Here is a 53,722-nt window from a genome sequence, read left to right as displayed (position 1 = left end):
CGGGCCTCGGCCACCCCATTCTCGGGCTCGATCACCTCGCCGCGCTGGTCGCGGTCGGCCTCGTCGCCTCGCGCTACGCGTCCGGCGCACTGCTGCTGCCCGTGCTCTGGATCGCTGGCATGGGCTTAGGCGCCTTCGCCCATATGAACAGCATCGATCTGCCGGCCGGGGAGATGCTGGTTGCCGGCAGCCTCGTGCTGATCGGCGCCATCGGCGTGCTCAAGCCTTCGCTGCCGCTGCCGGCTCTCGCCGTGCTCTTCGCCGCCGCCGGCTTCGCCCATGGCCACGCGCTCGCTGAATCGATCATCGGCGCCGACACCGCCGTGGTCGGTGCCTATCTCATCGGCCTCGTCGCGATCCAGGCCACCATCACGGTCGGCACGATCCTGCTGGTGCGGCGTCTGTTCTCGATGCCCGCAAACCTGCCGGTTCGGGCGGCCGCCGCCGCCATGGCCTGCATCGGCCTCGTCTTCCTGATCGCCGCCCTGCCCGCGACGGCCTGACGCCGGCTCGATCATGAGCACGTCCCTGCAGCAGCCGCGCCCGGAAACGGGCACGGCGCCCGTCCGCATCCTCGTCTGCGCGACCTGCCGCGCCGCCGGGGGCGACCCCGACGCGCCCCGTCCCGGGGCCCTTCTCGCCGCCGGCCTTCGCGACGCGCTCGACCCCACGCTCGATACCGCGGTCAGCGTCGAGACGGTGGAGTGCCTCTCCGTCTGCAAGCGCCCCTGCACGGTGGCGCTCAGCGGCGAGGGCCGCTGGACCTATGTCTATGGCGATCTCGACCCGGCGACGGGCGTCGAGACGCTGCTCACCTTCGCGCGCCAGTATCGCGAAGCCCCGGACGGCATCGTGCCCTGGCGCGAGCGCGCCGAGGCGATCCGCAAGGGCGTGGTCGCGCGCCTTCCTCCCCTCCCGATCGCGGGTTCCCGATGAATTCCCTGACAAAGACCCCCTGCACCATCATCACCGGCTTCCTCGGCGCCGGTAAGACGACGCTGGTGCGCCATCTGCTCGAGAACGCCGAAGGCAAGAGGCTCGCGGTGCTCGTCAACGAGTTCGGCGATCTCGGCTTCGACGGCGAATTCCTCAAGGGCTGCGGCATTTCCGGCTGCACGGAAGAGGACGTCGTCGAACTCCCCAATGGCTGCATCTGCTGCACGGTGGCGGATGATTTCGTGCCGGCGCTGGAAAAGCTGCTGAATCGGGCCGACCCGCCGCAGCACATCCTGATCGAGACCTCGGGGCTGGCTCTGCCCAAGCCGCTGGTCCAGGCCTTCAACTGGCCGGCGATCCGCGCCCGCGTCACAGTCGATGGCGTGATCGCGGTGGTCGACGGGCCGGCGGTGGCCGAAGGCCAGTTCGCCGACGACCCCGAGGCGCTCGCCGCCCAGCGCGCGCAGGACGCCTCCGTCGACCATGACAACCCGCTGGAGGAGGTCTTCGAGGACCAGATCCTCTGCGCCGACCTGATCCTGCTCAACAAGAGCGACCTGATCGACACAGCGACGCGCGAGCGGGTGAAGGGCGAGATCGCCGCGCATCTGCCCAAGGCGATCAAGATCGTCGAGACCCGCCATGGCACGATCGAGCCCGCTCTGATCCTGGGCCTTAGCGCCGCGGCGGAGGCCGACCTCGCCTCGCGTCCGTCTCATCACGGCGATGGCGAGGACCATGAGCATGACGATTTCGATTCGGTCGCGCTGGCGCTGCCGGCCGGCCTCGCGCCTGAGGTGCTGTCAGCCCGCCTCGGCAAGGCGGCCGAAGCGCAGGGCGTGCTGCGGCTGAAGGGCTTCGCCGCCGTGCCGGGCAAGCCGATGCGGCTCGTCGTGCAGGGCGTCGGCCGCCGCGTCAGCCATCATTTCGACCGGGCCTGGACCGAGGGCGAAGCGCGCGACGGGCGTCTCACCGTGATCGGGCTCAAGGGCTTCGACGTGACGGCGGTGGAGGCTGCGCTCGCCGGCGCCTGAGCGGCGGCCCTTTCGAAAGCCAGGCATGCATCTGCTCCCGACCAGCGAGATCAGGCTCGACGACGGCGAGGACGCCGTCGATCTCGGCTTGGCCGTGGGGGATGTCGTCGTCCTGTCCTTCGCCGACAGCGATCTCTCCGCGCTGGCGGCGGCGGCCGGCAGCAGTGATCTCACTGTCCGCCTCGCCTCGCTGCGGCGGCTGCGACACCCGCTCTCGGTCGATCTCCTGATCGAGAAGACGGTGGCCAGGAGCCGTTTCGTCCTGGTGCGCTGCCTCGGCGGGCTGGACTACTGGCGCTACGGCATCGAGCAGCTCAGCGAAACCTGCCGCGCGAGGGGCATCGCGCTGGCGGTGCTGCCCGGCGACGACCGCGACGACGCGCGGCTGGCAGAGTACGGCACCGTCCCGCCGGCCTGCGCCCGTGCCATCCTGTCCTACTTCCACGCCGGCGGCGGGGCGGAGAACATGCGGCGCCTGCTGGCGGTGGCGGCGGGGTATCTGCGACGGCACGGCGCCCCCTCATCCGGCCCTGCGGGCCACCTTCTCCCGCGAGGGGAGAAGGGCGAAACGGCGCCGGCAACTCCCTTCTCCCCTTGCGGGAGAAGGTGGCAGCGCGAAGCGCTGACGGATGAGGGGGCGCCGTGCCCTCACATCCCTTTGCGCGCCCCCCTGCCCCTCCCGTCCCTCTTCGCGCTCGGCGCCAACGCCGCGCCGATGCCCTGGTGCGAGGCGCTCGCCGCGCTGCCCGACCGGCCCTTCGTGCCGATCCTGGTCTATCGCTCTTCCGTCAGCGCCGGCGACACGGCGATGGGCGAGGCGCTTCAGGCGGCGCTGGCCGCGCGCGGCATGGCTCCTCTGATCCTGGCCCTGACCAGCCTGAAGGACCCCGCTGTCACCGCCGAACTCGCGGCGCTGATCGCGACGCGGCGGCCGGCGGCGATCGTCACCACCACCGCCTTCTCCGCCCGCGAGGGCGCCGATTTCGTGCTCGACGGCGCCGATTGCCCGGTGTTTCAGGCGATGCCGGTCGGCAGTGCCCGCGACGCCTGGGCGGCCTCGCCGCGGGGGCTGTCGGCGACGGACCTCGCCATGCAGGTGGCGCTGCCGGAATTCGACGGGCGGCTGGGAACCATTCCCGTCGCTTTCAAGGCCGAGACCGCCGATCCCGCGACCGGATTGGTGACGCGGCGACTGGTGCCCGACGCGGATGGCATCAAGGCGCTCGCCGACCTCGCCAGCGGCTGGATCGCCCTGGCGTCCAAGCCGGCTGCCGAGCGTCGGCTGGCGCTGGTGATGTCGGATTATCCCGCGCGCGGCGGCCGGGCAGGCTTTGCGGTCGGGCTCGACACGCCGGCGAGCGTCGGGGTGATCCGGGGATTGCTGGCGGAGGCCGGATATGGGGTCGATGTTCCCTCCGCCGTCATCCCGGACGCAGCGAAGCGGAGATCCGGGATCCATTCCGGAGCCTTTGCCGGACAGGTTCCGGAATGGATCCCGGGTCTCCCTCCGGTCGCCCGGGATGACGGCGCATGTGATGAGGAGGATGCGGGATCAGGGCTGATGGCCGCCCTCACCACCGGGCCGGCCGACCTCACCCTCTCGCTCGACACATACAGGACCTGGCTCGCGACGATCCCCGAAGCCGCACGCAACGCCCTCCTCGCCGCCCATGGCGAACCCGAGGCTGACCCCGCTTGCACCGACGGCACCTTCCGGTTCCGCGTCGCCCGTGACGGCGCTCTCTCCATCGCGCTGCAGCCGCCGCGCGATGCGACGCCTGACCGGAAGGCCCGTTATCACGACCCCGACGCGCCGCCTTGCCATGGCTATCTCGCCTTCTACCGCGCGCTGCGCGAGACGGCCGGCATCGATGCGCTGATCCATCTGGGCACCCATGGCACGACCGAATGGCTGCCGGGCAAGGCGGTGGCGCTGTCGTCCTCCTGCTGGCCGCGGCTGGTCACGCAGGGGCTGCCGGTGGTCTACCCTTATGTGGTCGACGATCCCGGCGAGGCGGCGCCCGCCAAGCGGCGGCTCTCGGCGGTGACGCTCGGCCATCTGCCGCCACCGCTGGCGGAGATCGGGGCTGGCGGCGAGACGGCGCTGCTGCGCGACCTCGTCGAGGAGTTCAGCCAGGCGCAGGTTCTCGATCCGCGTCGCGCCGACATTGTCGCCAGCGAAATCCGGGCGCGGGCCCAGGCCAGCGGGCTGGCGGAATCCTGCGGCGTGACGTCCGATCTGCCGATGAGCGAGGCGCTGACGCGGCTCGACGCGCATCTCTGCGACATCGCCGAACTGCCCTTCCGCGACGGCTTACATGTCTTCGGCCAGTCCGCGCTCGACCCCGGTTCGGCGGAGAGCGAGCGCGAGGGGCTGCTGCGCGCGCTCGACGGGCGTTTCGTGGTGCCGGGCCCCGCCGGCTCGCCGCATCGCGGCCGGCCCGACGTTCTGCCGACCGGGCGCAACCTCTCGACGCTCGACCCGCGTGCGATCCCGACGCGGGCGGCAGCGCGGCTTGGGGCGCTGGCGGCGCAGGCCGTGATCGCGCGGCATCTGCAGGATGAGGGCGAGCCGCCGCGCCGCATCGTGATGGATCTATGGGCCTCGCCGACGCTGCGCTCGGGCGGCGAGGACATCGCCCATGCGCTGGCGCTGATGGGCGTCGCGCCGCTCTGGGACGATGCCTCGACGCGCGTCACCGGTTTCGCGATCACGCCGCAGCCGAAGCTCGAGCATCCGCGCATCGATATGACGGTGCGCATCTCGGGGGCCTTCCGCGACACGTTCCCGCAGCAGGTCGCCCTGCTCGACGCCGCCGCGCGCGCGGTCGCGATGCTGGACGAGCCGGACGACTGGAACGAGCCCGCCGCCGCGCGGCGCCGCGGCGAGGCCGGGGCGCGGGTGTTCGGCGCCGCGCCCGGCCGCTATGGCGCGGCCGTCGCCGACCGCGCGCTCGACGGCGACTGGACGACCCGCGACGAGCTGGGCGCGGCCTATCTCGCCGCCTCCAGCCATGCCTATGGCGGCCCGGAGGGTGTAGCCCATGCCGATGCCAGCTTCTCCGCCCGCATCCGCATGGCCGACGCCTTCGTGCATGTCAGCGACACCGCCGGGCGCGACATTTTGGAAGCCTCGAGCGCCGCCGACGTCATCGGCGGTCTCGCGGCCGCGGCACAGTCGCTCGGCGCGAACCCCTCGCTCTACAGCCTCGACAGCTCTAACCCGGAGACGCCGAAGGCGCGCACCGTGGCGGAGGACATCGCCCGCATCGTCCATGGCCGGCTGACGCATCCGCGCTGGATCGCCTCTCATCTCGCCCATGGCTGGCGCGGCGCGGCGGAGCTCGCGGAAGCGATCGACACGCTCTTCGTCTTCGCCGCCAGCACGGATGCCGTGTCGGACGGGCTGTTCGACGCGGTCTTCCAGGCCTGGTGCGCCGATGCCGCGGTCTGGAGCGCGATCGAGGCCGCCAATGCCCCGGCCGCCGAAGCGATCCGCGCGCGGCTGGCGGACGCGGCGCGGCGCGGCCTGTGGACCAGCCGGCGCAATTCGGTGGGGGCGTTTCTGGCGGGCACGCCCGCGACGCGAGAGGCGGCGGAATGAACGCGCCTTTCCCCGAAGCCCTGCGGCGCGGCTGGTGCCCGAGCACGCTCAAGCCGATGGAGACCGGCGATGGCTGGCTGGTGCGGCTGCATCCGCCCGGCGCCTGCCTGACGCCGGCCCAGCTGCGGCGCATCGCGGCGCTGGCCGCCCGGCACGGTAACGGGCTGATCGAGATTTCGGCGCGTGGCAACATGCAGCTGCGCGGGGTGACGGCGGACAGCCATCCAGCGCTGGTCGCGACGCTGCTGGCGGAGCGGCTGGTCGACGAGCATGAGGGCGACGGGCCGCAAAGGCTCACGCTGGTCTCGCCGCTGGCGCACCCGCCACATCCTTCCGGGGCTTCGCGGAGCGACCCGATCGACGCGCTCGCCCTCGCCGCCGCCATCGAGGCGCGCGGGCGCGAGATCGCCGGCCTGCCGGCGAAGTTCGCCGTCATCGTCGACGGTGGTGACACGTCTTCACTCGAGGCCTTCGCGGGAGACATCCGCATCGTCGCGACCGCGCCGGGGCGTGTGGTGATCGCGCTGGCGGACCGGCTCTGGTTCGGCCCCGTCGCCGAAGGCGACGCAGGAGCCGCCGTAGCCCAGGTGATGGCCCGCTTCGCCGCGCGACGGGCGCAGGCGCCCGACGCCATCCGCCGCATGGGCGATCTCGGGGCCACGGAACTGGCGGCGCTCTGCGATCTCCCCCTGACCGAGCCGCCACCCCACCGCCCCGCGCCGCGGCGGGCCGGGCTGTTTGCGCTTCACGCGAGCCATGCCGCACTGATCGGCCTGCCCTTCGGACGAGTGGAGGCCGCGGCGCTCGACCGTCTCGCACAGGCGGCCGAAACACTGGGCTGCCCGGAGATCCGCCTCTCGCCCTGGCGCGGCCTCGCCTTCCGAGGGCTGTCGGAAGCCGATGCGACGACCCTGCTCGAGAGCGCGGCGGCGGAGGGCCTGATCACGCGGGACGACGACCCGCGCCTGTCGGTGCAGGCCTGCGCCGGCGTGCCCGCCTGCAGCCGGGCGGAGGCTCCGGCGATGGCGGATGCGGCGCGGCTCGCCCCAGTGCTGGCGCCCGACCTCGCCGCGGGGCTGACCCTGCACGTCTCGGGCTGCGTCAAATCCTGCGCCCGGCCGGGCGCCAGCGATCTGACGCTGGTCGGCGAGGGCGGGCGCTACCGCGTCGTCATCGGCGGCGGCGCACGGGACGGCGCCGTCGCCACCCTTGACCTTTCCGCCCTGCTGACGCGATTGCAGCGCGGACAGGACCTTCATGCCCGCCTGAGCGCGGCGGGCCGGCTTTCAGGACCGACCAAGTGACGACGGGTTACGACTATATCCGCGATGGCGGGGCGATCTATGAGCGCTCCTTCGCGATCATCCGGGCCGAGGCCGATCTCTCGCGCTTTGCCGGCCGGGCCGCCCATGTCGTGGTCCGGATGATCCATGCCTGCGGCATGACCGATCTGCCTGACGATGTGGAGATGTCGCCGGATTTCGCGGGTGCTGCCGAGGCCGCGCTGAAGGCCGGCGCGCCGATCCTCTGCGACGCCAAGATGGTCGCCAATGGCGTGACGCCGTCCCGCCTGCCGGCGCGCAACCCGGTGATCTGCACGCTCGACGATCCCCGCACCGCGCCGTTGGCCGCCGAGATGGGCACCACGCGCTCGGCCGCCGCGATGGAGCTGTGGCGGCCGCATCTGGCGGGTGCGCTCGTCGTCATCGGCAATGCGCCGACCTCGCTGTTCCGGCTTTTGGAGATGCTCGATGCCGGTGCGCCCAAGCCGGCCGCCGTGATCGGCATCCCTGTCGGCTTCGTCGGTGCGGCGGAATCGAAGCAGGCGCTGGCGCAGGACGGGCGCGTGCCCTTCCTCGTCGTGCATGGGCGGCGCGGCGGCTCGGCGATGGCGGCAGCCGCCGTCAACGCGCTGGCGCAAGAGAAGGAGTGAGCCGGTGAGCTTTGAGCCGGCCAAGCACCCTTTGGGAAAGACACTGCTGTTCGGCGTGGGCCTGGGCCCCGGCGACCCCGACTACATGACCGTGCGCGCCCGCGACATCATCCTGAGCGCCGACCGGCTGGTGCATTTCTGCAAGCGCGGCCGGCGCGGCCATGCCCGCATCACGGCCGATGCCGTCGTCGGGCCCAATGCCGCCCGCGAGATCGCGCTCGCCTTTCCGGTAACGATCGAGGTCCCGGTCGAGGACGAGGGCTATAGTGGCCCGATCACGCGGTTCTACGATGAATCCGCGGCGCTGCTCGCCGCCGAGATGGAGGCCGGGCGCAGCGTCGCGGTGCTCTGCGACGGCGACCCGTTCTTCTACGGCTCCTTCATGCATCTGTGGCGGCGGCTTTCGCATCGCTTCCCGACCGAGGTGGTGCCGGGCGTCACCGGCATGGCCGGCGCCTGGACGCGCGCCAACGCGCCGATCACCTGGGGCGACGACATCCTGACCGTGCTGCCCGGCACGCTGCCGGAGGCCGAGTTGGTGCGGCGCCTCGCCGACACCGACGCCGCCGTGATCATGAAGCTCGGCCGCAACCTGCCGAAGGTGCGTCGCGCGCTGGAGGCCACCGGCCTGATCGAGCGGGCGATCTATGTCGAGCAGGCGACGATGGCCGGACAGGCGATCATCCGCCTCAGCGAGCGCGGCGACGCGGAGGCGCCGTATTTCTCGATGGTGCTGGTCCCCGGCGAGGGGCGGCGGCTGTGAGCGGCTCCCTCACCATCGTCGGCCTTGGTCCCGGCCCGGCACAGTGGCTGACGCCCGCCGCGCAGGCGGCGATCGACGCCGCCTCCGACCTGATCGGCTACGGGCCCTATCTCGACCGCATCCCCGCACGCGGTGGCCAGACGAAGCACGCTTCCGACAACCGCGTCGAGATCGACCGCGCCACCCATGCGCTGCGGCTGGCGGCGGCGGGGAAGACCGTCGCGGTCGTCTCCGGCGGCGACCCCGGCGTCTTCGCCATGGCGGCGGCCGTGTTCGAGGCGCTGGAGGCGGGCGAGCCGGCCTGGCTTGCCCTGCCGATCGCGATCGAGCCCGGTGTCACCGCAATGCTGGCAGCGGCGGCAAAGGCCGGCGCACCGCTGGGCGGCGATTTCTGCGCGATCTCGCTTTCGGACAACCTCAAGCCCTGGGAGGTGGTGACCGCGCGGCTCGAAGCCGTGCTCGCCGCCGATCTGGTGACCTGCCTCTACAACCCGATCTCGAAGGCGCGGCCCTGGCAGCTCCGAGCGGCGCTGGAACTGGCCGCCCGCCATCGCGAGGCGCGGACGCCGGTGATCTTCGCCCGCGCCGTCGGGCGGCCCGGCGAGGCGTTGCGCATCCTGACACTGGAAAAGGCCATCGCGGCGGCGTCGACCGCCGACATGGCGACGCTGGTGATCATCGGCGCCTCGAGCACGCGGCTGATCGCGCGGCCTGGCGAGGCCGCGCCTTGGGTCTATACGCCGCGCTCGGTGACGAAGAGCCCCTGCGCCACCAGCCAGGGCAGGACCTGATCGATATGGGCGACGGTCTCGACATCCGGCTTGGGCGGGCGGGCGACCATGATCACCGGCAGGCCGAGCCGGCGCGCAGCGACGAGCTTGCCGGCCGTGGCGTCGCCGCCGGAGTTCTTGCTGACGAGCAGCTCGATGCGCTTCTCACGCAGCAGCGCCTCCTCATCCTCGGCGCGGAACGGGCCGCGCTGCTGGATGACCTCGACATGGGGCACGGGCAGGCGATCGCCGATCGGCTCGATGGCGCGCACGAGATAATGATGCTGCGGCGCCTCCGCGAAGACCGGAAGGTCGAGCCGGCCGATCGTCAGGAAGACGCGACGCGGCGCCTCGCCCAGCGCAGCCGCGGCAGCCTCCATGTCGGGCACGTCGCGCCAGTCGTCGCCCGTTTCGCGATGCCAGGGCGCGCGGCGGATGGCGAGCAGCGGTACGCCTTCGGCCTTGCAGGCATGCTCGGCATTGAAGGGCATGATCGCCGCGAAGGGATGCGTCGCGTCGATGACGGCAATGATGCCCTCGTCGCGCAGATACTGCCTGAGCCCCTCGACGCCGCCGAAGCCGCCGACGCGCACGGGGAGATTCACCGGCCGGGGGTCGACGGTATGGCCCGCCAGCGAGATGATGGCGCGGATTTCGGGCGCCTGCTCGGCCAGATGCTGGTCGAGCGCCGCCGCTTCGCCGGTTCCACCGAGGATGAGCACGGTCATGTCCCCAGTTACGCTTGAAACCGAGAGCCTGTCGAGCGGCGAGGCTGCGCCGGCGCCCTGGCTGTCCCTGATCGGGCTGGGCGAGGACGGCCCGGCCGGGCTTTGCGCGCAGGCGAAGGCGGCGCTGGCGGAGGCCGAGATCGTCTTCGGCGGCGAGCGCCATATCGCGCTGGTCGGTTCCGTGCCCGGCGAACTCAGGCCCTGGCCGCAGCCCTTCCGCAATGCCCTGCCGCAGATCCTGGCGGAGCGCGGCCGCAAGGTCTGCGTGCTCGCGACCAGCGACCCGTTCCATTACGGCATCGGCAACAGCCTGAGCCGGGCGATCCCGGCCGAAGAGATGCACGTCATCCCGCAGATCTCCTCCTTCTCCATGGCCTGCACCCGGCTGCGCTGGCCGCAGGAGGAGTGCGCGCTGGTCTCGCTGCATGGCCGCACGCTGTTCCGGATCGTGCCGCATCTGCAGCCGCAGGCGCGCATCCTCGCCTTGTCCTGGGACGAGACGACGCCGCGGGCGGTGGCCGAACTGCTGACCGCGCGCGGGATGGGGGCGAGCCGCCTGACCGTGCTGGAATCGCTGGGCGGCCCGCAGGAGCGCGTCCGCGAGACCCGCGCCGATGCCTTTGCCTTCGACGACGTCGTGCCGCTCAACCTGATCGCGGTGGCCGTCGATGCGGGCCGCGATGCGCGCGTGCTGCCGCTGGCGCCGGGGCTGGACGAGGAGTGGTTCGCCCATGACGGGCAGATTACCAAATCCGAGGTTCGCGCGATCACGATCTCCGCGCTCGCTCCGCGCGCGGGCGAGCTGCTCTGGGATGTCGGCGCCGGCTCGGGCTCGGTCGGCATCGAATGGTGCCAGCGCCACCCGCGCAATGCAGCCATCGCTTTTGAAGCCAAGGCGGAGCGCATCGAGCGGATCACCCGCAACAGCCTCGAACTGGGCGGGCTGGCGGTGAAGGTCACCGGCGAGGCGCCTGCGGGCTTTGCCGGGCAGCCAGGGCCCGACGCCGTCTTCATCGGCGGCGGACTGACGGTCGAGGGGCTGTTCGAGGGGGCGTGGGCGGCGCTCAAACCGGGCGGGCGCCTCGTCGCCAATGTCGTCACGCTGGAGGGCGAGGCGAAGCTTGCGGCGCTGCATGCGCTGCATGGCGGCTCGCTGCGGCGCATCGCGATCGACCGGCTCGTCCCCGTCGGCGGCAAGCATGGCTGGCGGCCGGCGATGCCGGTGACGCAGTGGCGGGTCGAGAAGCCGTGAGGTCTTTGCCCCGTCACCAATTCCGCGTCGTCGTCCCGGGCGGAGCGAAGCGCAGACCCGGGACCCATTCCGGAGCGTTTGCAGGAGAGGTTCCGGAATGGATCCCGGGTCTCCCTTCGGTCGCCCGGGATGACGCCGTGTTGGGTTGCCAGAGGACGACTAGACCATGACCGGCCGTCTCGTCGTCGGACTGGGCCTGCGCGCCGGCACCAGCGAGGGCGATATCCTCGCCTGCCTCGACGAGGCCCTGGCGATCGCTGGGCTGTCGGGCGAGGCGACGCCGCGAATCGCGACGCTGGCGAGCCGGATGGGAGAGGCAGGGCTGAACGCCGCGGCGGCCAGGCGGGCCGCCGAGCTCGTCGGCGTGCCCGACGAGGCGCTCAAGGGCTTCGAGGCCAGTTGCGCGACCCGCTCGACGCGGATCGCCTCGCTCTACGGCGTCGGCTCGGTGGCGGAAGCCGCCGCGCTCGCGGCCGCCGGGCCGGGCGGGATGCTGGTGCAGCCGCGCATCGCCACCGCCCGCGTCACCTGCGCGCTGGCCCGGAGTGTATCGTGATGCACCCGAGCCAAGTCGTCTTTCCGGGGCTTCGCGACGCGAAGAACCCGGAACCCACGACCGGGATCGGCCCTTCAGCGTTGCGTCGTCACATCCCTCACCCGGTCATGGGTTCCGGGTTCAGGCCTGCGGCCTGCCCCGGAAAGACAATGTTGCGGCACACCGTGCGGACTCCTTCATGACCATCCATTTCATCGGCGCCGGGCCCGGCGCGCCCGACCTCATCACGCTGCGCGGGCGCGACCTGATCGCGGCCTGCCCGGTCTGCCTCTATGCGGGCTCGCTGATCCCCAAGGCGATGCTCGACTGGTGCCCGCCGGGCGCGCGCATCGTCGACACGGCGCCGCTCGATCTCGACGCCATCATCGCCGAGATGCAGGCAGCGCATGAAGCCGGGCAGGATGTGGCGCGGCTGCATTCCGGCGATCTCTCGATCTGGAGCGCGACCGGCGAGCAGATGCGCCGGCTGGATGCGCTCGCCATCCCCTACAGCGTGACGCCGGGCGTGCCGGCCTTCGCGGCCGCCGCCGCGACGCTCAAGCGCGAGCTGACCCTGCCGGGGCTGGCGCAGTCGCTGGTGCTGACGCGGACCTCGGGCCGGGCTTCCGCCATGCCGGAGCGGGAGCGGCTCGCCACCTTCGCCGCGTCCGGCGCAACGCTGGCGATCCATCTCTCGATCCATGTCATCGAGCAGGTGGTGGCGGAGCTGTCGCCCTTCTACGGCGAGGCCTGTCCGGTCGCGATCGTCTTCCGCGCCTCCTGGCCGGACGAGCGCGTGCTGCGCGGAACACTGTCCACGATCGCGACGCAGGTGCGCGAGTCCGGGCTGGAGCGCACTGCGCTGATCCTGGTCGGCCCGGCGCTGGCGGCCGAGGATTTCGGCGAGAGCGCGCTCTACTCCACCGGCTACGACCGCCGCTTCCGGCCTGGGGGCGGGGTATGAGAATGACCGCCCAACCCCGTCATTGCGAGCGCAGCGAAGCAATCCAGACCGGCTCGCTCGACGCCTTCCTGGATTGCTTCGTCGCTTTCGCTCCTCGCAATGACGGAGGAGCCCGTCCATGACCGCGCCCGGCCTCATCATCGCCGCGCCGCGCTCCGGCTCGGGCAAGACCACGATCACGCTCGGCCTGCAGCGGGCGCTGACGCGGCGCGGGCTCGTGGTGCGCGGATTGAAATGCGGGCCTGATTACATCGACCCCGCCTTCCATGCCGCCGCGACGGGCGCTCCCAGCGCCAATCTCGATTCCTTCGCCATGCCCGACGCGCTGCTGCGCGCGATCGCCGGCGATGCGGCTGATGGCGCCGACCTCGTCATCGCCGAGGGCTCGATGGGGCTGTTCGACGCCGTGCCGGGGCCGCAGGGGCATACCGGCGCGAGCGCCGACATCGCCGCGCTGCTGGGCTGGCCGATCGTGCTGGTCATCGACGTCTCCGGTCAGGCGCAATCGGCCGCGGCGATTGCGCTCGGCTGCATGCATTACGACCCGCGCATCACCATCGCCGGCGTGATCCTCAACAAGGTCGCCAGCGAGCGTCATCGCCGGCTGGTGGCGCAGGGGATGGACAAGATCGGCCTGCCCGTGCTCGGCGCGCTGCCGCGCGAGGCCAGCCTGATCCTGCCCGAGCGCCATCTCGGGCTGGTGCAGGCCGGCGAGACCGCCGATCTCGAGGCGCGGCTCGAGGCTCTGGCCGATGCGGTGATGGCGGCGGTCGATCTCGACGCGGTGAGTGCGGTGGCCCAAGCCACTCGCTTGCCGGCGTCTCCGATGGCGATCCCGCGCCTGCCGGCGCCGGGCCGGCGCATCGCGATCGCGCGTGATGCCGCCTTCAGCTTCGTCTATCCGCATGTCGAGGCGGGCTGGCGGGCGGCGGGCGCCGTGCTGGTGCCGTTCTCGCCGCTGGCGGACGAGCCGCCGCCGGAGGATTGCGATGCCTGCTGGCTGCCGGGCGGCTATCCGGAGCTTCACGCGGGTCGGCTCGCTGGCGCCGGCCGCTTTCTTGCCGGCCTGCGCGCCTTTGCCGAGACACGGCCGGTGCATGGCGAGTGCGGCGGCTACATGGTGCTGGGGCGCACCCTGATCGATGCGGACGGGGTCTCCCATGCCATGGCCGGGCTGCTCTCGGTCGAGACCTCCTTCGCCAAGCGGAAGATGAACCTGGGCTATCGCCGGGCCATCCTCGAAGCCGATGCGCCGCTCGGCGCGGCCGGCACCAGGCTGACTGGCCACGAGTTCCACTATGCGACGATCGTCACGCAGGGCGAGGACCCGCCGCTGGCGATGGTGACCGACCCGCATGGCTCGGCCCCGGCCCCCGCCGGCAGCCGGCGCGGCCATGTCACGGGCTCCTTCTTCCATGCGATCGCGGTGGCGGGGTGAGCGTGATGTCACCTCCACGCCTCCGCAGCCCTCATCCTGAGGAGCCGCGCAGCGGCGTCTCGAAGGATGTTCCAGGAGGCTCCCGCGCAAGCTGGAGCATCCTTCGAGACGCGCTGCTGCGCAGCGCTCCTCAGGATGAGGGCTGAGGGGGATGTCCAACTCCCCTCCCCGCTTCGACGAGGCCTTTGCCGCGCAGTTCGCCGAGCTCCTGGCCTGGCGGCGCGATGTCCGGCGATTCCGGCACGATGCGCTCCCGGACGGGCTGGTCGAGCGGCTGCTGGCGCAGGCGGAGCTGTCGCCCTCGGTCGGCCATTCGCAGCCCTGGCGCTGGGTTCGTGTTAGCGACGAGGGCCAGCGCGAAGCGGCCCGAGCCAGCTTCCAGCGCTGCAATGCCGATGCGCTGGCCGATTACGAAGGTGAGCGGGCGCGGCTTTATGCGACGCTAAAGTTAGAGGGGATGCGCGAGGCGCCCGAGCAGATCGCGGTGTTCTGCAACCATGGCACGGCGCAGGGGCACGGCCTTGGCCGCCAAACGATGCCGGAGATGCTGGATTATTCGGTCGTCGCCGCGATCACGCAGTTCTGGCTGGCGGCGCGGGTTAAGGGCATCGGGGTCGGATGGGTCTCGATCCTGGAGCCGGATGTGGTGCGGGAGGCGCTGGGCGCGCCGCCGGACTGGAAGCTGATCGCCTGGCTCTGCGTCGGCTGGCCTGAGGCACAGAGCGACGTGCCGGAGCTGGTCAAGGCGGGCTGGGAGCGCGGGCGGTAGCGCTTGCTTCGTTTCAGTAAAAGCGCCCGTCATCCCGGACGCAGCGAAGCGGAGATCCGGGATCCATTCCGGAGCGCTGCTCGGTGAGGTTCCGGAATGGGTCCCGGGTCAAGCCCGGGACGACGGCGCGTTTTCTGCAAAACGCGCCGCTATCTGACGACTAGACCGCGACCTTGAACGCCGCGCCCGTCTTCGCCGTGATCTCGTCGAGCGTCACGCCCTCGGCGAGCTCGATCAGCGTCATGCCGCCGCCGTTCTCGTCGATCGAGAAGACGCCGAGATCGGTGATGACCATGTCGACGACGCCGGCACCGGTCAGCGGCAGATCGCAGGCCGCCAGCAGCTTCGGCGATTCGGAGCCGTCCTTGTTCTTGGCGACATGCTCCATCACCACGACGACCTTCTTGACGCCGGCGACGAGGTCCATGGCGCCGCCCATGCCCTTCACCATCTTGCCGGGGATCATCCAGTTGGCGAGGTCGCCATTCTCCGCGACCTGCATGGCGCCGAGGATCGAGAGGTCGATATGGCCGCCGCGGATCATCCCGAAGGAATCGGCCGAGGAGAAGAAGCTCGTCGTCTTCAGTTCGGTGATGGTCTGCTTGCCGGCGTTGATCAGGTCCGGGTCCTCGTCGCCCTCATAGGGAAACGGGCCCATGCCGAGCATGCCGTTCTCGGACTGGAGCTGCACCGACATGCCGTCGGGGATGTAGTTGGAGACCAGCGTCGGAATTCCGATGCCGAGATTGACGTAGAAACCGTCCTTCAGCTCCTTGGCAGCGCGCTGGGCGATCTGTTCGCGGGTCCATGCCATGTCGAAGACTCCTCGGCGTTCAATCTTACTCTTGAGCCCTCATCCTGAGGAGCCGCATTGCGGCGTCTCGAAGGATGCTCCAGGAGGCTCCGGATCGGTCTGGAGCATCCTTCGAGACGCGCCACTGCCTGGCGCTCCTCAGGATGAGGGCTCGCGAAAACTGCTCTGACTCAGGCCGCGCGCTTGCGGACGGTGCGCTGCTCGATGCGCTTGACGCTCTGGGGCGTGTGGACGATCCGCTTCACGAAGATGCCGGGCGTGTGCATGTGGTCGGGGTCGATCTCGCCCGCCTCTACCAGATGCTCGACCTGAGCGATGGTCATGCGCGAGGCCGATGCCATCATCGGATTGAAGTTGCGCGCCGTCTTCCGGTAGACAAGGTTGCCTTCGGTGTCGCCCTTCCAGGCATGGACCAGCGAGATGTCGGCGAAGATGCCGCGCTCCATGATGTAGCGCTCGCCGTCGAACTCACGCTCCTCCTTGCCCTCGGCCACCAGCGTGCCGACGCCGGTCTTGGTGAAGAAGGCCGGGATGCCGGCGCCGCCGGCGCGGATGCGCTCGGCCAGCGTGCCCTGCGGGGTGAATTCGAGCTCGAGCTGGCCGGAGAGATAGAGCTCGGCGAAGAGCTTGTTCTCGCCGACATAAGACGAGATCATCTTCCGGATCTGGCGGGTCTCCAGGAGGATGCCGAGGCCGGCGCCGTCGACGCCGGCATTGTTGGAGACGAAGGTCAGATCCTTCGCGCCACTCTCGCGCACGGCCTCGATCAGGACATCGGGAATGCCGCAGAGGCCGAAGCCGCCGGCCATCAGGGTCATGCCGTCCTTGATGACGCCGGCCAGCGCCGCCGTGGCGTCAGGAAAAACCTTCTTCATCGCATCGCCTTTTGCCGAGAATGGATGTCGCCGGAGAGCTCGCCTCAGAACTAGCCGAGCGGGCGGCACGGTGGCAACTCCCCGCGGGGCGGAGACGGCGTCATGCGACGAAGGGACCATCATCGCCGCAAGACGCGACGCGGGTGGCGCCGCGGCTTGCGGGGACGTCCGGAAGGTGTCGTTTCGCCGAACGCCGGCGAGACGTCAGCGGCGGAAGCCGCCGCCGAGCGCGCCGCCGATGGCGCCGCCGACGATGGTGCCGAAGATGGCCGCGCCCGCCGCGCTGTTGCCCTGGCCGGCGCGCTCGCGCTCGAGGTCGCGGCGGATCACCGGATCGCGCTCATAGGCGACGCCGCCGCGGTTCCGGACCTGCGGCTCGGCGGGCTCGCGGGCGACCGCGCGTGTGGCGCGCGGGGCCGGCGCGGGCCTGGCATCCTCGGCCAGCGCGCGCTGATAGGCCGGCTCGGTCTGGGCCCGCAGCGCCTTGAGCTGCATCGGGGCGAGGAAACCGGTGGCGGTGAGCGCGCGGGTCGTCTGCCACTCCTTGATGGCCGCGCGCTGGCTTGGCCCGAAGGTCGGGCTGGCCTTGCCGGGCTTGAAGCCAGCGAGGTTCAGGCGGCGCTGCAGCTCGCGACGGTCCTTGGCGGTTAGCTTGAGCGCAGCTTCCGTTTCGGCGCTGCCGAGCTCGCCCTTCATCGCCTCGTCGGCGACCGCCTGGCCGGTTTCGCGCGATGTCGGCAAAGCGGCCAGCGCCGCAGACGACACGGCCGCAGCGCCCGCCGCCGCCGGCAGGGCCGCGACGGGGACCGCCTCGAGCCGGGCCAGGCGGTTCTTGGCGAAGGCCGCGAACTGGCCGGTCGGGAAGGCCTCGAGATAGGCCTTGTAGTCGCCCGCCGTGTTGCCGCGCTCGGCAGTCTCCCACATGCGGATGTCCATCTGGGCCCGGTCGAGCCCCATCGGGGCGGCGACCGCCGGCATCGGCACGGCATTGTCGATCGCCTTGATCGTCACCGAGGGATCGACCGCAGCGAGCTTCAGCGTCGGGTTCATCTTGAACTCGCCGATGATCGACGAGTTGGTCCAGGGCTTCTGCTTCTTGCCGGTCGATTCCCAGACATCGGCCCGGACCCGGTCCATCACGGTGGTGATCGACACCTCGGGCGTCTCGATGTGCTTCAGCAGCGCCGAGGTGAAGGGGCTGTTGCCATCCTTCTCGCCGTCGAGTGCGGTGGCGCGCGGATCGGTCGCGAAGGCGATCAGGATGCCTGAGGCCGACTGCGTCTCGATCGCCGTCAGGCCGCGCGCGACCGAGCGCGACCGCGCCGCGAGCTGCGTCGTGAAGGGGTTGTCGCGGCAGGCGTCGAGGATGAGGATGTTGACGCGCTCGTCGCGCTGCATCTGGCGCAGGATGAGCTGGACGTTGACGGCGCGGAAATCGAGATCGGCCTCGGTCTTCAGCGAGGCGTCGACCGGGATGAGGTAGTTGTCGTCACCGACCGCGATGCCATGGCCGGCATAATAGACGACGCCGGCCTTGGAACCGTCGAGCTTCTGGGCAAATTCCCGGACGATGCCGGTCATCTCGTCCATCTTGAGGTCGTAGCCCTCGACGACCTCGAAGCCGAGGCGCTTGAGCGCGGCCGAGATCGCGCTGGCGTCGCGCTGCGGATTGGCGAGGCGGGGCACGGCCGTATAGGCGCTGTTGCCAATGACGAGGGCGACGCGGCGATCGGGCGAGGCCTGCGCGGGCAGGGCCAGCGACACTGCAGCGAAACCCAGAAGGCCCGCCGCGACAGCGCGCGCGAGCCTGCGCAGGTTGGCGAAGCGGGCGCGACCGTCGAAACCAAAAGCGAAGCTCAAGGCACCCTCCCTGATCGGTCCGCCATCGACTGATGAGCCCGATTGCGCGCCGGCGGAAGCGCGGAACCGGAGGACGCCGCCACGAGACGGCCGCAAGATCGCCAGGAAACAGTCTGAAACATTACTCCAAACCGCCCTCCGCGCAAAGCCCGTTTCCTGCCTTATCCGCCCTGTTGGTCGCGCCTCGCGCGACATCGGTTCACGCCGAAGCGCAACAAAATCCTGCATTCGCGCTGCATCGCCTCTCGCGACGGCTCATTCAACCGTCGGGCGCGCGCACCGGAGCGGCGGGAAAGGCGTCTCGCCCCCTCTAAGACGAAGGGATGAGCCTGTCTTCACAAGGCCGTTTGCGCCCGCTGCGGCGTTGACTCGGGCTGCGAGCGCGGTGCAGCATGCCGGTAAGGGAGAACGGTCATAACAAAGAAAGACCAAGAGATGATCGCAAGCGTCGCGCATGGCTGAGGATATTATTTTATCGACCTCCGGTCTAACCAAGGAGTTCGGCGGATTCTCGGCCGTGAACGGCGTGGATCTGCAGGTCAAGCGCGGGACGATTCATGCGTTGATCGGCCCCAACGGCGCCGGCAAGACGACCTGTTTCAACCTGCTGACGAAGTTTCTTGCGCCGACCCGCGGTTCGATCGTCTATAATGGCCGCGACATCACCCGCGAGAAGCCCGCCGAGATCGCGCGTCTCGGGCTGGTGCGCTCCTTCCAGATCTCGGCGGTGTTTCCGCAGCTGAGCGTCAAGACCAATGTGCGGATCGCGCTGCAGCGCAAACGCGGCGATTCCTTCGATTTCTGGCGCTCGGAAGAGGTGCTGAAGCCCCTCGACGAGGAGGCGCTCCGGCTGGTCGAGGCGGTCGGGCTCGCCGCCTTCGCCGAACTTCCCGCCGTCGAGCTCTCCTATGGCCGCAAGCGCGCGCTCGAGATCGCGACCACGCTGGCGCTCGACCCCGAGATGATGCTGCTCGACGAGCCGATGGCCGGCATGGGCCGCGAGGATGTCGAGCGTATCGAGCAATTGATCCGCAAGGTCTCGCAGAACCGCACCATCCTGATGGTCGAGCACAACCTCTCCGTCGTCGCCTCGCTGTCGGACCGCATCACCGTGCTGGCGCGCGGGCAGGTTCTGGCCGAGGGCGACTACGCCCATGTCTCGAAGGATCCGCGCGTGATCGAAGCCTATATCGGTTCGGGAGTGGGCCATGCTCACTGAGACCGCACCTGCCGCCTCACACACCGCCGCTGCCGCCCCCATGCTGAAGGTGCGGGGGCTCGAGGCCTGGTACGGCGAATCGCATGTGCTGCACGGCATCGATTTCGACGTCGCCCAGGGCGAGGTGGTGACGCTGCTCGGCCGCAACGGCGCCGGCAAGACGACGACTCTGAAGTCGATCATGGGCGTCATCGGCAAGCGCAAGGGCTCGGTCGTGCTGGAGGGCGCCGAGACGATCGGGCTGCCCTCGCGGGCGATCGCCCGGCTCGGCATCGGCTATGTGCCCGAGGAGCGCGGCATCTACGCCTCGCTCAGCGTCGAGGAGAACCTGATGCTGCCGCCGCGCGTGCGGCCCGGCGGCCTCTCGCTCGACGAGATCTTCACGCTCTTCCCCAACATCAAGGAGCGCCTGAAGAGCCAGGGCACCAAGCTCTCCGGCGGCGAGCAGCAGATGCTGGCGATCGGGCGCATCCTGCGCACCGGCGCGCATTTCCTGCTGCTCGACGAGCCGACCGAGGGGCTCGCCCCGGTCATCATCGACCAGATCGGCGCCACCATCCGCAAGCTCAAGCAGCAGGGCTACACGATCATCCTGGTCGAGCAGAACTTCCGCTTCGCGGCGACGGTGGCCGACCGTCACTATGTCGTCGAGCAGGGCAAGGTGATCGACATGATCGAGAACGACCAGCTCGACGCCAATATCGACAAGCTGCACGGCTATCTCGGGGTCTGAACCCGCCGCCTGGCGGATTCGAAGGCCCCCAATCCGATCCATATCGGACATCACGTCGAAAACGACGCCAATCTCAGGGAGAAACAGATCATGAAGCTCAAGACATTTCTGACCACGACCGCCTTCGCCGCCCTGATGGCGGCGCCCGCACTCGCCCAGCAGATCAGCATCAAGGCCGGCGTCCTCAACGACCGATCCGGCCTCTATGCCGACCTCTCGGGCGAAGGCTCGGTGATCGCCGCCCGCATGGCGGTCGAGGATTTCAAGGCCGCCGAAAAGGGCATCAAGGTCGAGATCGTCTCGGCCGACCACCAGAACAAGCCGGACGTCGGCTCGACCATCGCCCGCACCTGGTACGACCAGGATGGCGTTGACCTGATCCTCGACGTGCCGACCTCCTCGGTGGCGCTGGCGGTCAACCAGATCACCCGCGAGAAGAACAAGATCCACATCAACTCCGGCGCGGCCTCCTCCGATCTCAGCGGCAAGGCCTGCTCGCCCAACACGGTCCACTGGACCTATGACACCTATGCGCTGGCCCAGGGCACCGGCGGCGCCATGGTGAAGGCCGGCGGCGATTCCTGGTTCTTCATGACCGCCGACTACGCCTTCGGCCATGCGCTGGAGCGCGACACCGCCGCGATCGTCACCAAGAACGGCGGCAAGGTGGTCGGCGCGGTGCGCACCCCCTTCCCGGGCACGGACTTCTCCTCCTTCCTGCTGCAGGCCCAGGCCTCCAAGGCCAAGGTGATCGGGCTGGCGAATGCCGGCGGCGACACCATCAACTCGATCAAGCAGGCCGGCGAGTTCGGCATCGTCGCCGGCGGCCAGAAGCTCGCAGGGCTGCTGGTCTTCCTCACCGACGTACATTCGCTCGGCCTCGCCACGGCGCAGGGGCTGGTGCTGACGGAGTCCTTCTACTGGGACACCAATGACGGTACCCGCACCTGGTCCGATCGCTTCGCCAAGGCCAATGGCGGCAAGAAGCCGACCATGGTCCAGGCCGGCGTCTATTCCGGCATGCTGCACTATCTGAAGGCGGTCGAGGCGGCGAAGTCGAAGGACTCCGCGGCGGTGATGGCCAAGATGAAGGAAATGCCGACCGACGACCCGCTCTTCGGCAAGGGCTCGGTGCGCGCCGACGGCCGCAAGATGCACGACATGTATCTCTTCGAGGTCAAGAAGCCGGGCGAGTCGAAGGGGCCGTGGGACTACTACAAGCAGGTCTCGGTGCTGCCGGCCGAGCAGGCCTTCCGCCCGCTCGCCGAGAGCGAGTGCCCGCTCGTCAAGAAGTGAGCGTTTGAGACAGCGTCATTCTCGGGCTTGACCCGAGAATCTCTTCGACCAGAGCGCTCTGGTTTCCGAGGTGGTCGGGTCAAGCCCGACCATGACGCCGACGACGATCATCCCGGACCGCTCGGTCCGGGATGATGGCCTCCACCTTGCCAATGCCCGCAAAGATGATCTGAGCCCCGCATGTTCGAACTTCTCGGTGTCCCGCCCCAGGCGCTGTTCGGCCAGGTCCTTCTCGGCCTGATCAACGGCTCGTTCTACGCCATCCTCAGCCTCGGGCTGGCGGTGATCTTCGGGCTGCTCAACATCATCAACTTCACCCATGGCGCGCAGTACATGATGGGCGCCTTCGTCGCCTGGATGTGCCTGACCTATCTCGGGATCAACTACTGGGCGGCGCTTTTGCTGGCACCGCTGATCGTGGGGGCAACCGGTGTCGCGATCGAGCGGCTGCTGCTCAAACGCATCGCCCATGTCGACCATCTCTACGGGCTGCTTTTGACCTTCGGCCTGGCGCTGATCATCCAGGGGCTGTTCCGCAACGCCTATGGCTCGTCGGGCCTGCCCTACCAGATCCCCGCCGAGCTGCGCGGGGGCGTCAATCTCGGCTTCATGTTCCTGCCCTGGTATCGCGGCTGGGTCGTCGTCGCCTCGCTGATCGTCTGCCTCGCGACCTGGTTCCTGATCGAGAAGACCAAGCTCGGCGCCTATCTGCGCGCCGCGACCGAGAACCCGACCCTGACCCAGGCCTTCGGGATCAACGTGCCGCTGATGGTGACGCTGACCTATGGCTTCGGCGTCGCGCTGGCGGGGTTTGCCGGCGTGCTGGCCGCGCCGATCTACTCGGTCAATCCCAATATGGGCGCCGACCTGATCATCGTGGTCTTCGCGGTCGTGGTGATCGGCGGCATGGGCTCGATCCTGGGCGCCATCGTCACCGGCTTCTCGCTGGGGCTGGTCGAGGGCCTGACCAAGGTGTTCTACCCGGAGGCGTCCGCGACGGTGATCTTCATCATCATGGTGCTGGTGCTGCTGGTGCGCCCGGCCGGCCTGTTCGGGCGGGCCGCGTGATGGCCGCTCGCCGCGACAAGACGAGGATTTGACCATGGCCGATATCGCCGCCACCGACGCCCCCGCTGCGCTCCTGCCGGGAGAGGCCGACCAGGCTACGCTGCGCCTCCACCGGGCGATCATGATCGCAATCGCGGTCGCGCTCGTGATTGCGCCCTTCGTGGCCTATCCGGTCTTCGTCATGAAGGTCCTGTGCTTCGCGCTGTTTGCGCTCGCCTTCAACCTGCTGCTTGGCTATGGCGGCCTGCTCTCCTTCGGCCACGCCGCCTATTTCGGCATGGCGAGCTATGTCTGCGCCTACACCGCCAAGAACTGGGGCCTGACGCCGGAGCTGGCGATCCTGCTCGGCACGGCTGTCTCGGGCGGGCTCGGCCTGGTCTTCGGTGCGCTCGCGATCCGCCGGCAGGGCATCTATTTCGCCATGATCACGCTGGCGCTGGCGCAGATGGTCTATTTCTTCTCGCTGCAGACGCCGCGCTTCACCGGCGGCGAGGACGGCATCCAGGCGGTGCCGCGCGGTCATCTGTTCGGGCTGATCAACCTCGCCGACGACCGCACGCTGTACTGGCTGGTGGCGGCGATCTTCATGGCCGGGCTGCTGGCGATCTACCGCATCATCCATTCGCCCTTCGGGCAGGTCTGCAAGGCGATCCGGGACAACGAGCCGCGCGCGATCTCGCTGGGCTACCGGGCCAACCAGTACAAGCTCGCCGTCTTCGTGCTGTCGGCGATGCTGGCGGGGCTCGCCGGCTCGACAAAAGCGATCGTCTTCCAGCTGGCGTCGCTGACCGACGTGCACTGGTCAATGTCGGGCGAGGTCGTGCTGATGACGCTGGTTGGGGGGCTTGGCACGGTGTTCGGGCCGATCGCGGGTGCGATCGTCATCGTCTCCATGCAGAACTACCTCGCGTCGCTGGGCGCCTGGGTCACGGTGGTGCAGGGCGTGATCTTCGTGATCTGCGTGATGACCTTCCGCGAGGGCCTCGTGGGCGTGATCTCGAAATGGATCCGGAAGCCGCTTTAGGGTTTTGGCTCCCGCGGCAGACGCCGTCATCCTGGGCGAGCGAAGCTCGACCGGGATCCATCATAAGCCGCCGCCGAACCCTATGATGGATCCCGGCCTTCGCGGCTTCGCCGCTCGCCCAGGATGACGGCGGGGGGCCGGGTAAGAAGCCCCCACCCTACTTCACCAGCTTGAGCACCTCGCGAAAGCGGGGATGCTCGGCGCTCTTCAGCCATTCGAAGATCACCATCTCTGTGGTGACGATCTCGGCGCCGCGGCGCTCGAGCCGGCGCAACGCGGCGTCCTTCGACTCCGGCTGGCGCGAGCCGCTGGCGTCCTGGACGATCGCGACCCGGCGGCGATGGGCGAGCAGGGACAGTGTCGTCTGGCCGAGGCAGACATGCGCCTCGCAGCCGCACAGCACGAGCTGGCCATCGCCCGCCAGCGCCTCCAGGAAGGCGCCCTCGGCACAGGCGTCAAAGCTCATCTTGGCGATGACGGGGCCGGCGCCCGCCAGCTCCGGGACCGTGCCGCCCAGCCCCGCCGGATTCTGCTCGGTCATCACGATCGGCACGCCCAGCAGGCCGGCCGCCGCCACCAGCCGCTGCGCATTGGCGACGAGGCGCGCGCCGTCATGGATCGCCGGCATCAGCCGGGCCTGGAAATCGATCACCACCAGGGTGGAGTCGCCGATGTTGAGGAGAGGCATGGCAGGGGTTCCGTTTCAGGGGCCGGGCTCATGCCACCCTCGTCTTCTAGAAGGTCGCCGGTCGCACCGAAAGCCCCGGCCGGCTCACCGCCGCGGGGTTTCGGGCTGACGTGCGAATCCGAGGGGATGCGCGGGGAGAGATGGCGTCGCAGTCGACGGCTGCGTGCCGATGTCGATGTCGAAGTCGAAGTCGAAAGTGTCGAAGCAGCGCCAACAGCCGCCACCTCGCCCCGCGCGCGGTTGTCTGATGGTCCCGGCGTCGTGTTTTAAGTCCGGCAAAGGACGGGGCCTGCCTGTTCGGCCCGAACGACGACGGTCCCTCCATGGCGTCGAGCCCGCGACGGCCCTCCTCCATGAACACCGCCTCTCCCCGGCCACACGACGCCTCGCGAAGCCCCCTCGGTCGGGGAGAGCGAGGGAAGAATAGGCGCAGGTCTGGGGCGCGGGGATAAGATTCCCGGTTGTCCGCGTCATGCTCGGGCTCGACCCGAGCATCTCGTGACGAGAAGGCTCCGGCACATCTCCGGCAGGCGATTCTCGGGTCGCCGCTGCGCGCCGCCCGAGAATGACGCTGTGGCCCTGCCCGCCTAACCCGTCGACCCGCCGGGAAGCGGGACCTCCTCCTCGATCTCGTGATGGCCGACCGCGCGTTCGAGTCCGTCGGGACCGCGGACGCGGTACTGCTCCTCCTTGTTGTCGCGCGGCGGCATCAGCCGCGTGATCTCGAAGGGGCCGGGCCGGATCTGGTTGTGGAAGCCGGCCGTGAGGTTGACCATGTCGCCTGGCTTGTAGGGGGGACGCGCCATCGTCTCAGCTCCGTCCCGAGACGTCGGCCGCGGTGAGGCGGTGATAGCTCGCCTTGTGGCGGCCATAGACGCTGGCGGCCGCCCGCAGGATCGCGTCGCGATGGCTGTCGAAGGTCGCCAGCATCTGCGCCTCGCCATCGTCGGGGTCCGCGCCGAGCTTGCGCAGGGCGTCGATCTCGATCTGGAAGGCGATCTCCAGCGAGGCGTCGGAACCCCAGAAACTGACGCAGGAGCGCCCGGCGTCAAAACTGCGGACGGGATTGGGAAAGTTCAGTGCCATCATGCCCTCTTTTGGTTGTCGTTGCGGTTCAGGACGCCAGGAAGGCGACGGGCGCGGCCGCAGCCGACAGATGGACCGGAACGGGAATGTGGGGCCGCATCGGCAACGGCGCCTCGTCGGCGCGCAGGCGGTCGTCGATCAGGTCGAGAATCGCGTCGTCGACCAGGGCGTCGAACTTGCGGGCGAAGAGGCAGGCACTCGCCATCAACTCCGGCGCATCGACGGCGGTGTAGGTGCGCGGGCGCAGCTTGATGTCGCCATCGGGCACCCAGTCGATCAGGCGCAGATCGTCGCTGACGATCTCGCCATGCTCGGCGGTGTTCATCATCACCGTCGGGAAGAAGCCCTCATCGGCGATGAAGGTGTTGCGGTAGAAGGCCTTGTAGCGATCCGCCTTCCGATCATGGCAGACGAACTCGCAGAAGCGCCGGCTGACGATCATCCACTGGTTGCCGATATAGGGCACGACGCCCGTCAGGAACGGGCGCGGGAACGGCGTCCGCACGATGCGCTTTTCGAACTCGATCACATAGCGGCTGACGCGCTTCATCGTGTCGGGCCGCAGCTTGCGCTGGTCGAGGACCTTGATGAATTCCTTGCCGCGGTTGCGCTTCAGGAAGTCCGCGATCTCGTCCTGGCTCTTGAGAGGGTAATCCTGGCCGCTGAGGTTGATGAAGAACTCCCAGTCGGCGCCCATTTCGAGCAGTTGCGCCATGCCGCGCAGCTCGGCGTCGACGAGGCTGTAGCCGCCCCAGAGCGCGTGGTGGCTCTGCAGGATCGCGCTGTTGGGGAACCCGCGCAGAAACCGGCGGATGTCGGCTTCCAGCTCCGGGCCCGAGTTCTTGTCGACATGGATCAAATAATGATTGGCGGGATCGTAGATCGATTTGAACATGCGCTTGAACTGCGCAGGATACCGGTGAACCAGAACCAGATAAGCGATCAAACGCTGTATTTCCTTAAATCGGAGACAGAAAACAAGAAGGTCGAAACGGCGCAAACAAGACGGACCACGAGCCTAAGATGCGAGCCAGAGCGGCTGCAGATGCAGGACCGCCGCGCAGCCGCGCGCGATCGAGCGCCCCGAAAGGCGCTTCCACGACATCGATCTTGTCTCGAGGCCGGCCGCGCCGGAGCCCATCAACCGCAAGGCGGCTAGCTCACGACGACCGTGCGTTGGACATGGGGAAGGCCCAAGGCGATTATAAGGCCGGGGTCGAAATAAGCCCGCCTTGGAAAGGCCACCGTTGCCGGGGCCGACCATGCTAGCGGTGACACGCCCGCCGCCCGGTCGGCTGCGGAGACACGACCATGAAGACTATCAGCGCCCATGGGGCCGCCATCCCCGCCCTCGGATTCGGGACCTTCCGGATGGAGGCCGCCGACGTGCTGCGGATGGTGCCGGCCGCGCTGAATCTTGGCTTCCGCCATATCGACACCGCCCAGATCTACCGCAACGAGGCCGCCGTCGGCGAGGCGATCGCCGGCAGCGGCGTCGCGCGCGGCGACATCTTCCTGACGACCAAGGTCTGGATCGACAATTTCGCGCCCGGTCGCTTCGAGGCCTCCGTCGAGGAAAGCCTCGCCAAGCTGAGGACCGACCATGTCGACCTCCTGCTGCTGCACTGGCCCAATGGCAGCGTGAAACTGGCCGACCAGATCGGCGCGCTCAACGCCGTGCGGGAAGCGGGCAAGACGCGCAATATCGGCGTCAGCAACTACACCATCGCCCTGCTGGCGCAGGCGCAGGCGCTCAGCCCGGCGCCGCTCGTCACCAACCAGGTCGAGTACCACCCCTATCTCGACCAGCGCCGGCTGATGGCGGCGATGCAGCAGGCCGGGATGGCGCTGACCGCCTATTATGCGATGGCCGACGGCAAGGTCTTCGTCGATCCGCTGCTGGCCGAGATCGCCGCGAAGTACCGCCGCAGCATCGCCCAGATCGTGCTGCGCTGGCTGGTCCAGCAGGAGGGCGTCGTCGCGCTGTCGAAGACGGTGAGCGAGGATCGTGCCCGCGACAATGCCGCGATCTTCGACTTCGCCCTCGATGATTCCGAGATGGCGGCGATCCACGCGCTGGCCGCCCCGGACGGGCGGGTGCTCAAGCCGGACGGCCTGTCGCCGGTGTGGGATGTCGCCGCCTGAGGCGAGGCGCGGCCGCACAAGCGGTCGGTTCCATGCCGCAGCGCATGGCCGCCAGACCGGCGCCGCTCGTCCTGCCTCTGGTGCATGACAGGACCGCCCCCTAGACTGCCCCCCTCCTCAGATGGACGGGCAGACGCGGCACCTCATGGACAAACGGGTCGAGACCCCCGCGCAATCTGCGCCGGCTGCCGCTGCGCCGCTCACCCATGAAGACATCCGCAGCATTCTGTTCGGCATCATGCTGGCGATGTTCCTGGCGGCGCTCGACCAGACCATCGTCGCCACCGCGATGCCGACGATCGGGCGGGAACTCGGCGACGTCGCGCATCTGCCCTGGGTGGTGACGTCCTATCTCCTGGCCTCGACGGCGGTGACGCCGCTCTACGGCAAGCTCGCCGACATCCATGGCCGCCGGATCGTGCTGCTCAGCGGCATCGTCGTGTTCATGCTGGGCTCGATCGCCTGCGCCATCGCGCCCTCGCTCTGGCTGCTGGTGGTGGCTCGCTTCGTCCAGGGGCTCGGCGGCGGCGGGCTGATCGCGCTGGCGCAGACCATCGTCGCCGACATGGTGCCGCCCAAGGAGCGCGGGCGCTATCAGGTCTATATCGCCGGGGTGTTCATGTCGGCCTCGCTGCTGGGGCCGGTGCTGGGCGGCGTCATCGCCGAACGGCTGCACTGGTCGGTGATCTTCTGGATCAACCTGCCGCTGGGCGCCGCCGCCTATGCGATGACGAGCTCGACGCTGAAGCGGCTGCCGCGGCACGAGCGGCCGCACAAGCTCGACCTGCTCGGCGCCGCCCTGATCACTGGCGCGACGATGACGCTGCTGCTGGCGCTCTCCTGGGGCGGCACGCATTACCCCTGGGCGTCGGCGCCGATCGGCTTTCTGGTGGCGCTGTCGCTGCTGCTCTGGCTGGCCTTCGCCTGGCGGTTGCGCACGGCCGACGAGCCGCTGATCCCGCTCGACATCCTCGCCAACCCGGTGGTGCGGATGGGCACAATCGCCGCTGGGTTCGGGATGGGTACCTTCATCGGCCTGACGATCTACCTGCCGGTCTATTTCGAGACGGTCGCGGGGTTGAGTGCCGCCTCCTCGGGGCTCGGCCTGCTGCCGCTGACGGTGGGCACCGTCATGGGCGCGACGCTGTCGGGCCGGGCGATGACGCGGCTGACGCATTACCGGCGCGTTCCGGTGGCGGGGCTTTGCGTCGCGATCGCCGGGATGGCGGTGCTCACCGTCTTGGCCGGCACGATGCCGCTGGTGCCCTTCTGCCTGCTGCTCGGCCTGGTCAGCCTCGGGCTCGGCACGATGCTGCCGGTCGCGACCGTCTCGATCCAGAACGCCGTCCTGCCGCATCAGCTCGGCACGGCGACCGGCACGGCCAACTTCTTCCGCCAGATCGGCGGGGCGCTGGTCGTCGCGGTGTTCGGGGCGATCGTGCTCGGCGGCATCGGCGCCTCCGGCGCGGGCCTGTCGCATGAGACGCTGACGCTCGGCGCGGTCGATCGCGCCACGATGGTCCGGCTGTTCCAGTATGTCTTCGCCGCGACCGTGCTGGGCTTCGCCTGCGCGCTGTTCTTCCTGCTGCGGATGAAGGAGCTGCCGTTGCGCAGCGGCGCGGCGGATGCGGCGAAAGCCGTGGCGGGCGATTGATCGAGATCGGTGCGGGTGGCCCGGCTTTGGTCTAGCATCGCCACAGGCCCGTCAAAGAACGGGCTTCTAACTCTCGACCCTACACCCCGGCAGGAGAGCCCCATGTCCGATCTCGTCGTCATCGTCTACCCGACCGAAGCCCGCGCCGAGGAGATGCGCCAGAAGATCTTCGCGCTGCAGAAGGAATATCTGATCGAGATCGGCGACGCCGCCATCGCGGTGATGCATGAGGACGGCAAGGTGAAGCTGAACCAGCTTCTCAACACCACCGCCATGGGGGCGGCGTCCGGCTCGTTCTGGGGCCTGCTGATCGGCGCGATCTTCCTGATGCCCCTGGCGGGCGCGGCGCTGGGCGCGGCCTCGGGCGCACTCGGCGGCGCGCTGACCGATTACGGCGTCAACGACGCCTTCATGAAGGATCTCGCCACCAGCCTGCAGCCGGGCAATGCGGCGCTGTTCGTGCTGGTCAAGCGCGTCACCGGCGACAAGGTGCTGGAAGCGATCAAGGGCAGCGGCGGCACCGTGCTGAAAACCTCGCTCGACCACACCCGCGAGCAGGCGCTGCGCGACGCGCTGGCGGGGGTGAGCGCGGCGGCGCCGGCGGCGGGTGGGTCGTCGACGGTGGGGTGACGAGATCTCGCGTCATGGTCGGGCTTGACCCGACCATCTCACGACCAGACGGCTCCATTGTCCCATCCGGCCCAAGATTCTCGGGTCGAAGCTGTGCTTCGCCCGAGAATGACGGCTTCCATCAATCCCGCAGCAGCTCGTTGATGCCCGTCTTCGAGCGCGTCTGGGCGTCGACCGTCTTGACGATGACGGCGCAGGAGAGCGCGGGGCCCGGCGTTCCGTCCGGGAAAGGCTTGCCCGGCAGCGAGCCCGGCACCACGACCGAATAGGGCGGCACCTTGCCGATATGGATCTGGCCGGTGGCGCGGTCGACGATCTTGGTCGAGGCCGAGATGAAGACGCCCATCGAGAGCACCGAGCCCTCGCCGACGATGACGCCCTCGACGACCTCGGAACGGGCGCCGATGAAGCAGTTGTCCTCGATGATCGTCGGATTGGCCTGCAGCGGCTCGAGCACGCCGCCGATGCCGACACCGCCCGAGAGATGCACGTTCTTGCCGATCTGGGCGCAGGAGCCGACGGTCGCCCAGGTGTCGACCATGGTGCCGCTGTCGACATAGGCGCCGATGTTGACGAAGGAGGGCATCAGCACGACGTTGGGCGCCAGGAACGAGCCCTTGCGCGCGGCCGCCGGCGGCACGACGCGGAAGCCCGCGGCGCGGAAGCGGTTCTCGCCCCAGCCGGCGAACTTGGAGGGTACCTTGTCCCAGAACACGGCGTCGCCGGGGCCGTTGGCGATGATCATGTTGTCGGTCAGGCGGAAGGACAGCAGCACCGCCTTCTTCAGCCACTGATGGACGACCCACTCCGTGCCCTGCTTCTCGGCGACGCGGGCCTGGCCGGCGTCCAACATCTCGATCGCCTGCTCGACCGCCTCGCGCACCGCGCCCTTGGTGTTGAGACCGATCTCGGCGCGGGCCTCCCAGGCGGCGTCGATGGTGGCGGCGAGATCGGTCAGCGACATGGCGTGGCTCCGGCTTTTCATCGGGAAAACGCGGGAGCGATGGCGGATGAGCGGCGCGGCGTCAAGCCGCGCGGCTGTCCGCCGGCGGCGTGCAGGCTCGGGGGAACGACAGCGCCCCGCGGCGTGTTAGAAGGGAACCTCAGCGAAGACGCCCCCGGAGGCTGCCATGACGCGTTTCACCCTGTCCCTCCTGCTGGTGCTGGCGAGCGGAGCCGCGCTGGCGCAATCGCGGCCCTCGACGCCCGAGCGGAGCTGCGCCGCCAACCGCCAGAGCGTCGTCGCCAACGGCGCGATCGTGCTCGGCACCGGCGGCTTCACCTATGACCGTTTCGTGCGCGACCGCGGCTTCTGCCAGCATGGCGACTATCTCGAACCCGCCTTCGTCCCCAGCCGCGACACGCAGGCTTGCTTCGTCGGCTATCGCTGCAAGGTCGATCTGCCCTGGGATTGAGGCCAGCCATGGGCTGCGCCCCTGTTGGCAGGCGTTGCTGCTCGCAATCCCGACGCAATTGCGGTTTCTGCTGACGCCCGGTCGCCGCCATCCAAGGATACCCGACATGAAACTGAGCTCTCTCGCGGTTCTGGCCCTGGCCCTGAGCGCCGGCGGCTGCATCACCATCGAGGAGCGGCGCGCGCTCGATGCCGAACAGTGCCGCGGCTACGGCTTCCGCACCGGGACCGATGCCTTCGCGCAATGCCTGCAGAACATCGACCTCGACCGCGCCGATGCGCGCCGGGCCTTCGCCTATCGCGATTTCAGCGGCCCCTATGGCGGTTACGGCTTCGGCTACGGCTATCGCCGCTGGTGACGGCTAGCCGTCCTGGCCCGGTTCGCCGGGCGGGGCGAAATCCCGCAATTCCGGCAGGCGCGCCTGGAGCCGGCGCAGGAACTCGACGAGCTGTCCCCGCTCCTGCGCGGTGAAGCCCTCCAGCATCAGCTGCTCGCGCGCGATGGCGACCGCGATCAGCCGGTCATGCAGGGCATAGCCGCTGGCGGTGAGCTCCAGCAACTGGCGGCGGGCGTCGCGGCCGTCGGTGCGCTCCGCGACATGGCCGGCGGCGACCAGCGTCGCGACGCTGCGGCTGACGGCCCCCTTGTCGAGGATGATGACCTCGCAGATGCGCTGGGCGGGAATGCCGGGCTCGATCGCGAGCTGCGAGATCACCCGCCATTCGGTGACGCCGACGCCGAAGCGCTCCAGATACAGCCGCGAGGAGCTGCGCGACCAGGTGTTGGAGATCGCCGTCAGGAAATACGGGACATAGCCGCCGAGATCGAGGACATCCCGCTCGCCGCCCGCTTCGGCGGTCTTGTCGCGTTTGGTCGAAGGCATGGCGCGTCCCGCAATCGGTGGCGGACATCTCACATGGGCGCGCGGGGTCGAGCAAGCGGCGCAGGCAAGCCGGCGCCTACCCTCGCCGCAGCAGATAGATGTCCATGATCCAGCCGTGGCGCGCGCGCGCCGCGGCGCGGACCCGGACGATTTCGTCGGCGACCTCACTGAGGCGACCGGCGATCAGGAGCTCGTCGGGCGAGCCGAGATAGGCGCCCCAGTAGATCTCCAGCCCTTCGGGCGCGATCTTCGCGAAGGCCTGCTCGCCGTCGAGCATGACGACGACGCTGCCCTGGCCATCCGGGAAGCCGGCCGCGAGTTTGCGCCCGGTGGTGATCAGGACCGGCTCGCCGATGGCGTTGAGCGCAATCTTGTGGCGCGCGGCCAGCGCCTGCACGCTGCTGATGCCGGGGATCACCGTCCAGTCGAGCGCGAAGCCACCCTGGCGGATGCGCTCGACGATGCGCAGCGTGCTGTCATAGAGCGCCGGATCGCCCCAGACGAGGAGCGCGCCGGTCTCGCCCTCCGCCAGGTCTTCGGCAAACCGACGCTGATAGGCGTCGGCGATGCGGCCATGCCAATCGTCGACGACGCCGCGATAATCGTCGCCGGCCTCCGCGCGCTGTGGCGTCTCGATCGTGACGCTGCGATAGGGCCCTTCGATGAAGCGTGCGCAGATGGCCTCGCGCAGATGGCGCAGCGCCGCCTTTTCCTGGCCTTTGTCGGGCATGAAGACGACATCGGCCCGGTTCAGGGCCGCGATCGCCTGGACCGTCATCTGCTCGGGATCGCCGACGCCGATGCCGATGATCAACAGTGTTCGCATCGATCCCTCGCGACGTGCTCCGGCCTTCGCCGTTGCGCGCCCATAGCATGCACCGTCACCCAGGGCAGCGTGTCACCGAGGGCAGCGCCGGACTCGGCCCGCGACGCCTACAACGCCTTGACGATCTCCAGCCGGGCGCCATGCGCCAGGGCGCGGTCGAGGCAGCGATCGGCCGGGCCGAAGAAGGAGACCGCATAGGCGCCCTGCCCGCGCCGGCCGAGATGGCGCGTCAGGCCCTCGCAGGCCTCGCTGCGCGCCTCGGTCAGCGACAGCATCTGCCGGCCGAGGCGGAACTGCGCCAGACCGAAACCGAGCCCGGGCACCGTGCCGCAGGCGACCGGTTCGAGGCCGGTCAACGCCCGGTAGCGCGCGACGGAAGCCGCCAAGTTGCGCACGGCCACCGTGATGCCGGCGACGCCGGTGACGCCGTTGGCATGGGTACGGACCTTGCCTTCCGGCACGCGCAAGGCGCGCGCTGTCACATCCTCGCAGAGGAAGGGAATGTCGGGCTCGGGCGGACGGGCGGAGCGCCAGGCGATGCGGGTGCCGTCCGGCTGCAGGCGCCCGCCGTCGATGGGGCCTTCGATCTCGATGCCGGCCGCCCGGGCGCGCGCGGTATCGACCTCCAGCCCGTCGGCCGGCAACAGCGCATAGTCGACGAGGCCGCTGCCGGCGTCGTCGAGCACCCGCCACCAGCGAAACTCCGGCACGGGGCGCGAGAAGGCGATGATCTCGAGATAGGCGCCGTCGTCCAGGACGACGAGCGCATTGCGCGAGCCGCGCGGATGCTCGCCGCCGGGCAGCACCGTGAAGCCCAGCGCCGTGTAGTCGGCCACCGCCCGGTCGAGATCGGCGACGGCGATGACGATATGGTCGATCGATTGCTTCATGGCGTTTCCTTCTGGGAACGGACACTGCCATGCCTCGGCCGGAAACGCCTGTTCGGCAAGGCGGGCCCGCGCATCGCCGGGATGTACCCGCCGGCCTTGACGCCGCCATCCCCAGGAAAAGCATTTTGCCGGATGCGACGACGGCGTGCGCATCGACTCCGATATTGATACGCTAAATTAACTGTCGGTAAGTTGAGCGACTGATTCGCGTTGGCGTTCCCCACGTTTCACAGGCGCTGTCGTCGAGGCCACCACTTGAACGCCCTCCCCGTTACCGGTTCGAACGATTGGCTGGCTTTGCCGGCCCGCGACGGGGGGCAGCTCCATGGCGCCGGGGCGTCGCGCCCATGGGATACCGGCCCGGCCGGGGAGATCGATCCGGCCCACCGCCTCTCTCTCGCCCAGCAGGGCTTCCTGGAGTTGCGGCTCGAAGCGGCGCTCGGCCGCCTCGCCGCCATGGAGACCCTGCTCGATGCCGAGCGGCTGCATGTGCGGCAGGCGCAGACCGCGCTCGCCGTGGCCGAGCGCAGCCTGGAGCGGCACCGCGAAGCGATCGTGGCCTCGGACCGTCAGCGACAGGAGGGCGCCGCGGAGATCGGGCGGCTGAAGCAGGCGCTGCATCAGTCCGCGATCGACAAAGTTCGGTACGAGCAGCAGATCGCCACGCTGACCACGGCCGCCGCCGACCGGGCGGCCGAGATCCAGCGCCTGAACGGGGCCGGGGCCACCGCCGAAGCCAGCCTGCGGACGGCGCGGACGCAACATGGCTCGGCGTCGGATGCGCTGCATCGCGAGTGCCTGCGGCTGGAAGAGGTGCTGCAGGGCGAGCGCCGCGACAAGCAGTTGCTGCAGCGCGCGCTCGATCTCGCCCGCGCCAACCGCCGCGCCCTGCAGGACCAGCTGGGTCAGGCACCGGTCGCCGCGCCCGTTCTCCGGCTTGCGCCGGAGGCGCCTTTGGCCGTCTCACCAGCCTCGGATGCGGCGGCTTCGGACGCGGCCGCCCGCCCGCCGCTCGCCCCCGACACGCCTGCCATTTTCACCCTCGGACAGGATGGGCCGATGCCGCCATCCTGCCCGGCTCTCACGGAGCGCCTTCATGCAGCCTGCTATTAGCGACCTCGCCAGCGTCACGACGCTGCGCCAGAGCCTTCCCGCCTCGGAGCAGTTTCTCAACGCCTCCGACAAGGTCACCGCCTTTCCCGCGGCCGCTGCGCCCCAGGAAGCCGCGCGCTACGCGCCGGCTGCCCCGGTCGCGATCACGCCGCAACGCGACTGGCCGTCGGCGCTGGCGCTGATCGAGGAAACCAGCGAAGCCATCCGGATCGCCGACCTGCGCTATGCGCAGCTCGAAGAGCGCCTGCAGCAGACGATCGCCCAGGCCGCCGTCAACATGCGCGAGCTGGAAACGCAGATCGCCAACGCCAACGAGATGCTGTGGCGCTCCGAGGAACGGGCCCGCCATGCCGAGGCGCGCGCCCTCGAAGCGGAGGGCTGGCTCGCCCGCCTGCACGACGCGGTGACCACCTCCTTCTCGCAGGCCAACCGCCCGCAGCCGCGCGACTGACCGTGGCGCAGGATGCTCCCAGTCTCAGCCGCGCGATGCTTCGCTCGCCGGGCTGGAACGAGGCCCTCGAATCCCATGCCAGAGAGCCGACGCCACGGCCTCCGGCGCGGCGCATCGGGCGGCCGCATCCGCAGGACACGCTGGCCCTGGTCGCGGGGGCAGGCGTCGCCTTCGAAAATCTGCAGCTGCAGCTGCTGAACGTGCTGCAGAAGGCGCGCAACTCGCTGCAGGAGGCGGATGCGCAGAAGGCGCAGCTCCAGGACGAGATCGCGACGCTGGCGAAAGAGAAGGACGACTGGAACCAGCGGGCCCAGACGGCCGAGGCCACGCTGGAGCGCGCCAACCAGGTGCTGCAGACCCAGCAGGCCATCCTGGAAAAGGCTCTGCTGCGCGAACGCGAGGCGGTTCAGCGGGCCTATATGCTCGAGCTGAAACTGCGGCAGGGCGGGGCGGCGGCTCGCCCGGCGTGAGCGCCTGAACCTGATCTCCGGCGCCGGCTTCCGCCCGGCGAACGGCCGATGGGGCCATTTTGGCAACGTTGGTTAAGAAACTGTTTGCAACTCAGCCGAGCAGCCGCCTGGTCTGTTGCCAGACAGGAACCCTCATGCTCTGTTTTCGTAGCGTCATCCGGGACGGCACGGTCTGGCCAGGTCCTTCGGAGACGATGCGTTCCGCCTCGGTTGAGGCGACAGTGGGGGTGGGTTCGATGATCGGTGCAAGCTTGAGGCGTTTGATGGGCGGACAGAGCGAGACGCCGGACCCGCACGGAACCCATGCCTTCCCCGCCGCCGGCTTCCCCGCACCCGAAATCGCCGCCAATGAGGCGGGGGAGCCACCGGCCGTGCCGGCGGCGGCCGCCGCCAAGCCGGGCAGCTCGCATGAAGTCGGCCAGCTGATGGCCGCGATCAGCGACCAGTCCAACGAGCTTCAGAGCGAATTCGCCAAGATCTCGAACTGGTCCGTCCAGCTCGACCTGCTGATGACGCGCACGGCGACGATGCAGCAGATCCTGCCGAAGTTCATCCAGACCTCGGAGGAACAGAGCGCGCAGATCGAGGAGCTCAGCGGCATCTGCAGCCGGCAGGACCGCGAAATCGCCGGTCTGCACAGCGAACTGGGCCATTATCGCCCGCTCGCCATGCGCTATGAGGAAGAGCTGCATCGCAGCCGCGCCACCCTCGACCAGACGCAGGCGTCGCTGGCGTCGCTCGAGGCCGAACACGGCAAGCTGCAGGGCGAGTTCAACGGGCTGCTCAAGACGCTGTCCAGCAGCGACTCTCGCATCCAGCGCCTGTCCGAGGAGCGCCAGGTCGTCGACCAGAAGCTGCTCGAAAAATCGGCTGCGGTTCAGAATCTTTCGCGCGAACTCGCCATGCTGCGCTCGGACCTCGTCGCCGCCACCGGCGAGACGGCGCGCCTGCAGCGCGACACCGCGACGCTCACGGAGAAGATGAGCAGCGAACGCGAAGCCGCCAACGAGGCGGCGGGCCATGCCCAGGCCCGCATCGTCGCCGCGCTGCAGACGATCAAGGAACTGGAGGCCCAGGCGGCCGCGGCCGCCGAGCGCGAACGCCGGGCCGCAGACGAACTCGCCCAGCGCGACAAGACGATCTATGATCTCGACATCAAGCTTTCGGCCCTGCAGTCCAAGGCCGATTTCCTGACGGGCGTGAACCAGCAGCTGCGCAGCGACCTGCGGCACCATATCGACCATGTCGGGACGCTGGAGCACTCCAACCGCCAGCTCATCGAGGCGATGTCGCGCAACCGGCAGGAGGCCGAGGACGGCGGGCCGGAGGCCTATGAGGCGCCGCGCCGTATGGCCGCCGGCGAGTAAGGCCGGCTTCGGAAACCCACGCATGTGAGGAGGCGCCGCACGGCAGCGGCGCCTCGACAATCGAGGCGCGGACCCTTTGGGCGATGTTTTCAGGCCGCCGCGAAAGCAGCGGCGATGATCGCCTGGGCCTCGTCCTGGATCTCGCGCAGATGGCCTGCGTCGCGGAAGCTCTCGGCGTAGATCTTGTAGACCTCCTCGGTGCCCGAAGGCCGGGCGCAGAACCAGCCCTCGGCCGTGACCACCTTAACGCCGCCGATCGCGGCGCCATTCCCCGGCGCCTCGTTGAGGACGGCGGTGATCGGCTCGCCGGCCAGCGTGTCGGTGGCGACCTGTGCGCGCGACAGCGTCTTCAGCACGGCCTTCTGCTCGCGACTGGCGGGCGCATCGATGCGGGCATAGAGCGGTGCGCCGAGCGCGGCGGTCAGGGCGGCATAGCGTTCGCCGGGGTCGGACCCCGTCCTGGCGGTGATCTCGGCGGCGAGCAGGCCCAGGATCAGCCCGTCCTTGTCGGTGGTCCAGCTCGTGCCGTCCTGGCGCAGGAAGGAGGCGCCCGCGCTCTCCTCGCCGCCGAAGCCGAAGCTGCCGTCGGACAGGCCCTCGACGAACCATTTGAAGCCGACGGGCACCTCGACCAGCCTCCGCCCGAGCCGTCCCGCCACGCGATCGATGATGGCGCTGCTGACGATGGTCTTGCCGATGGCGGCGTCGCTGCGCCAGCCCGGGCGATGGGTGAAGAGATAGTCGATCGCCACCGCGAGATAATGGTTGGGGTTCATCAGTCCGCCGCTGCGGCTGACGATGCCGTGCCGGTCGGCGTCGGTGTCGTTGGCGAAGGCGACGTCGAAGCGGTCCTTCATGGCGATCAGGCTGGTCATCGCATAGGGCGAGGAGCAGTCCATGCGGATCTTGCCGTCCCAGTCGGCCGGCATGAAGGCGAAGGTGGGATCCAGCGTGGTGTCGACGACGGTCGCGTTCAGGCGGTAGCGCTCGATGATCGGCGCGTAGTAATCGAGCCCGGCGCCGCCGAGCGGATCGATGCCGATGCTGATCCCGGCGGCGCGGATCGCCTCCATGTCGACGACGCTGCCGAGCTCGGCGACATAGCGGTCCATGAAGCCGTGGCGGCGGGCGAGATCCGAGGCGAGCGCCCTAGCATAGGGCAGGCGCTGGATGCCGACGAGCCCGCCTGCGATCAGCTCATTGGCCTTGCGCTCGATCCAGCCGGTGGCGTCGGTGTCAGCGGGGCCGCCATGGGGCGGGTTGTATTTGAAGCCGCCATCGGCGGGCGGGTTGTGCGAGGGCGAGATCACCACGCCGTCGGCCAGGCCCGAACTGCGGCCGCGATTATGACCGATGATGGCGTGCGAGATCACCGGCGTCGGCGTGAAGCGCAGATCCGCGTCGATCATGGTGACGACGCCGTTGGCGACGAAGACCTCGAGCGCGGTCTCGAAGGCCGGGCGCGACAAAGCGTGCGTGTCGATGCCGAGGAAGAGCGGGCCGTCGATGCCGTTCTCCCGCCGGTAGAGGCAGATCGCCTGCGAGATGGCGAGAATATGCGCCTCGTTGAAGGACAGCAGGAAGGAAGAGCCGCGATGGCCCGAGGTGCCGAAGGCGACGCGCTGGGCGGGCTCGCCCGGATCGGGCCGGTCGAAATAGGCCTTCGTCAGCCCGGCGACATCCACCAGCAGGCTGGGTTCGAGCGGCTTGCCCGCGAGCGGGCTGATGGTGGGCGTCATTCCAGATCCTCGAAAGCGTAGCGGCGTGCCGGGTTCTACGACGCCCGGATGAAGCATCTGTTCCCGGGTCTGACACCTGAGGCCGGATGCGGCCGCAGGTTAGGCGGGCGATGCCGGGGCTGTCGAGCGGCGGGGTCAGGCAGCCTTCCTCAAGAGGAGCCTTCGCCTTGATCGGGATCAATGCGGCGCCGGCTGCGTTTGTCGATCAAAGCAGCAGGCCGCCAGGCGCTCCTCTCCGGAAGCCTGGACCGGCCCAGCCGAGGAAACGCAATGCAACTCCCCCATGGTGCCGTGATCGCTCTCGTCGACGGGAAGCAGTTCGAGCTGTTCCGCAACAGCGGCAACGAAGCCGACCCGGTTCTCGCCGCAATGCCCTCGCCCAATCTCGACGAGCACAACAAGGCCGGCGGCGGTGGCCGGGATTCGAGTTCGGCCAACCCGACCGGACACCAGATCGACGAGGACGCCCATGCAGCCGCGGCGACCTCCTGGCTCAACCATCAGGTCACCGGGCACAAGATCAGCCATCTCGTCGTCGTCGCCTCGCCGCGGACGCTCGGCGAAATGCGCCGCCACTACCACAAGCAGCTCGAAGGGGCGCTCGTCGCCGAGCTTTCGAAGAACCTGGTCGGCAAGAACGGGCCCGACCTCCTGGCCGCGCTGCAGAACAAGTGAGCCAGGCTGGGCGCGGCGACCCGGCGCGACCCGCGACGTCTTCCGAAGGCCCGGTCTTGACCTCGATCAAGGCCGGGCTTTCGCATGCGCGCGATAAGGGCTCCGTGACTTCGCTTCCGGGACCCTGGCCATGGCACGCATGACGCTCAACGTTCGCGAGCCCTCCAGCCGAGCCGTCGGCGCGACGAGGCTCGCCCTGGTCTGCGCCTCGTTGCTGGCGGGCGCCGTGCCGTTGTCGCCAGGTCTCGCCATGCCGGCCGACGCGCAGCGGCCCGACAATGCCGAGAGCGCCGCGATTGGCAAGCAGGTGGCGCAGCAGCATTGCGGCGGCTGCCATGCGATCGAGGCGACCGGCGCCAGCCCCAACCCGAAGGCGCCGCCCTTTCCGCTGATCGCCGAACGCTACCCCGGCGGCAACCCGGCCCCCGTCCTGATCGACGGCACCGTGGTGCGCCACCCCGGCATGCCCGAGTTCAAGCTGATCGAGCACGAGACCGACGGGCTCGTCGCCTATATCCGGCGCGTTTCGCGCCGGTGGAAGCCGGCGTCCTGACACAGGCGCGCCCCGGCCTCAGGAGCACCCCGATGATGCGCGCGAACGCCACGAGACGGCCCCCGCCCCCGATCAGCGCGCCGATCCGCCAGACGCTGATCGCGCTCGGCCTCGGGCTGCTGGGCACGGCCGGAGCGGCGGCGCAGCAGATGGGCGATGCGCGCGCCGGCCGGGCGGTGGCGGCGACCTTCTGCATCCAGTGCCATGCGATCGACGGCGCGAGCCGCGACCCCGCCCGGGTGCCGCCCGATTTCGGCGCCGTGGCCGACATGGCGTCCCAGACCGCGCTGTCGCTGCGAGTCTTCCTGCAGACGCCGCATGGCGACATGCCGCGCTACCAGCTCACCCCGACCGAGACCGACGACGTCATCGCCTATGTGCTGAGCCTGAGGGCGCGCTGAGGCGAGCGGGGCCCCTGGCCTGGCGCAACGACGCTGTTTTTAGAGGAAACACCGGGTCGCTGCGGGCTCGACCCAGGACCCATTCCGGCACTTCACCGGACGAGGCTCCGGAATGGATCCCGGATCTCCGCTTCGCTGCGTCCGGGATGACACGCTTTTCCCATGCAACCTGGCCGCCCTAGCGCTCCGGCGGGGCCCGCTGGGCGCCCGCCACGCCCGCCATCATGGCTTCGACCTCGTCGGCGCCGATGCGGCTTGCGTCGCGCAGGCGGCCGGCGATCGCGGCATGGGCCTGGCGCATCGCCGGCTGGTAGAGGATGGCGGTGGCGGCTCTCGTGCAGCGCGCGCGCAGGAGGCCTGCCTCCGGCGGCTGCAGCAGGGCGATGAAGGGCTGCATCTGGGCCAGATCATCGGCATGCGAATGCAGCTCGCCCGGATACCACTTCAGCCCCGGCCCCTCGTTCCAGTAGATCATCTCGCCGCAATGGCCGGCGCTCAGGATCGTGATCTCGACCTCGGCGCGCCGCCGATCGCCCGCCCGATCAGGCTGGAAGCCGCGGTGATAGGGCGCAAAGCAGGTCTCACCGGAGACGCCGTGCGGTGGGCGCAGCCAGGCATGGGTGATGGCGCGGCCATGATGCCAGCCGACGACGATATGGCCGGCCTCGTGAAAGGCGCAGGCCGCGCGGCGGATCGCAGGGGGAATCGCGTCGAGGCTCGGCATCATGTCCCGTGTCTGCGCCGGGCGCTGCGCGCGTCAGATCTGCGAGCGCCCGGCCGGCGTGATCGTGACCGTGCCATTGGGCCCGTCCTCGAACCAGCCCAGCGCCTTGCCGTGCTCGTAGCTCGCCACGACCGCGGTGGTCTCCCAGCCATTCATCGCCGCGATCGACAAGAGGTTGCCGGCCGCCAGCAATTCGCCCGGCTCGGTCTCGAAATGGGCGAAGACGTCCAGAGCCAGTCTCGCCTTATCGCCATCGCTCGTCGCCATCGCCTCGTCCCCTGCCTCAGGCCATTGTCGCGTACCATTGTCGCGGGCCGCGGATCACCGCGCCCCGGCTGCACGGGGCAGGATGTCCGCGCCGTCGCGCCGAAGCAACCCCGGCCCGGCGACGGCCGCAGCACCGACCGGCTTGCCCCAGGCCGCCAGCCAGTCATGCGCGCCGGCGATCCTGACGCGCTGGAGCTTGTGCAGCACGTCGTCATCGACCCAGGGCGATCCGCAGCGGGCCCGGGCATCGGCGCAGATCCGGTCGAACAGATGCGCGGTGACGAAGGTGTCGGCGCTGGCGCGGTGCAGCGTGCCGGAGGTCCTGATGCCGAACGCGGCGACGAGGCGGCCGAGCCGGTAGCTGTCGAGCCCCGGATAGACGCGGCGCGCCAGCAACAGCGTGCAGAGTGCGCGCACCGGCGCGCCGCACAGGAACGGGCCGGCCTCATAATCGAGGAACCGGCGATCGAACCCGGCATTATGCGCGACGATCGGGGACGGGCCGATGAAGGCGGCCAGCCCTGCCATGGCCGCCGCCGAGTCCGGCGCACCCGCCAGCATCGTCGTGGTGATGCCGGTGAGCTGCGTGATCTCGAAGGGCACGCGAACGCCCGGATCGACCAGCGTCGCGAACTCGTCGCCGGCGCGCCCGTCGACGATCTCGCGGGCGGACACCTCGATGATACGGGCGCCTTGCGCCGGGCTGATGCCGGTCGTCTCGAAATCGAGGACGACAAAGCGGCCTTTGGGGATGTGTTGCACGGGTCGTGAGGCTCCGCGGCCGAAAGCGGCCGACTCAACCCCGCCACGATAGCAGGTCGGCCCCAGCCCGGCGCGACGTCATGTCCCGATCGCCGGCCGCGATCCTGTCGCGCCTGTGCTAGGCTGGGCGCGGTGGCTCCGATGGACGGGGTCCTCCCGGCCCCGGCGATCCTCGCGGGGCCTGCCCCTGGCGGATTTGCGCCACCATGACGATGCGGACGAAACGATGTGGACCTTCAAGATGCTGGCGCTCACGGGGCTCGGCGTCCTCGCCGGGCTTGCCGCGATCGCGGTCGGGATCTGGATCTATGTGATGAGCACGATCGAGCAGCCGAAATACGCCTCGGTCACGCGCGACGGCGCCATCGAGATCCGCGACTACCCCGCGCTCGTCGTGGCGGAGGTGACGCGGCGCGGCGACCGCCAGGCGGCGGTGCGCGCCGGGTTCTCGCCTCTGGCCGGCTACATCTTCGCCAAGAGCCGCGAAGGCGACACCGTCAGCATGACCGCACCCGTCATCCAGACGCCGGCGCAGGCCGCCGACCAGAGTTGGCTGATCCGCTTCGTGATGCCGTCCAAATACACGCTCGAAACCCTGCCGAAGGCGGCGGGCGAGGATGTGCGCCTGCTGGAACTCCCGGCCGCACGCCGCGCCGCGATCCGCTTCTCCGGCGTCGCCACCGATGCGCTGATCGCGGAAAACGAGGCGGTTCTGCGAGCCTGGCTGGCGAAAGCGGGGATCGCGATCCAGGGCGAGGCGACCTACGCCTATTACAACGACCCGTGGACGCCCGGCCCGCTGCGGCGCAACGAGGTGCTGTTCGAGGTGGCCGGGCGGTAGGGCGCAGCTTGGAAACACCGCCCCTCATCCTGAGGAGCCGCGAAAGCGGCGTCTCGAAGGATGCTTCCGGAGGCTCGGCCCCCCTCTGGAGCATCCTTCGAGACGCGGGCTTCGCCCGCTCCTCAGGATGAGGGCTGAGGGGGGGCCTGCAACAGGCTCCCGTCGCGCCGGCGGCAAGGTCGGGATGGCGTCCGGTCGTGCCGACGGCGAAACCGATCGTCAGCGCGTCCGGGGCACTGGTGGGCAGCGGTGATAGGCGATGTCGGCCTCGCCTTGGCGGTTGATCGTCAGCCGGCCGTCGCGGCCGAGCCGCAGGGTGATCGCGTGGCGGCCTTTCAGGCGGCCGGCTCCGCCCTCCTCGACCCGCGCGATGGCGCGCCAGCCCTGATTCAGGGGTTTCCAGTTCGGCGACGACCAGTGCGAGGCCGCGAAGACGACATCTGTCGCCGTGATCTCGATCCGGAAATCGGCCGCGCCTTCGGCCGAGCAATCGGAGCGCTCCAGCGCCCAGGTGCCCGTGATCCTGTCCGGCAGCGGCTGGGCGCTCAGCCCCGTGCCCGCGGCGCAGAGCCCGACGAGGCAGGCCAGCGCGGCTCCGGCCGGGCGCCTAGGCATCGGGATTGCGACGGGAAGGCTTCCTGCGCAGGCCGATGACGACCAGGACGAGGCCGATCGCCAGAGGCGGCAGGAACAGACGCAGCGCATCGCGCGACATATCCAGTCTGACGGTCCGGCAGCCGGCCGTATTCATCTCGCAGCCGAAGCCGCTGAGCAGATACCACGCGATCAAGGTCAACAGCATCAGTGCGCCGCCGATGCCGATCAAGGCGCGTTTCATGGACCATCGCTACGATGACCGTTAGCCGTTTGCAATCGACCCTGACCGGTAGGGATATTCGCATGCGGGTGCGGATCCTGGCTTCGACGCCGAGATGGCTTTTCAGGGTTGGCCTCCTTCTCCTGCTGGCGGCCGTCGCGTCGTCCTGCGGCCGCGAGGCGGCGCGCTGCCAGACGCATCGCGTCACAGGCGGCAAAGTGACCGAATGCCAGTGAGGACCCGCGGCCTCGGGGCGGACTGCTGCGCCTCGTCCCCGCCAGGAGAGCCCCCTTCGTCAGTCTTGCGCCGCCAGGAGATAGAAGGCGGTGAGGCCCGAGCCGACCGCACCATGGCCGGCAAAGATGCCGAGCATGACCAGGAAGAGCTGCGTCTGTTCTGCCTCGGCCGCCAGCAGGCCGCCCAGGAAGCCGATATCGAAGGCGATGATCAGCAGATAGGTCGCAGCGCCAAGCAACGCGCCCAGCACCACATGGATAGGCACGGTCCGAAAACGGTCGGCGTCGCGGCGATCCGGCACTGGCCCGCTCCCTCACCACCCAGTCCTCTGAGCAATCGATTGGGGCGGTGCGTTGTTCCCCGGCATGCCACTGTCGAGTTGCGCAAAGCCGCCTCGGGCTAAACGCGAAACCCCGGCCGGAGCCGGGGGTCGGATCGCGCCGTCAGGGCGGGCGCTCAGCGGCAGATGGTCTTGTAGCCGACGATGATGGTCTCGCCGGAGTAGCGGTCGAAGCGCTTGATCGGCTTCTCGAAGCAGTCTTCCTCGGCCTCGACGAAGCGCACCGGGCGCTGGTGGCCGTAACCCGCGTGACGCTGGTCGCGATCCTCGTAGCTGCGGTAGCCGGGCTCGGCGGCGCGGGCCTGGTTGCTGACAATCGCCGCGCCGATGAGGGCGCCGGTGACACCGAGCAGAGCCCCGGCGACGGCCGTCTTGCGGCTGTGCTGCTTGACCGGCTTCACCTCGAAGCCGCGGTCGGAGGCCGACGCGCCGGAGACGAACGCACCGCTGATCAGGGCGACGGTCAGGGCAGCGGCGACGGTCTTGGTGCAAACCTTGGTGAAGCTCTTGGTCATGACGCTCATCCTCTGGCGGGGCGGCGATCCGTTCGCCGATGAATTGACCCTAGAGGCGGGCGCATCGGTGCGCTGTTCCGGCGGGAACAGGCCGCCCGATCTGGTCGAGATCGTGCCCACCGCCGCGCCGGGTGAGGCGCCGCGCCGCTACCCCGACCGCATCCTGCCGACGAACGCGGAGGCCGCGGTGAAGCTCAAGGAGCGCACGCTGACCAACCTCTACAGCCAGCGCGCAGGGCTGGCTTGCGGCGCTGCACGAGACGCGCAGCCGCCTATGGCTGGCCGGAGGAGATCGCCACCGACGAGGCGCTCGCCCGCCTGCTGGCGCTCAACCGGGCGCACGCCGCGGTGGGGCGATGAGGCCGCCGCCGCGACCGCCCCTCGCCCTCAGGCAGCCGCCTTGAACGGCGTCGGTCGCGCCGCCGCGCGATCGCGCGTCCTGAAGCCGTCCACCATCTGGTTCAGCCGGTCGATCTGCTCGGACAGGGACATCGCCGACGCCGCACTCTCCTCCGACAAGGCGGCGTTCTGCTGGGTCATCTCGTCCATCTGCGCCACGACCTGCGCCATCGCGTCGATGCCGTTCGACTGCTCGCCGGAGGCTGAGGCGATCTGCGTGATCTGCCCCGAGAGGTCGCTCGCCGACGCGACGATGTTGCTCAGCACCTCGCCGGTGGAGTGCACCAGCGCCACCCCTTGAGTGACCTCCGCGCCCGAGCTGGCGATCAGCAGCTTGATGTCGCGCGCCGCCTCGCCCGAGCGCTGCGCCAGCGTGCGGACCTCCGAGGCCACGACGGCGAAGCCCTTGCCGGCCTCGCCGGCCCGCGCCGCCTCGACGGCCGCGTTCAGCGCCAGCAGATTGGTCTGGAAGGCGATGCCGTCGATGACCGTGGTGATCTCGGCGATCTTGCCGCTTGACTGCTCGATGCGCGCCATCGCGTCGACCGCATCGGCGACGATCGCGCCGCCCTGCCCGGCGATGGACGTCGTCTGCTGCGCCAGCGCCACGCTGCGACGCGAGGCGGTCGCGCTGTGCTTGACCGACGCCGCGAGCTGCTCGGTCGTCGCGGCCGTCTCCTCCAGCGAGGCGGCCTGCTGTTCGGTGCGCTGCGACAGGTCGTTGGCGCCCATCGTGATCTCGCGTGCCGATTGGCCGATCTGCGCGGCCGTCGCCTGGATGGTGGCGACGGTCGCGCTCAGCTTGTGAACGGTGCCGTTGATCGCGCGCCGCAGCTCGCCCAGACGGCCTTCATAGGCCGTCTCGATCTCCTGCGTGAGATCGCCCTCGGCAACCGCGTCCAGGACCGTCGCGAATTCGCCCGTCGCCCGATCGACGACCTGGTTGATCAGGTTGACGCTCTCGACGAGCGTCTGCAGATCGGGCCCGACCGCGCCGGCCGCGACGCGGCCGCTGAAATCGCCCCTTGCGGCGCGCTCGACGACGGCACCGACCTGGGCGACGACCTGGGCCATCGCCTCGGCCCGCGCGCCGCGTTCGGCCGCGGTCAGCTTTTCATCGGCCTCCAGGGCGCGAACGCGATCGGCGTTCTCCCTGAACACGCCGATCGCCACTGCCATCGCCCCGATCTCGTCCTTCCGGTCCTGATGCGGCACCGCGACGTCGAGACGGCCCGCAGTCAGGGCTTTCATCACGCCTGTCAGCTGCTCGATCGAGCGGACGCTGCGGCGCGAGATCAGAGCCACCAGCGGCACCAGAACCAGCAGCAGGAGCAGCGCTTTGCCGGCGAGACTGAGCTCGAAGGCGACCAGGGCCGCCTGCCGCGGCCCGCGATCGGACAGGGTCACGACGGTAAGGGAGTCGGCGCCCGCGATGGGAAGCGACAGGCCCGACACCTCGAACGCGCGCCCGCTCAGGTTCGCGGCGACGGTGGCGTCCGCCGCCAGGGCCCCGTCGGGGATGGCGAAGGACGTGAGGTTAGGCAGCGTCGCGGCATTGACCTTGCCCTTGTAGATCAGCACCGCCTCGGCACCGGTCAACCGCTTGATCTCGGCGGCCGTGTCGGCCCTGAAGCGCGAGCCGAGTTTCAGCGTGCCGATGCGCTGCCCGCCGAAATTGATCGGCTGGACCGATTCGGTCGCCACCTCGCCCGACGAGGCCGAGACCGCCAGGCCGCTGGCCGACTGGCCTCCGATCGCCCGGCTGACCAGCGGGTCCTTGCTCTTGTCGTCGCCGGCGCTATTGGGGTTGTGGCCGCGCATGATGACGACGCCCTTCGCATCGGTGACTTCAAGCGTGCCGATGACGGGGTCGAGCTGCCTGATCTGGGCGAAGAGGCGCACGAAAGTCTCGCGCAGCCTGGCCTTGTCGCCGCTCTGCACGGCCGCCACGACCTCGGGGTGCGTCGCGTAGATCGAGGCGTAGGTTTCGACGCGATGGCCGATCTTGGCCAGCACGTCCTGAGCGCGACCGCGCGCCGCCAAAGCGTCCTTCGACATGTCGAGATCGGCATCGGCCCTCAGCGCGAAATGCGACAGCACGAGAAGCACGGCGCAGCACGCCACACACAACGCGACGACAAGGCCTGCCGCCTTCGCGCCCAAAGACTGAAATTTCGGCACTTTTTTATTTCCCCCCGGAAAAGCAAGCAACCGGTTACAGCACGAGCGTTAACAAGCCTTACGCAGCGTCATCCGACAGACGTCGCCGGGCTACACGTGCTACGCGCATCGGCCGCCGTCTTGGGGACAGCTTGGCACTACTGCCGGGAATACACTGCGACCACTCGACGCCTCCTCCTGCGCGCATTGCCCAGGACGCGCGGAAACGTTGTGTGGGGCGCCCTCAAGGCCACGGGATGGCGCCGTGGGCTCCGCGTGATCGCGTGGTGCCGCTCCGACGCAATGCGCCCCGAATCTCTCAGATGGGCTTGCCAGCGTCTCCCAGCGTCTCGCTCAGATCCGTACCCGACACGACCAGCCGGCGCAGTTCCTCGGCGAGGATGTCGTAGACCAGACGGATGCGGCGGCTGGTCTGCACCTCGCGATGCGTGACCAGCCAGAGCGGCACCGGAACGCGCGACAGCTCCGGCAGAAGCACCCTCAGCCCCGGCATGCGCGCCGCCGCGACGTCGAGGACGACGCCGATGCCGAGCCCCCGACGCGTCATCTCCCAGAGCGCCGACGCGCTGTTGGAGACGACGGCGCACTGCTCCGGCCCAACCCGGAGCCCCTGAAGCTCCATATGGCTGACGAATTGCTCGACCGGATCAAAGGCCAGGACTGTCGCGCCGCTGAGGTCCGACACTTCACGCGGCATCCCGTGACGCGCGATCCAGGTGTCTGATGCATACAGGTGCGCGTTCAGCTCGCCGATCAGACGCCCGATCAGTTCTGGCTCGGTGGGGCGGACATGGCGGATGGCGATGTCGGCCTCGCGTCGCCTGAGATCGCTGAGCGCATCGGTCGCGCTGACGACGACGGTGACCTGGGGCACCTCCTCGCGCAGGCGCTCGACGATGCCGGGCATGACATGCGTCGCGACCGCATCCGTGACCGACAGGCTGACGCGGCCCGACAGGTCGGACGCCTGGCCGGCGGCGCTGAGCGCCAGCGCCTCCGCCGCAGCGGCCATCTGGCGGGCATGCTCCAGCAGGCCCGCCCCGCCAGCCGTCAAGACGAGCCGTTTGCCGACCCGCTCGAACAGGGTCACGGCCAGCTGCTCCTCGAGGGCGGCCACCTGCCGCGACAAGGTCGGCTGACTCAAACCCAGCTTGCGCGATGCCGCAGACAGCGACCCGGTCTCGGCTGTCGCGCGGAAGGCCCGAACCCAATTCCAGTCGATGCCGTTCATACACTCCTGAATATCGGATCTGCAGAATACGGCAAATCCAAATATCGCGACCTGTGCGATGAGAGGGGCCGATGGAGCCCAGCATGCCGACCCGACGCGAGCCCGAAGACGATGTCGATGCCGTGTTCTGGAACCGGACGGCGCGGGCCTATTCCCGCCACGCGATCAAGGATCTCGCCGGATATGAGCGCACCCTGTCCGCGACGAGGGATCTCGTCGGCGCCACGGATCGGGTTCTGGAGCTCGGCTGCGGAACCGGCCAGACGGCCCTGCGGCTCGCGCCCTCGATCGGTCATATCACCGGGACGGACATCTCAAGCGGGATGATCGCCATCGCCAACGAGCGCAAGGCCGCGGCGGCGTGCCCGAACGCAAGGTTCGTGGTCACGGACGGACGCAGCCCGCTCTGGCCGGACCCGCCGTTCGACGCGGTGCTGGCCTTCAATCTCCTGCATCTGATCAAGGACCGGCCGCGCTTTTTCCAGTCCGTGGGGCGGGCTTTGAAGCCAGGCGGCCTGTTCATCACCAAAACCCCCTGCCTGTCCGAGATGAACGCCGTCATTCGCCTCGCCATTCCGCTGATGAGGCTCATCGGCAAGGCGCCGTCCTTGTCGTTCTTCACCGCAGACGAACTGGCGAGCGAACTGACCGCCGGCGGCTTCTCGATCATCGATCAGGCCCGCCATGGGTCGGGCCGCACGGATTTTCGCGTGTTCTTGGCCGCACGGAAGGCGGACCCATGAGCGCCGCCCGATCCGCCCGCCCCGGCGTTCGCACCTTCGTCTGTCGCTCGGGCAGGCGGGCGGCGCCGTTGGACGAAGCGCGATGTCAAACCCTGTTCATCACGACCGACGAGGACCCGCCCCGATGAAGACCATGCTGTCGGCCACGACACTGATCCTGTGTTTGGGCGCCACGCCCCTCCTGGCCCAGAGCTGCGAAAGCAACTTCCGCGTCGAGGGCACGCCGATGCTCACCGCCCTGAATTTCCGGACCTCGCAGAGCTTCGCAGGTGTCGACAGGGACAGGGCGATCGGCAATCTGCGGAGCGCGATGCTGGCCGAGGGATTCATTCGGGTCAGCGTCGATCGCTCCGCCGGGGCGCTGACGGCGTTTCAGGAAACCTCCGGGTCCGGCCGTCCGCAGACCCTTCGCGTTTCGGCGCGCAAGGCCGGCAAGGGCACCCGGGTGGATGCGGTCTTCATGATCCAGGCGGGCCAGCTGGCCGATGCTGCGACCGTTCGCGGCTATCTGTGCAGGGTCGTCTCCGCTGCAAGGGACTGATGGTGTGAGACCCGGCGAGGGCAAACCTGCCACCGTCGCGGCGCGCCCGACACGCTTCGAACACGTGCTCCCTGCCGCCTTGGGCCCTTGCTCAGTCCAAATCCCTCGTTGCCCCCCGCGCCGCGATCGGCTATTGCCCTTTCACGGATTGCGCCCGTAGCTCAGCTGGATAGAGCGCTGCCCTCCGAAGGCAGAGGTCACACGTTCGAATCGTGTCGGGCGCGCCATTTCCTAAGCTCTTGAGATATCTCGGTTTTAGGCCTTGGACCAACTCCTCAGAAACCATCAGAATCCTTGGCTGTCACAGCGTTTGTCACACCTGTCACGGGGTTCTTATGGCTACGATCCGCAAGAGGGGTAACAGTTGGCAGGCACAGGTCAGGCGCGAAGGCTCGCCAGCCGTGACCAAGAACGTCCCCACGAAGGCTGCTGCTGCCGGATGGGCTAGAGGCCTTGAGGCTGAGATTGACACCGCCGACCTATCCCCCAGCACTCGTGATCTCCGCACGATGAAGATCGGGCAGTGCGCCGGGTCATGCAATCGGATCGTTCGCCTTCGTGAGCGAGTGCCCCCTGCGATTGTGCGGTGAATGTCCGCTTTCCGACAGCGGTCGAACTGAAGCGATTGGGGCATCTCGCCAAGCTTTGGCCGCAGGCTCTAGGCGGCAGCCGATGCCAACTCCGATACGGCGACGTCGATCGGTACGGGCCGACCGAGCCAGTATCCCTGGCCCTTGCTGACGCCCAGCAGCTTCAGGGTCTGCAACTCGGCCTCGCGCTCGATCCCCTCGGCCAGGATCTGACAGCCCGTCTCGCGAGCATAGAAGATCAGCGCGCTGGCGAGCGCCCGTCGGGCCGGATCGCCATCCACGTTGCGCGTGAGCGACATATCGAGCTTGATGATGTCGGGTTTCAAGCGAACGATGTGCTGCAGTCCCGAATAGCCGGCCCCCGCATCATCGACCGCGAGGCGGACTCCCTGGCTCCGAAAGTCATCGAGCTTGGCCAACAGTCCTTCGTAGTCATTCACCAAGCCATGTTCCGTCACCTCGATCACGAGACGATGCGGGTCAAGCCGGCTGACGATGTCGCCGAATTCTGCTGCCATCACCGCTTCTGCGGAGGCATTGATCGTCAGGTAGATGTGGCTCGGTAAACGCCTGGCGTGATCCAGAGCCGCCTCGATCGCCGCCAGTTCCAGGGGCACGCCAAGGCCGACCTCAGCGGCTTCGGCAAACCATTTGTCCGGCGAGCGCCGGGGCTCCTGAGAGAAGCGCGCGAGGCACTCGAAGCCGACAGCGCGATCGCTGGCGAAATCCCAGATCGGCTGGACGTGGATGTCGAAGGCGCGGTTGTCGATGATCTGGGCGATCTGGGCGTGCCGTGCATCGCGATCTCGGCTGCTGCGCCGATCCTCATCGATATGGTGGGCGGTGATGTCGGCGAAGGCGCGCATGACCTGCAGGTCGCGACCATTCAGCGAATGGTTGGCATGCGGGCTCAGGCAACAGAACATGCCGAAGACGGAACCGTCAGACAGCGTCAGGGGCACGCTGACATGGGCGCCGATGGGAACAGCCTTGGTGATCGGCATGGATGCGGCGAGGGGAATGGCGGAGGTATCGGGGATCAACTCCGGCAAACGGCCCGCCAGGATATGGCGGCAATAGACATCGTCGAGCGAGCGCGAATCGCCCGGCTTGATCAGCGCCTCCAGGCCGGGAGCGTCGACCGCCCTGAAGACGGACTCGTTTCGCACGAATTCCGACACATAGGCGACTTCCATGCCCAAATGCTGGCGCACCGACTGAAGCACGCGGTCGATCATAAAACCGTCGGACCGGCTCGCCGTTTCTGTGCCGTTTGCGAGGCAGGCAAGGATCGACATCGACACGTCCTTCGTTGGCAAGACTTTATTCGTCGCCGCCACTGTGCCGGGTGGTTACCTAAGGGGACGTAAAGGCTTGCTCCTGGGCCTTCGGCCATCGAGCCGCCGCGTCACGGCGAATGTCTGCGTCACGATAAGAGGCCAAGCGCTGCTCTTGGCGCGCCTCCACCGGCGATCTGCTATCCTGACAGGCGAGACCGGTCTCGGCACGGGCCGAGCGACATCTATGAAGCAGATCGCGTTGGCCCCCCTCATGCCGGCGGCATGGTCGGTCTCGGCCGGCAGAGCTGGCAGGATACGTCGAGGCAGGCCGTAAGTCCGGGATTGCTCGCGCTCATCGCGCCGCATTCGGGCCTATGATGGTGCCTGCGAGGCCGTCGCCGCTGTCGAACGCCGCCTCCACCCGCGGCCCGATGCACCAGTCGCCGCAGGCGCCGAGACGTGCAGACGGGTCCCAGAAGAACGGCTCTCCCGCCGGCTGCTCGACAAGCGCGTAGCGCCAGCGATGCGCCGCGATGAAGCTCGGGTCAGCCGTTTCGCCCGTGAGCTCGCGGAAGCAGGCATGCAGTGCCGCAGCCGCCCGCTCCGGCGTCTCCTCCAAGCTCGCGCGCGACCAGGCCGGCGTAGCATGAACGACGATGGCGTCGCCGCTGGGGTCGCGGCCGGGTTTGGAGCCGTCGCGGGCGATCCAGGCGATCGTCGCGTCTTCCGGGCGAACACGATCCTCCGAGAGCTTGGTGCGCGCCGCGAAGCCGAGCATCAGCGCCCAGCAGGGCGCGTAGGTCGCGCGTCTCGCGCCGTCCCAGTTGCTGCCGGCCGACATCAGCAGCGGCACGGCCTGGGGTGCCGGCACCGCCACAACGACGCCGGCGAACACGCCGTTTCCGTCCGTTGCCGCCGGCCCATCGGTCGTCGAGACGCTCCACCCCATGGCTCCACGGGTCAGCGAGGAAACTGTGCAGTCGGTCACGATCGTTGCTTGCGGGGCCAGCACGCGCGCCGGCGCGCTCATCCCGGGCACGCCGACATGATCCTCGCCCCAGCGCGCGACCAATCCTTCGGCCGTGAGGTTCTCGACGAGGGACAGAAATCGCTCACCGCGCGCGGTGAAATATTGCGCCCCATGATCGAACCGGAAGCTGCCGGCCCGTCGGGTCGCCATGCGCCCGCCGAGGCCGCGGCTCTTGTCGAACACGGTCACCGATCGACCGGCGTCGCTGAGCCGGCGTGCGACGGCAAGCCCAGCCATTCCGGCGCCTATGACGGCCCAATGCTCACTCATTGATCGATCCCCAGTCTGTCTTGCCTACGTGTGCGTGGTCAGGGCGGATCACGGGAGCCAATCAGACGACTGCAATCGGGATTCCAGGCAGGCAAAAGGCATGTGTGCCGCATTCGCACCATTCTACGACGCGTCAGGCGCGCTCGGCGTCCGGTCGGTTCGGTTCGGGCTGCATCGCAGCGACCCTCGCGTTCAATGCGGCCAGTTCGTGTTCGATGCGGCGCAGTGGGGCGCAGGGACAGCGTTCATTGCATCCGCTCCGGCCGGTCATCGGCCGCGTCGCTCTGGCGCCTGACATCCTTGCCGGCAACGCTGGCGGCCGCCGTCTCCAGAAAGCGCCCTGCCAGGGTCTC

The 53,722-nt window shown here is 69.1% G+C and carries 58 protein-coding genes and 1 tRNA gene (2 of these 59 cut by a window edge); 34 read left to right on the top strand and 25 right to left on the bottom strand.

The window, feature by feature from the left end; all coding sequences use genetic code 11:
- From Q8S38_RS05175 to cobJ, 8 genes are all read left to right on the top strand, one after another.
- Positions 1–503 carry the 3' portion of a HupE/UreJ family protein gene (locus tag Q8S38_RS05175; RefSeq protein ID WP_069056937.1) on the top strand. Its footprint begins 115 nt before the window's first position, so the window shows 503 of its 618 coding nt (coding positions 116–618); the start codon falls outside the window, past its left edge; its stop codon occupies positions 501–503.
- Between the two features lie 13 nt (positions 504–516).
- Positions 517–936: a DUF1636 domain-containing protein gene (locus tag Q8S38_RS05170; protein WP_305679346.1), complete on the top strand. Its 420-nt coding sequence runs from the start codon at positions 517–519 to the stop codon at positions 934–936.
- Positions 933–1,970, top strand: coding sequence for a cobalamin biosynthesis protein CobW (gene cobW / locus Q8S38_RS05165; protein ID WP_305679345.1), 1,038 nt, complete (start codon positions 933–935; stop codon positions 1,968–1,970). Before Q8S38_RS05170 ends, cobW begins: the two co-directional genes overlap by 4 nt.
- Positions 1,971–1,995: 25 nt before the next feature.
- Positions 1,996–5,574 carry a cobaltochelatase subunit CobN gene (gene cobN / locus Q8S38_RS05160; RefSeq protein ID WP_305679344.1) on the top strand — a complete coding sequence of 1,193 codons (3,579 nt, stop codon included), beginning with the start codon at positions 1,996–1,998 and terminating at the stop codon, positions 5,572–5,574.
- Positions 5,571–6,878 (top strand): precorrin-3B synthase, encoded by a 1,308-nt coding sequence (cobG, locus tag Q8S38_RS05155; protein WP_305679343.1) that lies wholly within the window; start codon positions 5,571–5,573, stop codon positions 6,876–6,878. Before cobN ends, cobG begins: the two co-directional genes overlap by 4 nt.
- Complete coding sequence (locus Q8S38_RS05150; RefSeq protein WP_066721541.1) at positions 6,875–7,507, top strand: precorrin-8X methylmutase; 633 nt, start codon at positions 6,875–6,877, stop codon at positions 7,505–7,507. Before cobG ends, Q8S38_RS05150 begins: the two co-directional genes overlap by 4 nt.
- Positions 7,508–7,592: 85 nt before the next feature.
- On the top strand, positions 7,593–8,270 hold the full coding sequence (locus tag Q8S38_RS05145; RefSeq protein ID WP_371125834.1) for a precorrin-2 C(20)-methyltransferase: 678 nt from the start codon (positions 7,593–7,595) through the stop codon (positions 8,268–8,270).
- Entirely contained in the window at positions 8,267–9,061 is a 795-nt protein-coding gene (cobJ, locus tag Q8S38_RS05140) for a precorrin-3B C(17)-methyltransferase (RefSeq protein ID WP_305679341.1), read from the top strand. The genes Q8S38_RS05145 and cobJ overlap by 4 nt, the downstream gene beginning before the upstream one ends.
- Here cobJ and Q8S38_RS05135 read toward each other — a convergent pair.
- A complete protein-coding gene (locus Q8S38_RS05135) occupies positions 9,004–9,768 on the bottom strand; it encodes a cobalt-precorrin-6A reductase (protein ID WP_305679340.1) in 765 nt (254 codons plus the stop codon). The two genes, cobJ and Q8S38_RS05135, sit on opposite strands and share 58 nt — an antisense overlap.
- Between Q8S38_RS05135 and cbiE the strand changes: the two genes are divergently transcribed.
- The 5 genes from cbiE (at position 9,767) to bluB (ending at position 14,726) form a co-directional block, all read left to right on the top strand.
- Complete coding sequence (cbiE, locus tag Q8S38_RS05130; RefSeq protein ID WP_305679339.1) at positions 9,767–11,020, top strand: precorrin-6y C5,15-methyltransferase (decarboxylating) subunit CbiE; 1,254 nt, start codon at positions 9,767–9,769, stop codon at positions 11,018–11,020. The genes Q8S38_RS05135 and cbiE overlap by 2 nt on opposite strands.
- A gap of 166 nt (positions 11,021–11,186) precedes the next feature.
- Positions 11,187–11,576 carry a cobalamin biosynthesis protein gene (locus Q8S38_RS05125; protein WP_305679338.1) on the top strand — a complete coding sequence of 130 codons (390 nt, stop codon included), beginning with the start codon at positions 11,187–11,189 and terminating at the stop codon, positions 11,574–11,576.
- A 178-nt stretch (positions 11,577–11,754) separates the two neighbouring features.
- On the top strand, positions 11,755–12,519 hold the full coding sequence (gene cobM, locus Q8S38_RS05120; RefSeq protein ID WP_305679337.1) for a precorrin-4 C(11)-methyltransferase: 765 nt from the start codon (positions 11,755–11,757) through the stop codon (positions 12,517–12,519).
- A 118-nt stretch (positions 12,520–12,637) separates the two neighbouring features.
- Positions 12,638–13,957, top strand: coding sequence for a cobyrinate a,c-diamide synthase (locus Q8S38_RS05115; protein WP_305679336.1), 1,320 nt, complete (start codon positions 12,638–12,640; stop codon positions 13,955–13,957).
- 151 nt (positions 13,958–14,108) lie between these two features.
- On the top strand, positions 14,109–14,726 hold the full coding sequence (gene bluB / locus Q8S38_RS05110; RefSeq protein ID WP_305679335.1) for a 5,6-dimethylbenzimidazole synthase: 618 nt from the start codon (positions 14,109–14,111) through the stop codon (positions 14,724–14,726).
- Between the two features lie 160 nt (positions 14,727–14,886).
- Here the strand turns inward: bluB and Q8S38_RS05105 are convergent, their stop codons facing one another.
- The 3 genes from Q8S38_RS05105 to Q8S38_RS05095 all read right to left on the bottom strand — a co-directional run bounded on the left by Q8S38_RS05105 (position 14,887) and on the right by Q8S38_RS05095 (position 18,275).
- Positions 14,887–15,540, bottom strand: coding sequence for a 3-oxoacid CoA-transferase subunit B (locus Q8S38_RS05105; RefSeq protein ID WP_305679334.1), 654 nt, complete (start codon positions 15,538–15,540; stop codon positions 14,887–14,889).
- 170 nt (positions 15,541–15,710) lie between these two features.
- Positions 15,711–16,415 carry a CoA transferase subunit A gene (locus Q8S38_RS05100; RefSeq protein WP_305679333.1) on the bottom strand — a complete coding sequence of 235 codons (705 nt, stop codon included), beginning with the start codon at positions 16,413–16,415 and terminating at the stop codon, positions 15,711–15,713.
- Between the two features lie 204 nt (positions 16,416–16,619).
- Positions 16,620–18,275 (bottom strand): caspase family protein, encoded by a 1,656-nt coding sequence (locus tag Q8S38_RS05095; protein ID WP_305679332.1) that lies wholly within the window; start codon positions 18,273–18,275, stop codon positions 16,620–16,622.
- Positions 18,276–18,729: 454 nt separating this feature from the next.
- Between Q8S38_RS05095 and Q8S38_RS05090 the strand changes: the two genes are divergently transcribed.
- The 5 genes from Q8S38_RS05090 to Q8S38_RS05070 all read left to right on the top strand — a co-directional run bounded on the left by Q8S38_RS05090 (position 18,730) and on the right by Q8S38_RS05070 (position 23,615).
- Positions 18,730–19,494, top strand: coding sequence for an ABC transporter ATP-binding protein (locus tag Q8S38_RS05090; protein WP_305679331.1), 765 nt, complete (start codon positions 18,730–18,732; stop codon positions 19,492–19,494).
- On the top strand, positions 19,484–20,227 hold the full coding sequence (locus Q8S38_RS05085) for an ABC transporter ATP-binding protein (RefSeq protein ID WP_305679330.1): 744 nt from the start codon (positions 19,484–19,486) through the stop codon (positions 20,225–20,227). The genes Q8S38_RS05090 and Q8S38_RS05085 overlap by 11 nt, the downstream gene beginning before the upstream one ends.
- 90 nt (positions 20,228–20,317) lie before the next feature.
- Entirely contained in the window at positions 20,318–21,523 is a 1,206-nt protein-coding gene (locus Q8S38_RS05080; RefSeq protein ID WP_371125832.1) for an ABC transporter substrate-binding protein, read from the top strand.
- A 180-nt stretch (positions 21,524–21,703) separates the two neighbouring features.
- Positions 21,704–22,591, top strand: coding sequence for a branched-chain amino acid ABC transporter permease (locus Q8S38_RS05075; RefSeq protein ID WP_305679329.1), 888 nt, complete (start codon positions 21,704–21,706; stop codon positions 22,589–22,591).
- 34 nt (positions 22,592–22,625) lie between these two features.
- Positions 22,626–23,615: a branched-chain amino acid ABC transporter permease gene (locus Q8S38_RS05070; protein WP_305679328.1), complete on the top strand. Its 990-nt coding sequence runs from the start codon at positions 22,626–22,628 to the stop codon at positions 23,613–23,615.
- A 157-nt stretch (positions 23,616–23,772) separates the two neighbouring features.
- Here Q8S38_RS05070 and Q8S38_RS05065 read toward each other — a convergent pair whose 3' ends face one another.
- The 4 genes from Q8S38_RS05065 to Q8S38_RS05050 form a co-directional block, all read right to left on the bottom strand.
- Positions 23,773–24,303 (bottom strand): hydrolase, encoded by a 531-nt coding sequence (locus tag Q8S38_RS05065; protein ID WP_305679327.1) that lies wholly within the window; start codon positions 24,301–24,303, stop codon positions 23,773–23,775.
- Between the two features lie 587 nt (positions 24,304–24,890).
- A complete protein-coding gene (locus tag Q8S38_RS05060) occupies positions 24,891–25,109 on the bottom strand; it encodes a hypothetical protein (RefSeq protein ID WP_305679326.1) in 219 nt (72 codons plus the stop codon).
- A 4-nt stretch (positions 25,110–25,113) separates the two neighbouring features.
- Positions 25,114–25,392: a DUF1488 family protein gene (locus Q8S38_RS05055; RefSeq protein WP_305679325.1), complete on the bottom strand. Its 279-nt coding sequence runs from the start codon at positions 25,390–25,392 to the stop codon at positions 25,114–25,116.
- Between the two features lie 25 nt (positions 25,393–25,417).
- Entirely contained in the window at positions 25,418–26,335 is a 918-nt protein-coding gene (locus Q8S38_RS05050) for a beta-1,6-N-acetylglucosaminyltransferase (protein ID WP_305679324.1), read from the bottom strand.
- 365 nt (positions 26,336–26,700) lie between these two features.
- On the opposite strand from Q8S38_RS05050, the gene Q8S38_RS05045 reads away from it, so the two are divergent.
- The 3 genes from Q8S38_RS05045 (at position 26,701) to Q8S38_RS05035 (ending at position 29,818) form a co-directional block, all read left to right on the top strand.
- Positions 26,701–27,534 carry an aldo/keto reductase gene (locus Q8S38_RS05045; protein WP_305679323.1) on the top strand — a complete coding sequence of 278 codons (834 nt, stop codon included), beginning with the start codon at positions 26,701–26,703 and terminating at the stop codon, positions 27,532–27,534.
- Between the two features lie 145 nt (positions 27,535–27,679).
- A complete protein-coding gene (locus Q8S38_RS05040; protein WP_305679322.1) occupies positions 27,680–29,188 on the top strand; it encodes an MDR family MFS transporter in 1,509 nt (502 codons plus the stop codon).
- A gap of 102 nt (positions 29,189–29,290) precedes the next feature.
- A complete protein-coding gene (locus Q8S38_RS05035; RefSeq protein ID WP_305679321.1) occupies positions 29,291–29,818 on the top strand; it encodes a DUF1269 domain-containing protein in 528 nt (175 codons plus the stop codon).
- A 121-nt stretch (positions 29,819–29,939) separates the two neighbouring features.
- On the opposite strand, the gene dapD is transcribed toward Q8S38_RS05035, so the two are convergent.
- Entirely contained in the window at positions 29,940–30,782 is an 843-nt protein-coding gene (gene dapD, locus Q8S38_RS05030; protein WP_305679320.1) for a 2,3,4,5-tetrahydropyridine-2,6-dicarboxylate N-succinyltransferase, read from the bottom strand.
- Between the two features lie 166 nt (positions 30,783–30,948).
- Here dapD and Q8S38_RS05025 point away from each other — a divergent pair, with 166 nt between their 5' ends.
- Both Q8S38_RS05025 and Q8S38_RS05020 read left to right on the top strand, forming a co-directional pair.
- Positions 30,949–31,233, top strand: a complete 285-nt coding sequence (locus Q8S38_RS05025; protein ID WP_305679319.1) for a hypothetical protein — start codon at positions 30,949–30,951, stop codon at positions 31,231–31,233.
- Between the two features lie 106 nt (positions 31,234–31,339).
- Positions 31,340–31,591: a hypothetical protein gene (locus tag Q8S38_RS05020; protein WP_305679318.1), complete on the top strand. Its 252-nt coding sequence runs from the start codon at positions 31,340–31,342 to the stop codon at positions 31,589–31,591.
- Positions 31,592–31,594: 3 nt separating this feature from the next.
- On the opposite strand, the gene Q8S38_RS05015 is transcribed toward Q8S38_RS05020, so the two are convergent.
- The 3 genes from Q8S38_RS05015 to Q8S38_RS05005 form a co-directional block, all read right to left on the bottom strand.
- A complete protein-coding gene (locus tag Q8S38_RS05015) occupies positions 31,595–32,116 on the bottom strand; it encodes a MarR family winged helix-turn-helix transcriptional regulator (RefSeq protein ID WP_305679317.1) in 522 nt (173 codons plus the stop codon).
- Positions 32,117–32,192: 76 nt separating this feature from the next.
- Positions 32,193–32,942 (bottom strand): precorrin-6A synthase (deacetylating), encoded by a 750-nt coding sequence (gene cobF / locus Q8S38_RS05010; RefSeq protein ID WP_305679316.1) that lies wholly within the window; start codon positions 32,940–32,942, stop codon positions 32,193–32,195.
- A 107-nt stretch (positions 32,943–33,049) separates the two neighbouring features.
- Complete coding sequence (locus tag Q8S38_RS05005; protein WP_305679315.1) at positions 33,050–33,832, bottom strand: VOC family protein; 783 nt, start codon at positions 33,830–33,832, stop codon at positions 33,050–33,052.
- A 255-nt stretch (positions 33,833–34,087) separates the two neighbouring features.
- Here Q8S38_RS05005 and Q8S38_RS05000 point away from each other — a divergent pair, with 255 nt between their 5' ends.
- The 4 genes from Q8S38_RS05000 to Q8S38_RS04985 all read left to right on the top strand — a co-directional run bounded on the left by Q8S38_RS05000 (position 34,088) and on the right by Q8S38_RS04985 (position 37,233).
- Positions 34,088–34,945: a hypothetical protein gene (locus tag Q8S38_RS05000; RefSeq protein ID WP_305679314.1), complete on the top strand. Its 858-nt coding sequence runs from the start codon at positions 34,088–34,090 to the stop codon at positions 34,943–34,945.
- Entirely contained in the window at positions 34,929–35,396 is a 468-nt protein-coding gene (locus Q8S38_RS04995; RefSeq protein WP_305679313.1) for a hypothetical protein, read from the top strand. The genes Q8S38_RS05000 and Q8S38_RS04995 overlap by 17 nt, the downstream gene beginning before the upstream one ends.
- Positions 35,397–35,431: 35 nt before the next feature.
- The gene (locus tag Q8S38_RS04990; protein WP_305679312.1) at positions 35,432–35,866 is read left to right on the top strand and encodes a hypothetical protein; all 435 of its coding nucleotides are present in this window, start codon (positions 35,432–35,434) and stop codon (positions 35,864–35,866) included.
- A 263-nt stretch (positions 35,867–36,129) separates the two neighbouring features.
- Positions 36,130–37,233, top strand: a complete 1,104-nt coding sequence (locus Q8S38_RS04985) for a coiled-coil domain-containing protein (RefSeq protein WP_305679311.1) — start codon at positions 36,130–36,132, stop codon at positions 37,231–37,233.
- Between the two features lie 89 nt (positions 37,234–37,322).
- Here Q8S38_RS04985 and pgm read toward each other — a convergent pair whose 3' ends face one another.
- Positions 37,323–38,972 (bottom strand): phosphoglucomutase (alpha-D-glucose-1,6-bisphosphate-dependent), encoded by a 1,650-nt coding sequence (gene pgm, locus Q8S38_RS04980; RefSeq protein ID WP_305679310.1) that lies wholly within the window; start codon positions 38,970–38,972, stop codon positions 37,323–37,325.
- Between the two features lie 270 nt (positions 38,973–39,242).
- On the opposite strand from pgm, the gene Q8S38_RS04975 reads away from it, so the two are divergent.
- From Q8S38_RS04975 to Q8S38_RS04965, 3 genes are all read left to right on the top strand, one after another.
- Positions 39,243–39,647: a baeRF12 domain-containing protein gene (locus Q8S38_RS04975; protein ID WP_305679309.1), complete on the top strand. Its 405-nt coding sequence runs from the start codon at positions 39,243–39,245 to the stop codon at positions 39,645–39,647.
- Between the two features lie 130 nt (positions 39,648–39,777).
- Entirely contained in the window at positions 39,778–40,200 is a 423-nt protein-coding gene (locus tag Q8S38_RS04970; RefSeq protein ID WP_305679308.1) for a c-type cytochrome, read from the top strand.
- Positions 40,201–40,232: 32 nt separating this feature from the next.
- Positions 40,233–40,601: a c-type cytochrome gene (locus Q8S38_RS04965; protein ID WP_305679307.1), complete on the top strand. Its 369-nt coding sequence runs from the start codon at positions 40,233–40,235 to the stop codon at positions 40,599–40,601.
- Positions 40,602–40,779: 178 nt separating this feature from the next.
- On the opposite strand, the gene Q8S38_RS04960 is transcribed toward Q8S38_RS04965, so the two are convergent.
- From Q8S38_RS04960 to Q8S38_RS04950, 3 genes are read right to left on the bottom strand one after another with little or no spacing between them, the layout of a single operon-like run.
- Positions 40,780–41,328: a hypothetical protein gene (locus Q8S38_RS04960; RefSeq protein WP_305679306.1), complete on the bottom strand. Its 549-nt coding sequence runs from the start codon at positions 41,326–41,328 to the stop codon at positions 40,780–40,782.
- A 30-nt stretch (positions 41,329–41,358) separates the two neighbouring features.
- The gene (locus Q8S38_RS04955) at positions 41,359–41,592 is read right to left on the bottom strand and encodes a hypothetical protein (protein ID WP_305679305.1); all 234 of its coding nucleotides are present in this window, start codon (positions 41,590–41,592) and stop codon (positions 41,359–41,361) included.
- A 54-nt stretch (positions 41,593–41,646) separates the two neighbouring features.
- On the bottom strand, positions 41,647–42,354 hold the full coding sequence (locus Q8S38_RS04950) for a 3'-5' exonuclease (RefSeq protein ID WP_305679304.1): 708 nt from the start codon (positions 42,352–42,354) through the stop codon (positions 41,647–41,649).
- Positions 42,355–42,580: 226 nt separating this feature from the next.
- On the opposite strand from Q8S38_RS04950, the gene Q8S38_RS04945 reads away from it, so the two are divergent.
- The gene (locus tag Q8S38_RS04945; RefSeq protein WP_305679303.1) at positions 42,581–43,195 is read left to right on the top strand and encodes an SOUL family heme-binding protein; all 615 of its coding nucleotides are present in this window, start codon (positions 42,581–42,583) and stop codon (positions 43,193–43,195) included.
- Positions 43,196–43,414: 219 nt separating this feature from the next.
- On the opposite strand, the gene Q8S38_RS04940 is transcribed toward Q8S38_RS04945, so the two are convergent.
- The 6 genes from Q8S38_RS04940 to Q8S38_RS04915 all read right to left on the bottom strand — a co-directional run bounded on the left by Q8S38_RS04940 (position 43,415) and on the right by Q8S38_RS04915 (position 48,915).
- Positions 43,415–43,810, bottom strand: a complete 396-nt coding sequence (locus Q8S38_RS04940) for a hypothetical protein (protein WP_305679302.1) — start codon at positions 43,808–43,810, stop codon at positions 43,415–43,417.
- Positions 43,803–44,021, bottom strand: coding sequence for a hypothetical protein (locus Q8S38_RS04935; protein WP_305679301.1), 219 nt, complete (start codon positions 44,019–44,021; stop codon positions 43,803–43,805). Before Q8S38_RS04935 ends, Q8S38_RS04940 begins: the two co-directional genes overlap by 8 nt.
- A gap of 286 nt (positions 44,022–44,307) precedes the next feature.
- Entirely contained in the window at positions 44,308–44,550 is a 243-nt protein-coding gene (locus Q8S38_RS04930) for a hypothetical protein (protein ID WP_305679300.1), read from the bottom strand.
- 155 nt (positions 44,551–44,705) lie between these two features.
- A complete protein-coding gene (locus Q8S38_RS04925; protein WP_305679299.1) occupies positions 44,706–45,104 on the bottom strand; it encodes a hypothetical protein in 399 nt (132 codons plus the stop codon).
- 387 nt (positions 45,105–45,491) lie between these two features.
- Positions 45,492–47,612 carry a methyl-accepting chemotaxis protein gene (locus Q8S38_RS04920; protein ID WP_305679298.1) on the bottom strand — a complete coding sequence of 707 codons (2,121 nt, stop codon included), beginning with the start codon at positions 47,610–47,612 and terminating at the stop codon, positions 45,492–45,494.
- A 370-nt stretch (positions 47,613–47,982) separates the two neighbouring features.
- Entirely contained in the window at positions 47,983–48,915 is a 933-nt protein-coding gene (locus tag Q8S38_RS04915) for a LysR family transcriptional regulator (protein ID WP_305679297.1), read from the bottom strand.
- An 83-nt stretch (positions 48,916–48,998) separates the two neighbouring features.
- Here Q8S38_RS04915 and Q8S38_RS04910 point away from each other — a divergent pair, with 83 nt between their 5' ends.
- The 3 genes from Q8S38_RS04910 to Q8S38_RS04900 all read left to right on the top strand — a co-directional run bounded on the left by Q8S38_RS04910 (position 48,999) and on the right by Q8S38_RS04900 (position 50,426).
- The gene (locus tag Q8S38_RS04910; protein ID WP_305679296.1) at positions 48,999–49,658 is read left to right on the top strand and encodes a class I SAM-dependent methyltransferase; all 660 of its coding nucleotides are present in this window, start codon (positions 48,999–49,001) and stop codon (positions 49,656–49,658) included.
- A 133-nt stretch (positions 49,659–49,791) separates the two neighbouring features.
- Positions 49,792–50,199 carry a hypothetical protein gene (locus tag Q8S38_RS04905; protein ID WP_305679295.1) on the top strand — a complete coding sequence of 136 codons (408 nt, stop codon included), beginning with the start codon at positions 49,792–49,794 and terminating at the stop codon, positions 50,197–50,199.
- A 150-nt stretch (positions 50,200–50,349) separates the two neighbouring features.
- A tRNA-Arg gene (locus tag Q8S38_RS04900) sits at positions 50,350–50,426 on the top strand.
- A 431-nt stretch (positions 50,427–50,857) separates the two neighbouring features.
- Here the strand turns inward: Q8S38_RS04900 and Q8S38_RS04895 are convergent.
- From Q8S38_RS04895 to Q8S38_RS04885, 3 genes are all read right to left on the bottom strand, one after another.
- Positions 50,858–52,087 carry a sensor domain-containing phosphodiesterase gene (locus Q8S38_RS04895; RefSeq protein WP_305679294.1) on the bottom strand — a complete coding sequence of 410 codons (1,230 nt, stop codon included), beginning with the start codon at positions 52,085–52,087 and terminating at the stop codon, positions 50,858–50,860.
- 334 nt (positions 52,088–52,421) lie between these two features.
- Positions 52,422–53,369: an NAD(P)/FAD-dependent oxidoreductase gene (locus tag Q8S38_RS04890; RefSeq protein WP_305679293.1), complete on the bottom strand. Its 948-nt coding sequence runs from the start codon at positions 53,367–53,369 to the stop codon at positions 52,422–52,424.
- 245 nt (positions 53,370–53,614) lie between these two features.
- On the bottom strand, positions 53,615–53,722 hold the end of the coding sequence (locus Q8S38_RS04885; protein ID WP_305679380.1) for a TetR/AcrR family transcriptional regulator. Its footprint extends 501 nt past the window's final position; only the last 108 of its 609 coding nucleotides appear in the window; its start codon lies beyond the right edge, outside the window; it ends in the stop codon at positions 53,615–53,617.

The sequence above is a fragment of the Allobosea sp. genome (assembly GCF_030695125.1).
GTDB lineage: Bacteria > Pseudomonadota > Alphaproteobacteria > Rhizobiales > Beijerinckiaceae > Allobosea.
Note: the sequence above shows the minus strand (reverse complement) of the source record. Positions and strands in the feature narration are given on the sequence as shown.

Coding starts and splice junctions, on each gene's coding strand:
- Q8S38_RS05170 (WP_305679346.1), top strand. CDS start 517: ATGAGCACGTCCCTGCAGCAGCCGCGCCCGGAAACGGGCACGGCGCCC.
- cobW (WP_305679345.1), top strand. CDS start 933: ATGAATTCCCTGACAAAGACCCCCTGCACCATCATCACCGGCTTCCTC.
- cobN (WP_305679344.1), top strand. CDS start 1,996: ATGCATCTGCTCCCGACCAGCGAGATCAGGCTCGACGACGGCGAGGAC.
- cobG (WP_305679343.1), top strand. CDS start 5,571: ATGAACGCGCCTTTCCCCGAAGCCCTGCGGCGCGGCTGGTGCCCGAGC.
- Q8S38_RS05145 (WP_371125834.1), top strand. CDS start 7,593: ATGACCGTGCGCGCCCGCGACATCATCCTGAGCGCCGACCGGCTGGTG.
- cbiE (WP_305679339.1), top strand. CDS start 9,767: ATGTCCCCAGTTACGCTTGAAACCGAGAGCCTGTCGAGCGGCGAGGCT.
- Q8S38_RS05135 (WP_305679340.1), bottom strand. CDS start 9,768: ATGACCGTGCTCATCCTCGGTGGAACCGGCGAAGCGGCGGCGCTCGAC.
- Q8S38_RS05125 (WP_305679338.1), top strand. CDS start 11,187: ATGACCGGCCGTCTCGTCGTCGGACTGGGCCTGCGCGCCGGCACCAGC.
- cobM (WP_305679337.1), top strand. CDS start 11,755: ATGACCATCCATTTCATCGGCGCCGGGCCCGGCGCGCCCGACCTCATC.
- Q8S38_RS05115 (WP_305679336.1), top strand. CDS start 12,638: ATGACCGCGCCCGGCCTCATCATCGCCGCGCCGCGCTCCGGCTCGGGC.
- bluB (WP_305679335.1), top strand. CDS start 14,109: ATGTCCAACTCCCCTCCCCGCTTCGACGAGGCCTTTGCCGCGCAGTTC.
- Q8S38_RS05105 (WP_305679334.1), bottom strand. CDS start 15,540: ATGGCATGGACCCGCGAACAGATCGCCCAGCGCGCTGCCAAGGAGCTG.
- Q8S38_RS05100 (WP_305679333.1), bottom strand. CDS start 16,415: ATGAAGAAGGTTTTTCCTGACGCCACGGCGGCGCTGGCCGGCGTCATC.
- Q8S38_RS05090 (WP_305679331.1), top strand. CDS start 18,730: ATGGCTGAGGATATTATTTTATCGACCTCCGGTCTAACCAAGGAGTTC.
- Q8S38_RS05085 (WP_305679330.1), top strand. CDS start 19,484: ATGCTCACTGAGACCGCACCTGCCGCCTCACACACCGCCGCTGCCGCC.
- Q8S38_RS05080 (WP_371125832.1), top strand. CDS start 20,318: ATGAAGCTCAAGACATTTCTGACCACGACCGCCTTCGCCGCCCTGATG.
- Q8S38_RS05075 (WP_305679329.1), top strand. CDS start 21,704: ATGTTCGAACTTCTCGGTGTCCCGCCCCAGGCGCTGTTCGGCCAGGTC.
- Q8S38_RS05070 (WP_305679328.1), top strand. CDS start 22,626: ATGGCCGATATCGCCGCCACCGACGCCCCCGCTGCGCTCCTGCCGGGA.
- Q8S38_RS05065 (WP_305679327.1), bottom strand. CDS start 24,303: ATGCCTCTCCTCAACATCGGCGACTCCACCCTGGTGGTGATCGATTTC.
- Q8S38_RS05060 (WP_305679326.1), bottom strand. CDS start 25,109: ATGGCGCGTCCCCCCTACAAGCCAGGCGACATGGTCAACCTCACGGCC.
- Q8S38_RS05055 (WP_305679325.1), bottom strand. CDS start 25,392: ATGATGGCACTGAACTTTCCCAATCCCGTCCGCAGTTTTGACGCCGGG.
- Q8S38_RS05045 (WP_305679323.1), top strand. CDS start 26,701: ATGAAGACTATCAGCGCCCATGGGGCCGCCATCCCCGCCCTCGGATTC.
- Q8S38_RS05040 (WP_305679322.1), top strand. CDS start 27,680: ATGGACAAACGGGTCGAGACCCCCGCGCAATCTGCGCCGGCTGCCGCT.
- Q8S38_RS05035 (WP_305679321.1), top strand. CDS start 29,291: ATGTCCGATCTCGTCGTCATCGTCTACCCGACCGAAGCCCGCGCCGAG.
- dapD (WP_305679320.1), bottom strand. CDS start 30,782: ATGTCGCTGACCGATCTCGCCGCCACCATCGACGCCGCCTGGGAGGCC.
- Q8S38_RS05025 (WP_305679319.1), top strand. CDS start 30,949: ATGACGCGTTTCACCCTGTCCCTCCTGCTGGTGCTGGCGAGCGGAGCC.
- Q8S38_RS05020 (WP_305679318.1), top strand. CDS start 31,340: ATGAAACTGAGCTCTCTCGCGGTTCTGGCCCTGGCCCTGAGCGCCGGC.
- Q8S38_RS05015 (WP_305679317.1), bottom strand. CDS start 32,116: ATGCCTTCGACCAAACGCGACAAGACCGCCGAAGCGGGCGGCGAGCGG.
- cobF (WP_305679316.1), bottom strand. CDS start 32,942: ATGCGAACACTGTTGATCATCGGCATCGGCGTCGGCGATCCCGAGCAG.
- Q8S38_RS05005 (WP_305679315.1), bottom strand. CDS start 33,832: ATGAAGCAATCGATCGACCATATCGTCATCGCCGTCGCCGATCTCGAC.
- Q8S38_RS04995 (WP_305679313.1), top strand. CDS start 34,929: ATGCAGCCTGCTATTAGCGACCTCGCCAGCGTCACGACGCTGCGCCAG.
- Q8S38_RS04990 (WP_305679312.1), top strand. CDS start 35,432: ATGCTTCGCTCGCCGGGCTGGAACGAGGCCCTCGAATCCCATGCCAGA.
- Q8S38_RS04985 (WP_305679311.1), top strand. CDS start 36,130: ATGGGCGGACAGAGCGAGACGCCGGACCCGCACGGAACCCATGCCTTC.
- pgm (WP_305679310.1), bottom strand. CDS start 38,972: ATGACGCCCACCATCAGCCCGCTCGCGGGCAAGCCGCTCGAACCCAGC.
- Q8S38_RS04975 (WP_305679309.1), top strand. CDS start 39,243: ATGCAACTCCCCCATGGTGCCGTGATCGCTCTCGTCGACGGGAAGCAG.
- Q8S38_RS04970 (WP_305679308.1), top strand. CDS start 39,778: ATGGCACGCATGACGCTCAACGTTCGCGAGCCCTCCAGCCGAGCCGTC.
- Q8S38_RS04965 (WP_305679307.1), top strand. CDS start 40,233: ATGATGCGCGCGAACGCCACGAGACGGCCCCCGCCCCCGATCAGCGCG.
- Q8S38_RS04960 (WP_305679306.1), bottom strand. CDS start 41,328: ATGATGCCGAGCCTCGACGCGATTCCCCCTGCGATCCGCCGCGCGGCC.
- Q8S38_RS04955 (WP_305679305.1), bottom strand. CDS start 41,592: ATGGCGACGAGCGATGGCGATAAGGCGAGACTGGCTCTGGACGTCTTC.
- Q8S38_RS04945 (WP_305679303.1), top strand. CDS start 42,581: ATGTGGACCTTCAAGATGCTGGCGCTCACGGGGCTCGGCGTCCTCGCC.
- Q8S38_RS04940 (WP_305679302.1), bottom strand. CDS start 43,810: ATGCCTAGGCGCCCGGCCGGAGCCGCGCTGGCCTGCCTCGTCGGGCTC.
- Q8S38_RS04925 (WP_305679299.1), bottom strand. CDS start 45,104: ATGACCAAGAGCTTCACCAAGGTTTGCACCAAGACCGTCGCCGCTGCC.
- Q8S38_RS04915 (WP_305679297.1), bottom strand. CDS start 48,915: ATGAACGGCATCGACTGGAATTGGGTTCGGGCCTTCCGCGCGACAGCC.
- Q8S38_RS04910 (WP_305679296.1), top strand. CDS start 48,999: ATGCCGACCCGACGCGAGCCCGAAGACGATGTCGATGCCGTGTTCTGG.
- Q8S38_RS04905 (WP_305679295.1), top strand. CDS start 49,792: ATGCTGTCGGCCACGACACTGATCCTGTGTTTGGGCGCCACGCCCCTC.
- Q8S38_RS04895 (WP_305679294.1), bottom strand. CDS start 52,087: ATGTCGATCCTTGCCTGCCTCGCAAACGGCACAGAAACGGCGAGCCGG.
- Q8S38_RS04890 (WP_305679293.1), bottom strand. CDS start 53,369: ATGAGTGAGCATTGGGCCGTCATAGGCGCCGGAATGGCTGGGCTTGCC.